The organism is Mesorhizobium sp. P2_A8, assembly GCF_056404935.1.
Genome location: NZ_JBFUDB010000012.1, coordinates 1 through 57,671, shown reverse-complemented (window position 1 = coordinate 57,671; position 57,671 = coordinate 1). Strand labels below are relative to the sequence as shown.

Sequence of the window (57,671 nt, the reverse complement as noted above, 5' to 3'; positions counted from 1 at the left end):
ATTTCGTCGGATGCGCTAGCGGCCAGATTTTTGGCGTCGAAATAGTTACTAGCTCCGGCGTCCGCTCGGCCCGCGCGAACGGCAGCAAGCAGTTCAGTGGGGCCTGGCACCTGCATAATCTTGCTTTCAGGGACTCCTTCCTTAAGAGCCTCGTCAACATTGACGTAGCCGGACACCGTCACCATCGTTGCGTCCTTCTCCTTAATGTCCTTATAGTTCTGAATTCCCTTCGGGTTGCCTTTTTTGACAATAAACGCGTTGCCAAATTTCCCCATTGGTTCGGCAAAGGCGACGTTCTTGCAACGCTTGCCGGTGATGTACATTCCGCCGGTGATAATGTCGAAGCGACCTGCCTGAAGCCCCGGTATCAAGCCACCCCAATCGGTCACGACTGGCTCGATATTAGTGTACCCCATAGACTTTAGGACGCCGACCGCCAGTGCGTTCGCGAATCCCAGCGGTTCGTTTTTATCCCCGGGATAAGCCCAAGGGATTTCATGAGCGAAGCCAATGCGTATTGGTTTTCCCGCTTTAGCGCTGTCCGTCAGCCCGTCAGCGTGAGCGACGCCGATAAATAGGGCAGCAGTCGCGGCGATTGCAGCCAAGATAGCTTTCATTTCATCCGTTCCCTTTGTTTTTGGGTTTATGCAAAATTGCCTAAGAGGTATACCATTGCGCCAAAGAAGCCGCAAGGGATGTTCCTGCTCGTCGCAATTTTCCGCTAAAATGGGGTTATTGCGTCGACTTTAGAAAATTGCCATTGCCATTTTTTGAGAGTGACGGTACGAGAGGTGTACCTATCCCGATGTTGAAAACTGGATACAGCACCCGAGAGGCGTTCATGACCTACCTTTCACCCTTTCCAAAAGATGAGCTTGATCGTCGTGTATCGAACGCGCGTAAGGCGCTTACAGAGAACAACCTTGATGGCATCTTGATTGCCGTTCCTGAGAACATTTATTATCTCACCGGGCTTGATCACTGGGGATTCTTCGCGGCGCATGTGCTCGTTTTGAACCAAAGCGGAGAAATGGCCCTTTGCTGCCGCGCGATGGAGCGGATAACAGTTGAGAACCAGGTCCAAAACGCACGCTTCTACGGGCATAAGGATCACGAGGAGCTCTCGGACTACGTTCATCAGGCCATGAAAGATCTAGGCCTGTCGGGAGCCCGCGTGGGCATTGAGAAGCGCAGCCTTTTTCTTACGCCTCGACACGCGGAGCGCATTCAGGACGACCGTTCGGGTGTAAAGTGGGTGGATGCTTCCGGGGTTCTTGATGACCTGCGTCTCGTGAAATCTCCCCTTGAAATAGAATATACGCGGAAGGCGGCCCATGCGGTGGATCTCGGGACGTTGGCCGCGGTCGCGGCAATACGTGACGGTGGGTCGGACTACGAAGTCGCCGCGGCCTACCACAGCAAGATGATCCTCGAGGGCAGCGAATACCCTGGTTTTGGCCCGTTCATCCGTCCGACCAGCCGCTTGGGTGAAGAGCACACCACCTGGCGTGGCGAGGTATTCCGGGACGGAGATGCCGTCTTCCTTGAAACCTGCGCCTCATATCGCAAGTATCAGTCTCCAATGGGCAGGCTTGTGTATGTCGGTAACGCACCGAAGGGTGTCGAAGAGTCTGCGGAACTCGCTATTCGCGGCATGAAGGCGATCTGCCAAGCGCTTCAGCCCGGCGCGGATGCGGGTGACGCCTACGAGGCTTGGCATGAAGTAGCGGCAAGCGCGGGCCTTGTTGATTACCATCGCCATCATTGCGGTTACCTTGTAGGGATTGGTTTCCCTCCCAGCTGGACGGGCGGCTCCATGGTGACGAGTCTCTTCCCGAAATCGACCCGCAAAATTGAAGTCGGCATGGTTGTTCATGCCCATTCCTGGTTCACCAACACAACAGTGGCAGATTATTTCATCTCCAATACCGTGTTGGTAACCGTGAACGGCGGCGAGATATTGACAAATAAGACGCCGGAGACCCCGATCATTCGTTGATGACTCGCAGGCGTGCGCTGACGGTCAAGTGTCGGCGCACGCTGTTCTTACCGTTTGTCCGAGGATCTTCATGCAAAAACTTACAAAAGCTACGCTGACCGGCATATGCGCACAGATGGCATCACATAGCTGGTCGGAAGAGGAAATAAACGAGCTGGTCGATCCCCATCTGGGAATCATTACCGGGTTTCAAGATCTGTTGAATGAGCTTGAAGAGCTAAGGAAAATCGACCTGGGGACCACGCCACCGGCTATGAGCGTCCAAGGTGCAGACAGGCATGGGTAACAATATCGCATTTCAAAGCGTCAAGAGCCTGAGGTCGATGCTTCTGCGCGGTGACGTAACCCCAGTCGAGCTTGTGGATACATTCGCCGAGAGGATCGAACGACACAATCCACAATCAAAGGCGTTCATCACGACGACGATTGATACTGCGCGAGAACAGGCGTCGCGGCTCTCGCTTGGTGATTTGAACGGCTCCTCGTTCGCCGGAATTCCCTACGCCTCCAAGGATCTGTTCGACGTGCAGGGTGTTCGAACGTCCGCTGGGTCGCGGGTCTTCCACGACAGGATTGCCAAAAAGGATGCGTTTGCAATTGCCAAGCTGCGGGCAGCCCAGGCGCTTAGTCTTGGCAAGACGAACCTGCATGAATTCGCATACGGCGCGACGGGCGAAAACGAGGTTTATGGGACGGCCGTGAACGCTTACGATCCGACGCGTCTCGCGGGTGGCTCGTCGAGCGGCTCCGCGGCCGCGGTGGCTTTTGGTCTCGTGCCGGCGGCACTTGGAACGGATACCGGTGGCTCCGTCCGTGCTCCCGCTGCGTTGAACGGGCTCGTGGGCTTTAAGCCCACGATCGGCCGTGTCCCCACTTCGGGGGTGGTGCCGTATTGCTGGACGCTGGATCACGTCGGATTGATGACACGCACGATTGCCGACTGCGCCGATCTGCTGAGCATTGTGTCGGGCTACGATCCCACCGATCCCGCTTCAGTCAATCGGCCCGTTGAAAACTGCTCTGAAGCGCTTGATCGGGACGTCTCAGGATTGCGCGTCGGTATTCCAAGCAACTTCTACTACGAGCGTGCGGACGACGAAATCCTTGAGGCTCTTGAACGGGTGAAAGAGTATCTTGTCGCAAACGGCGCAAGGCTAGTGCCGGTGACATTTCCGGATATGGAACATAGCCGTACAGTCTCGCTCACCGTGCAGATGCCTGAAGCCCTCAGCGCGCATTCCGCTCATTTGCAGGAGCGCGGCGACCTTTATTCCGCGGATTTCCGTGCTGGTTTGGCGTTGGGGCAGTGCATTCTGGCGGAGCACTATATCAAAGCGAAGCGGTTCATCGAGATCTACCGGCAGCAGACGAATAGGCTTTTTGACCAAGTCGATCTGATCCTCACCCCGGCGACGCCCGAAATCGCCCAGAAAGTGGGCACCGTCAAGGTGACACGAAACGGGGTCAACGAAGCGATCGGCAACGCGATCACCCGGTTCACGACATTCTTCAATATGACCGGCCACCCGGCGCTGACAATGCCATGCGCGATGCATACGCAGGGTCTCCCGATCGCACTGCAATTGGTGGGCCGGTATTTTGACGAGATGACTGTCTTGCGTGCCGCACACGCAATTGAGCGAAGCGACCAATTCTCAATTCCGCTACCGAAAGTAGACGCCTGAGATGGCATATACGTCCCCAAGATATGCCTTCTCACGACGTTTTGCCGAACCTGGAAGGGCTGCGCGGATGCGTATCGCATCGCGCGTGATTGGACCCCGCTTTGACCAAACGACGGTTATTGGCATCGCTCCTGCAAGCGAGCAAAGCGCCCATTTCCCCGCCGCGCTCCTAGAGGGAGAAATATGGTGTTTGCGCTTCTAAAGTACGGCTTTTCAAGACGTTATCCCGAGCGCGATGAGATACCGCGAACTCCGGATCTGCAATCCCACTACGACGTCGTCATCATCGGCGGCGGTGGTCACGGAGCCTCCTTGGCTTACCACCTGGCGAAGCACCATGGGATCACCAACGTTGCGATTCTGGAGAAGGGCTATCTTGGAGGCGGCAACACCGCGCGCAACACCACGGTGATCCGCTCGAACTATACGGATCAACGCTCGATACGGTTCTATGCGAAGGCCCTGAGACTTTATGAATCCTTTGCCAATGAGCTCGATTACAACATGATGTATTCCCGTCGGGGACAGCTCACGTTGTCGCACTCGGACGGCGTTTCGCGATCGCTTCGCCTGCGCGCCGACGCCGGCGTCTTTTGTGGTGAGGCTAACGAGATTGTTGATCGCCAGCAGATCAGAAGCTTGGTGCCTTCGCTCAATCTCGATATCAAGGGTATGCCGATCCTTTGCGGTCTTTGGCACCCGAGCGCAGCCATCGCACGTCACGACGCAGTCGTATGGGGATATGCCATTCGCGCGTGTGAGCGTGGGGTCGAGCTTCATCAAAGGACGGAAGTCCTGGGGATGGAAGTCTCCGGCAATAGAGTCACACGCCTGCGCACAAATCGCGGCGATGTTTCAGCCGGGACCGTGGTGCAGTGCGTCGCCGGTTACTCCTCAGTCGTAGCAAAGATGGCCGGTTTGAAGCTGCCGATCCGCAGCTATCCACTTCAGGCAATGGTGACGCATCCTGTCAAACCCTTCCTGGATCCGATGGTGTCGTCAACCGCTCTGCATTGCTACGTTTCGCAATCGGCGAGAGGCGAACTCGTCATCGGAGGCGGCTCGGACCCATACGAGCTCTACAACACTCGCTCGACCCTGGAGCTCAAGGAAGGTCTTGCTGCTTCGGCGCTGGAGATGTTCCCGTTCATTGGAGAACTCAAGATCTTGCGCCAGTGGGCCGGGATCACCGATATGACGCCGGATTATAGCCCGATCATGGGTCAGGGTCCGCTCTCGAACTATTGGCTGGACGCAGGTTGGGGTACCTGGGTCTTCAAGGCGACCCCGGCCAGCGGATTCTTCTTGGCGAAGGCCATTTCGGAAAACCGCATCCCTGACGAGATCAGGCCATTTCAGTTAAGCCGGTTCGACAGTTTCGATCTGGTCAACGAGATGGGCGCTACCGCTGCAAGCCATTGAGGAACTGAACGTGAAGTTGATGACTTGCCCTCTGAACGGGCCACGCAACATGACCGAGTTCCAGTGCGGTGGAGAGGTGCATCGGCAACCTGAGCCGTCGGGCGCGAGCGACCACGAGTGGGCCGAGTACGTCTGGATGCCCAACAATACGGCGGGCGTCGTGCGGGAGTGGTGGTGTCACACACCGACGAACTTCTGGTTCCTTGCGGAACGGAACACAGTGACCGATGAGATTCTGGCCACATTTCCTGTACCGGCAGATGGACCTCTGGGAGAAGCGTCATGAAAAGCGCGACGCCACGCAAGGGCCTGCTTATCGACGCGTCGAGGAAGCTTAAGTTCACGTTCGACGGGCGGGAGTATGAAGGCCTATCCGGGGATACCATCGCCTCAGCGCTTGCGGCTAACGGCGAATGGATATTGTCGCGGTCATTCAAATATCACCGACCGCGCGGTATCCTGACCATGGCCGCTCAAGACGCGAACACACTTGTCCAAATCGGGAACGAGGTAAGCGTCTTTGCCGATCGTCATCCTATATCAGACGGTCTGACCGTACGTGCCCAAAATGTTGGCAAGTCGGCACGCAGGGACAGCGGGTTCGTCATGAACAGGCTTTCCCGCTTCATGCCGGTCGGCTTTTACTATCGGACCTTCTACAAACCCAAAGGAATTTGGGAAAAGGTGTGGGAGCCCATCATTAGGGCCAAAGCTGGGCTGGGTAAGCTCGACGTCACAAAAGCCACCGAAGGGTATTACGACAAGGCCTATGGCTGGTACGATGTGGTCGTTGTCGGTGCGGGGCCTGCTGGTATGGCGGCGGCGATTGCTGCGGCCGATACTGGCGCGTCAGTCTTGCTGTTGGACGAGAACCCACGGATAGGCGGGGCGCTGAACTATGCGCGACTGGCAAGCGAAAGGGACCTTGTCAGCGAGGTCAAGGCCCACAGCAAAATCGAGATTTGGACCGACGCGATCTGCAATGCGTGGTATGCTGATAACTGGCTGCCGGTAATTCGCGGTAACCGGCTACACAAGCTGCGGGCTAAACAGGTCATTTTCGCGACCGGGCTAATTGAGCAGCCATCACAGTTTCGAAACAATGATTTGCCCGGCATCATGCAGGGCTCGGCGGCTCAACGGCTCATTCGGCTGTTTGGTGTGAAGCCTGGTCATCGTGCAGTCATACTCGCTGCCAACGATGACGCATATGGCGTGGCGCTTGACCTTCTTGAAGCCGGCGTCGACCTGACGGCAATTTGCGATCTCCGCAAGGCCGGCAGCCATGGACCATTGCGTTCGGAGCTTACGGAACGAAAGGTCGAGATTCTGGACGGATGGTGCCTCTATGAGGCACAGCCCGAAAAGGGGCATTTGCACGTCCGTGGGGTAGAGCTTGCCGAAATCGATGCGGAAGGCGCAGCAGGCAGGAGGCGCCGAAGGATCGACTGTGACCTGGTCTGCATATCCGTCGGCTATATCCCCGCCTATCAGCTGCCACTGCAGGCGGGTGGCAAGCTCGCTTACGATGACGGGGCCGCGCAGTTCACCATCGACGGGCAGGGCAAAGGCGTAATGCTTGCCGGGTCGGTCGACGGGTTCTTCGACCTGGACGGTTGCATAGCTCATGGCGCGGCTCAGGGCTTGGCGGCCGCGATCGATTGCGGCTATCAAAGCAAACGTCGGCCAGCGCTTCCAGCTCGGGATCGAGGTTCCCCAAATCATCCTTGCCCGATCTTCCCGCATCCCAAGGGAATGGACTTTGTCGACTTTGACGAAGACCTTCAGGTCAAGGACATCAAGAACGCCATTGCGGACGGGTACCGCGAGCTCGAACTCGTAAAGCGGTTTTCGACCGTTGGCATGGGGCCAAGTCAAGGCCGGCATGCTGCTCTGGCAACTGCAATGCTCGTATCGAAATACACAAATCGGACAATAAGTGAGGTGGGCGTCACCACCGCCCGGCCGCCGGTTACAACGGAAAAAATCGCGACTTTGGCTGGTCGAAAGTTTACGCCATTTCGCCAAACACCGATGCATGAACAGCATACCGCTCAAGGAGCAGCATGGCTGCTTGCGGGAAATTGGCTGCGCCCCGCCTACTATGGTCATGAACGCGATGCCAAGAGGCTCATTGCCGAAGAGGTTGTGAACGCAAGAAACAACGTAGGCATGATCGATGTTTCGACTCTGGGCGGGTTAGACGTGCGGGGGCCTGATGCGGCCGAATTTCTAAATCGGATGTACACGTTTGCCTATGTGAAGCTGCCCGTTGGCAAGACCCGTTACCTGCTTATGACAAATGAGGCGGGTACGGTCATTGATGACGGTGTCGCGTGTCGACGCGGCGAAAACTATTTCTACGTCACGGCGACCACCACCGGCGTGGATAGAATATACCGCAACATGCTGTGGTGGAACGCCCAGTGGCGCCTCGACGTGGATATCGCGAATGTTACGGCCGCTTATGCGGGGGTTAACCTGGCAGGGCCTAATGCCCGCAAGGTACTTGAAAACCTTTGCGATGACATTGCCCTGTCGCCGCAAGACTTCCCATACCTGGCTTACCGTGAGGGGACGGTAGCGGGGATCCCTGCACGGGTATTCCGAGTGGGTTTCATCGGCGAGCTTGGTTACGAAATACATGTGCCCTCACGCTTCGCATCGGAACTCTGGCGGGCAGTCGGGGATGCGGGCCGAGCTTCCGGTATTCGCCCATTTGGCCTTGAAGCCCAACGGCTCATGCGGCTCGAAAAGGGACATGTGATTATCGGTCAAGACACTGACGGCATGACCACGCCTGAGGAGCTCGATATGAGCTGGGCAGTCGCTAACTCGAAGCCCTTTTTCATTGGAAAGCGCAGTTTGGAAATCCGGAACAAGATGTTGTCGAGCCGAAAACTGGTCGGGTTTGTGCTCGACAGGATGCCGACGGCTGGGCTCCAGGAGTCTAATCTGGTTGTGAAGAATGGATCCATAGCAGGGTTCATCACCTCAATCGCTTTTTCGCCGACGTTGGGGAAAATCATCGGCCTGGCCTATGCCGATCGCTTGGACGCCAATCTTGGAACACGAATTGTGCTGCGTTCAAGTGACGGCAGCGAGCATCAGGCGGAAGTCGTCTCTCCTCATTTCTACGATCCCGAAAACCTGCGGCAGGAGATGTAAGGTGGGCGCTATTGCTAGAAGTCCGTTCGCTCATCGCTTGACCGGCGCGAGCCAGACTCCGCAGAACGATAATGTCGTCATCCGTGACCTGTCGACGCTGCCGCGGATCGGCTTCAAGGGTAACGGGACGACGAAATGGCTGAGCTCGAAGGTCAGCGCCGTCCCAGACGTTCCAAACAAAGCGATTGCCCTGTCCGATGGCTCTCTCATCGCGCGGCTCGGAAAGGAAGAGTACCTCGTCCTGCCTAACCCAGACGCGGTAGGTAATGTGTGCACCGACCTGGAGGCAAGCTGGAATGCCGACGATGCCAGCGGTGAGCGCCGAATAGGGTACCCGCTTCCCCGTGCCGACAGCCATAGTTGGCTCCATCTAGAGGGCAGGTGTATTGCGCAGATGATGGCGAAGATTTGCGGTGTGGATTTGCGCAGCGATCGGCTTCTCCAAGGTGAGGTCGTACAAACGGTAGTAGCGCGGATCAGCGCCGTATTGATCCGCGAAATGAAGGACGGGCCCTACGGCCTGCACATGCTGACTGATTTCGCCTCAGCCGACTACCTATGGGATGTGCTCCAGGATGCTTCAACTGAATTTGGCGGCGGCTTTTCCTGGGAACGGGAGGATCTAAAATAGCAACTTATCACTTCAATTCGGACAACGGCGCGCCGGTTTGCGAACAGGTGATGAACGCGCTCGTTAACTGCAACCGAGGCGTTGAGGTGGCCTACGGCGCGGATCGATTCACCGGGACTTTGGCACAAGCGTATTCGAACTTTTTTGAGCGTGAAACCTTCCTTTTTCCGGTGCCTACAGGCACCGCAGGCAACGGTCTCGCGCTCGGCGCCATCACGCCGCCGTATGGCACGATCTTTTGTCACGGGGGTGCCCATATCGTGACGACCGAAGCTGGCGCTCCAGAGTTCTATAGCGGGGGCAGCCGCATGACTTTGCTGATGGGTCAGCACCATAAGATATCGCCTGTCACGCTCGAGGACAGCCTGCAAAGTCACGGTATCGGCAACGTGCATCATATGGCGGTCAGCGCACTCAGCCTTACCCAAGCCACGGAAGCCGGAGTCGTTTATGAACTGGACGAAATACGAGCGCTGAGTGCAATAGCGCATGAAGCAGGCATGAAAGTCCACCTTGATGGGGCGCGCTTGGCGAACGCTATGGTTCATTTGGGCGTAACGCCAGCCGAAATGAGCTGGAAGGCCGGAGTGGACATTCTCACCTTGGGCACCATCAAGAACGGAACCATGAATGCGGAAGCGGTGATCACGTTCGATCCTGCAATCGCGGAGATACTGAGCTTCATGCACAAACGCGCCGGGCACCTGTGCTCAAAGATGCGCTACATGTCAGTGCAGCTCTTGAGCTATCTGGAGGATGACCTCTGGCGCCGAAATGCTCTGCAGGCGAACCGGAACGCCGCCCGAATAGCAGATGCTTTAAGACCGTGTGCCGGTGTTGAGCTGGTTCATCCAGTGCATATTAATGAGGTGTTCGCCATTTTGCCGCCGAGCCTTCTGGAAGCACTCCGGGACAAGGATATCCATCTAAGGCCTTGGAACTTTCAGGACAAAGGTCAAGGCGTCCGCATTGTGATGTCCTACTGCGACAGCACAGAGCAAATTCAGCGATTTGAACAGGCCTGCCGCGAGCACGGACCTTCCTAGCTTAGAGCCCACTCCGGGTTCACCCGCTGATTGCGCGATGTGATCAACGAGCGGCAACGAGATTTTACTAGCTCCTAGTTGGAAAGCAGCGCGATGCTCGAATATAAAATGATCGTTGATGCCGGCCGGGTTCTCGAAGGCGTAACACGGGTTACGCCGGTGCTCGAATCCGAACTTCTCAACCGCCGTCTTGGTTTCCGCTTCCTCGTAAAAGCCGAGTGCTTGCAGCATACCGGATCGTTCAAGATTCGTGGAGCTTACGTCAAGATCGCGTCGTTGAGCAAAAAGGAGCGCACGGCGGGTGTCGTGGCTTTTTCATCCGGCAATCATGCTCAAGGGGTTGCCGCCGCAGCTGCCGAAATGAATGTCACATCTACCATAGTCATGCCGCAGGATGCGCCGGCCGTGAAACTGCGCAACACCGCGCAGTACGGTGCCAAGGTGATCACATACGATCGGGCAACCGGTGACAGGGCCAAGATCGCACGAGATGTCGCCGAGCAAACAGGAGCAACTTTGATTGCTCCCTATGATGATTACGTTTTGATGTCGGGGCAGGGAACCGTTGGACTGGAAATCGTCGATCAGCTGGCGAAACTGAAAACGTCCGCAGACGCTCTGGTGTGCCCCGTTGGTGGTGGAGGGCTGATCGCTGGCATCGCCACCGCCATGGCAGAGTTGTCCCCGGCGACCACTATCTGCGCGGCTGAGCCGGAACATTTCGACGATACCAGGCGATCGTTGATAGCAGGCGAGCGTGTTGGAAATGAACCCGGGTACAACTCGATCTGCGACTCGATCGTAACGCAAATTCCAGGTGAAAAGACCTTTCCGATCAATCAGAAACTTGTCTCCCACGGCTACGAGGCGTCGGAAGCTGACGTCATTTTCGCGATGCGATTATTGGCGGATGAGATGAAGATCGTTGCCGAACCCGGTGGAGCAGCTGCGGTTGCCGCGGTCCTGCGGCACCCCGAAACGTGGAGCGGCAAGACTGTCGTTGCAGTGGTATCCGGGGGGAACGTGGATCTGAGCGCCTGGCGCGAATTTCTGAGTTAACCTCCTCGCCGAATCGCAACGTTTGTCGTGGTCGGATGCAAAAGGCTGCCCCCGAAAAGCCTCTAGCCACTTTTGCCGCCAACTTCCCGCCTCACGAATTAATGGGACCTTTCCCGATAACCTGCAAAGGCAAGCGAATGACAACTTTTATCCTGACGGCAACGTGTCAATCAACGCGAGGAATAGTGGCCGCCATCTCCGGTTTTCTCTACGAAATGGACTGCAATATCGTCGATAGTTCGCAATTCGACGATCTCAGCACTGGTCGCTTCTTTATGCGCGTCTCCTTCATTTCAGAGGCCGGGAAAGAAGCCGAAGCGCTTGCCGAAGGGCTAAAACCAATCGCCGAAAAATTTCATATGGAAGCAGAGCTTCACATCCAGACGCAAAGGATGAAAGTGCTGTTGATGGTGTCGGCGTTCGGCCACTGCCTCAACGACCTCCTATACCGTTGGCGGATCGGGGGGCTGCCGATCGATATCGTCGGCGTCGTCTCGAACCACTTCCATTACCAGAAGGTCGTGGTCAACCATGATATTCCCTTCCATCACATCAAGGTGACGAAAGAGAACAAGCCTCAGGCGGAAGCGCAGCTCATGGACCTCGTCGAGCAGACAGGTACTGAGCTGATCGTGCTCGCCCGTTATATGCAGGTTCTTTCCGACGCAATGTGCCGCAAGATGTCGGGAAAGATCATTAACATCCATCACTCCTTCCTACCCAGCTTCAAGGGCGCTAATCCTTACAAGCAGGCGTATGAGCGCGGTGTGAAGCTGATCGGCGCCACCGCCCATTATGTGACGCCGGATCTTGATGAAGGGCCAATCATTGAGCAGGATACGGTTCGCATTACGCACGCTCAAAGTGTGGAAGACTATGTCTCGATGGGCCGTGACGTTGAAAGTCAGGTTCTGGCACGAGCGATCCACGCCCATATTCATCACCGCGTTTTCTTGAACGGCAACCGAACTGTCGTCTTCCCAGCAAGTCCAGGAAGCTACGCATCGGAACGCATGGGTTGAAGTACCTCTAGGTCAGCACGACTTCGTGAGCTACCGTCCTCCACCAAGCGCTTGACAGGCCATTCATTCTACGCTGCGAGGATGTTGTTCGCAAAGATCGCATGCGGTAGGGAATAACGTGCTCGAAGAGCGAATGACGCTCTGCACGTCTTAAAGGTTGCGCCGCTCCGCAATCCTCGGCGTGCCCTGACGCATCTATTGGAGGAACAAGATTCGCTCCTGAGGATTCGAGCTGATTGTTGCATCAGCCGCTCTCCGTGAGAGGTATCGAAATGGGCATTGGCAGTCTTATCCCAAAGAGTGAATTCATCGGACTTGAGAACGTGACCCACCTTGCCGCCGGTGGTGAAACGCCGGTTCTGATCAGCAACGTTGGCGCGGTGACACGATTTATGGTCGACAAGGGCGTTGGCATGCCGGGCCGAGATCGGATGTTTGCGACCGCCACCAGAGCGAGGGAGCGCCTGGCTAGGCTCCTCGGTGCTACATCACAAGAGATTGCGCTCCTGTGGAACGCAACCGCGGGCCTCCACGCAGTCGCTCTTGGAATAGACTGGAACCCCGGCGACAACGTCGTCGTCGGTGCAAGTGAATTCGCATCCCTGCTTCATATCTGGCAGGCTGCTGGGATCGAAGTGAGAAGAGTTGGCACTGGCCCGCGCGCCACTTCAGAAGAGATTGCCGACGCAGCGGATGAACACACACGAGCGATCGTGGTCAGTCACGTCAGCTACCTCACCGGCGCGCGAAGCGACCTTGCTGCTGTGAGAGGGATTGCCGACAGGTGTCGTGCGCGGCTCGTGGTCGATGCATCGCATTCGCTCGGCGTCGTCCCTGTAGACGGTTCGCTTTGCGACGTCGTTGTTTCCTGTTGCTACAAATGGCTGCTAGGGACGCATGGGGTCGGGGTGTTCTTCGTGAACTCCAGACGATGGCACCAACTTGAACCAAAGGCAGTCGGTTGGAACTCGGTTATACACGAGGCGGACTGGCGCCAACGAACCAGCTTTCAGTTGAAGCCTACACTAGAGAAATTCGAAGGAGGCAACCCCAGCTTTATGAGCATCTACTATCTTGAGAACGCTCTGGCAACGCTCGAGAAGATCGGAATCTCCAGGATTGAATCGCATGTTCTTGAGCTTGGCCGAGCGCTGCTTGTTGGGCTTAATCGCTTGGGCGTCAATCTGCTCACACCTGAGAGGCCCGCGAGCAGGGCCGGCAATATATCGATTGCAACAACCCATTCCGAACAATTGGAAGCGCGGCTGCGCCAGCGCGGTGTTTTGACCTGGGGCGGCGATGGGCGACTGCGGATTTCGGTTCACGCCTACAACGACATGGCGGACGTTGACCGTGTGCTGGATGAGATAGAAGCGCTTGGCTTATTTTCCTAGGCGTCTATCGATTAGAAGCGCTCTTCGTTAGTCCCGCACGGAGGGCTTCGCGGGGCTGCATTTGGCAAACAGGTTTCCGTTTGGCTTTTGGCGCGTATCGCCCCCGCTGGCGCTCGCACAAAGTCGCGAATCAAGCTCCGGGAAGGCGCTAGACTTGGAAAATGCAAGGGGTGCAAGAAACGGCTTGGCGTGATTAGTTGGACCGCTCCGCTGCAGAAGTTTCCAGCAACCATGAGCGCAGCACCTCCGCCGCTGGAGAAAGCGCCTTATTGTCGCTCCACGCCACAAACCAATCGCCCGGCGCTCGCAGCTCAAGGTCGGTAATCCTGCATAGTTTGCCCTCATCTATCAAAGGCTTCACCAACCTATGCAATCCAACGGCTATACCCTGGTCAGCCAAGGCGGCTTGGATTGTCAAGAAAAATCTGCTGAACCGCCGGCCTCGCAGCGTTCCATGGGGTATTCCGCCGCGTCGGAACACCTCATCCCAGCCCGTCCAGTCCTGATCTACCCAGTTGAAGTGCAGAAGGGGGAGCTCAGGTAGCGACTCGGGTGTGGCATCGGGGTGCTGTTGTAAGTAGGCCGGTCCGCATACAGGGTATATGGTATCGGGAAACAGTAGTTCTGCAATTTCGCCCTGCCACGCGCCTAACCCGTAACGAATACAGAGATCGACTTCCGCACGTTTGTAGTCACGCGTATCATTGGACATCAGATGGTCCACGGAGATTTCCGGATATCTTTTCCAAAAATCCGGCATGCGCGGCATAAGCCACATCGACCCGAAGCCATCTGTGCAAGCAAGTGTCACATTCTTTGGACGATCGCCGCGCTTGATCGTTCTGACAACCTGAGACGCTCGGGAGAAGCCGCTTGACAGCACCGCGTAAAGATCCTCGCCGGGGCTGCTGAGCGAAACCTTGGATCTATCCCTCAAAAACAGTGGAACTCCGAGTTCTTCCTCAAGGGCCTTAATTTGCCGGCTAACTGCGCTTGGCGTGACGTTGAGCTCGGAAGCTGCAAGCTTGAACGACAAATGTCTTGCGGAGGCCTCAAAAATGGCGAGAGCCGTCAAAGATGGGAGATCATAATACCGACGAACCATTGAGCACCCTCAGCGCACCAATTCTAACCGACGAGACTGAACTCAGATTAGCATTTGAATGAGACTTTTGCATGAGTTCAAAGCATCCGTTAGTGCAACGATTCAAGCTAACATGGCGACCGTGCCAAGAGGTTCACGACGGCTGCTCCCAAGGTCATGTTTAAGGCATGCGCCCGTGGCTTTCGCGTCGAGCATCGGGGACCACAAGCTATCAATTGTTGGATCGGAATACCCATCCGACGGCTACACGGTTTCGAACTGACCCTCGAGCCGCCTGTTGAAAGAGGTCGGGCCTTAGCCTGACGCGGTTCTCGCTCCCGGGGCGAACCCCTGGGCCACTTGCTTGCCAACGGCTTCGATCCTTCAGGCGTGTTTGGTGGGAAACCGCAATCTCGCTTGGCGCTGCCAGGCTTTCGTCGCACAAAATGTAATCTGCCGAATGATTTTATTTCGGATTCTCCTCCATGCGACTTTGCTTATAACGGCGGCTTGGAGCTCAGATTGGCGGGGCCTTAGTCGCCACTACCATGGAGTATTGATCTTGAATATCGCAAACGCAATTGAGACTCGACGTGAACGTCTGAAACGTATGTTGTCACCGAAGAGTGCAGTTTTTGTCGGCGGGGCCGCCACGGTTCCAGCCATAGATTATTGCCGTGCGCGCGGATTTCGCGGAAAAATCCATGTCGTAAATCCTCGTCGCAGTGAACTGGCGGGTATTACCTGTGTACCAAACTTGACCCTCCTCCCGGAAATACCGGACGTCGCTTATCTAGCTGTACCGCGAGAGAGCCTTGTCGGAGTGGTGCGGGAAGCATCAGAGATCGGAGTTGGGGGCGCGATCTGCAACAGTTCCGGATTTTCCGAAATGCATGGCGGAGAAAAATCCCAACGTGACTTGGTGGAAGCGGCGGGTGGAATGCCCATCATTGGGCCAAATTGCCCCGGAGTGGCGAACTTTGTTGACCGGTCCGTTTTCATGATGGACCATTTCGGTCACCATGGCGATGATGGTTGTGTTGCTATTATAAGCAACGGAGGAGCGTATCTCTCCGATCTTGGGTGTGCCGACAGATCGTTACCAGTTGCCTACTCGGTGGGGCTCGGTAACCAGGCCATGATAACGGCCGCCGACATATTGGATGTGGTGCTCGATGATGATCGCGTTCGCGCCGTGAATCTGTATTTAGAAGGCATAGTTGATGCGGCGCGTCTTTCGGCGGCCGGCTTGAAAGCCGCGCGCAAAGGTATTCCGGTGGTCGTCATAAAAGGCGGTAGAACAACAGCGGGCCGTCGCGCAAGTCAGTCACACACGGCTTCGCTGGCAGGCGACGATATTGTGGCCTCAGCGCTTTTTAAGCGACTTGGTTTTGTCGAAGTCCGTACCCCTATGGAAGCGGTCGAGACTTTGAAGATGCTCGTTTACGCACCAAAAGTGAAAGGACCGCGCACTGCTTTTGTAACGAGTTCAGGCTCCTATGCGGTTCTTGGCAGCGATATTGCAGAGGCTAATGGCCTAGTCCTGCAATCTCCGTCCGCTAAGGCGGCGGCGACGCTGGAAATGCATCTTCCGCCTTTTGTCCATCCTGCCAATCCTCTCGACATATCTTCTGCGCACGGTAGCGACACGGACTTGGATCTGAATCTGAGTATTTATCGAGCGTTCCTGTCAGACGATCACGACGTGGCCGTTGAGGTGATGTGTTATCCCCCCGAGGGGGGGTGGGATCCTAGCGGCTGGGACATAACTACCAAAGCATTTGCACGAGCGGCCAGAGAGAGGGGCTTGCCCGCTGCATTCGTCAACACCGTCCCGGAGATGCTGTCGAAAGGCGTTCGAGAAAGGATGATAGCTGAGGGACTGGTGCCGCTTATGGGCATTGATGATGGCCTGCGTGCCGTGGCGAATGCGGTGCGTTTTTCAGAGCTGGCAGACACTCTCGCCGGACAGACTGATGGAGAGATTGTTCTGCCGCAATACTCGGGCATCGCGGGCGCCGGAGTGGCTCTCGATGAGGCGGATGCCAAAGCCGAACTCGAGGCATGTGGGATAGTTGTGCCTCGTAGCTGGGTTGTCACGGTCGAGCGAACCGATCAACTAGCTGGGATCAGTTTTCCAGTGGCAGTCAAGGCCCTGAGCGCTGGGCTTGCGCACAAGAGTGAGTTGGGAGCTGTTGCACTGAACCTCGAAACACCAGAGGCAGTTTGGCAAAGCATAGACGCTATGGCCCACAAATTAAAAATTAGCGCCCCGGATATATGTCTCCGGGGTTTCCTAGTGGAGGAGATGGTCAAGGATGCGGTCGGTGAGGTCTTAATCGGGATACGCCGTGTAGATCCAATCGGACTAGCCCTCACTATCGGAAGTGGGGGCACCGAAGCCGAGTTGCTACACGACACTACTACGATTCTTTTGCCATCCTCGCGTGATTCCATCGCCGATGCTTTGCGAAACCTTCGGTTATTCCCTATGCTTTGCGGTTGGCGCGGCCGACCAAAGGGCGATTTGGACGCGGCGGTCGATGCCATTCAGAAGTTTGCCCAATTCGCGATTGCAAATGAAAAGCGCTTTGTCGAAGCGGAGATAAATCCGCTAATGGTGCGCCTTGAAGGGCAAGGAGTGGTCGCGGTCGATGCAGTCATGCGACTTGCTGGGACTTCTGGATAAGCTTCGAGCAAACGCTCGCCCAGGTCGAGGATATAGGGAAGAGCTTATTCCTCATCGCTCGATTATAGCTGCCATGCGATCTGTACTGGCATAGTTAGAAATCACGCCGGGGCCGAGCCAGGCGCGGCTCTGGCCATGAGCGGCGGATAGGCAAAGGCGGGCCTTCCGCGCCGGAATGTGACGCAGTTCGTCTAACGAAAGCTCACGTTGTCGAGGTACCGGAGCAGATCCGTCTTCTCATCGATTCCTGCCACTCAGCAACGGGGAGCAGGCGCCCGTCCGCTGATTCTTCGACGCTTGGGCGCGTTCAAAACTCCTGGGAATCCAAGAACATCCCCTCCGCTTTCAGCCACATCGGCGTCGGTATCATCCCCCGCCATCGCCGTGCGGGGCCCCACCGGCGACAGCACATGCTGAAACACCGAGTTACCGTGCGCTCAACCATCTCCCCGATATAGATCGAGCTTCCCTGCTCTCTCGGGCAGCACCGCCGATCAAGTTCTTTTAGCAAAATACTTGATTGCGTCCGGCTGTCCTGCTGAGGGCGGATGCTGGGATCGACTGCATGTCAGTTAGAATTTGCGAGGAAATCACCAGGCAGATGATTTTTTTGTGGACCGCGTCCTAAGAGCAAAGCTGGTATTGGTTAGCAACCGTGCTGCGAAGCCTAGTTCCAGCGGCTATCGCTACGGCGAGCATTCCCGTCGCGCCGGATAGAAATCACTTTGAAACGAGGTTCCCATGAACTCTGCAATCGCGAGCACTAACGAGTACGAGCACCTCCTATACGAGGTTGACTCCGACAATATTTGCTGGCTGACGCTCAATCGGCCAGAAAAAATCAACGCGATGAACAAGCGCCTGATCGCTGAACTCAGGGACGCGCTGCTAAGGGCAGATGACGACGATAACGTAAACGTCGTCGTTATCCGCGGAAATGGAAGGGGGTTTTGTGCCGGACATGATCTTTATGAAGATGCAGACGATGAATTTTCATCTATTTACGAGTATCGCACGCACTTTTTCAAACAGTTTGAGGACTTCACGACGCCGTGGCGCGTGACCAAGCCCGTCATTGCATCTGTTCACAGCATTGCTATTGGCAAGGGTTTCGAGCTTTCGTTGTTCTGCGACGTTACTATCGTGACGTCAGATACTAAGATGGGCTACAACGAGTTTCGCTACGCAATTGGCGGGCATTGCATGTTTTTGCCTTGGATTGTCAACATGAAGACTGCGAAAGATATTATGCTCACCGGTGGCGAAGTGTCTGCCCAAAGAGCCAAAGATATCGGCCTGGTCACTGAGGTCGTTGAAACTCATGAGCTGCACGAGGCTACAAAGCGTAAGGCCAAGCTGATGGCTGCGATGCCACGTGACCTACAGCGGATGCACAAAATGTACATAAACCGCGTCTACGAGATGCAGGGTATAAGAAGCGCGACAGACTATTATCTAGAACAAGTGGCGATTATGGGGCACCAAGCAATGCCAGAATATGCCGAAATGATGAAGATGATAAAAGAGCGAGGCCTTCGAGCCGCGCTTGACAAAGCGCAGGAGCCTTATAAGGGGCTCGACTGACAAGCTCTGGTATATAGCGGAGAACACGGCGGCCGAAGCTCCGCGATCGAGGGTGCAAGACCGCTACGCTGGCAACCAGCGCATCGAAGATGAATTCGGTCGAGTCAGGGTCGTAGCTGCGGAACCTGGTCTTGTGCCGGCCACGATCGTATCGGACCGCCTTCAACTGTGCAGCTGCGGCCCACAATCTGGCGAGGCTGCCAAAGCTCGTCGCGGAGACCGGTTGGTGCAAGGTGCTTGGTCTGCCAAGCCTTTGCGAGGGCAATGGCGCATCGCCGCGATGGATGCTTGTCGTACCGACTTCGTCGATCACGTCGCGGAGAGCCGAGCGGACATTGATCTAGATCAGTTTGGGGCGCTTAAAAGTTTCCACGGAAGGGGCTGAAAACTGGCAATAAAGTCATTTGCTAGATGACTTTTTTACGCGACACCTGTGCCGGTCAGGCATGCTAGCGTTGATAATCGGTTTGCGAGCGGGAGTGGTTTTCGTTGACGGTGACCGTTGCCGGATTGAAGGGCTAGCTGAGCTCAATGACGCCAAGTGCTTTCGCCGGTGTCAAAATTAAGAAGGGCGTCACCGAGAAGGACGTTCACAGAGGAGGACTAAGATGGTCAAAAGGGACGGATTTTCGCCGCTGACGGCAGTTAGCCGCAGGCGTTTTCTACAAACCGCAGCGGGAGTCGGGGCTATGGCCATCGGTTCTGCCAGCGGAATTCTGCCATCGCTGGCTGAAGCTTCTACTCCAAGCAAGGGCGGGCACTTCAAGATCGGCGTTGGCTCTGGGTCTACGTCCGACTCGCTCGATCCTGCAACGTATAACGAGTCGTTCGTGTACATCCTCGGCCATAGCCTCCATGGCTATCTCACCGAGATGGATCCTGACGGGAATCTCGTCGGTGAGCTTGCAGAATCGTGGGAACCCTCGAAGGATGCCAAGACTTGGACCCTGAAGCTCCGGAAAGGCGTGGAGTTTCACAACGGCAAAAGTTTCGTTGCTGACGACGTAATCGCTTCCCTCAACCATCACCGCGGGGAAAAATCCGTATCGGGAGCGAAAGACATCGTTAAGACGGTCGAGGACATCCACTCCGATGGCTCGCAGACCGTTGTTATCTCGCTACGAGAAGCCAACGTAGATTTCCCCTACCTTCTGGAGCATTTTCAGCTTCCTATGATGCCCGCCAAGGACGGGAAAGCTGATACTTCCGGAGTAGGCTGTGGCGGCTATGTGCTCGACAACGTAGATTTCGGCGTGAAGGCCACTTCCAAACGGTTTGCGAACTATTGGAAGCCGAATGCGGCTTGGTTCGACTCTTTCGAGGTCCTATCCATTCGTGATGTCGCTGCGCGAACGAATGCTGTGACGACGGGCCAGATTCACGCAATGGACAAATGCGACCTGAAGACCGTCCACCTCCTAGAGCGAAATAAGAGCCTGGAGGTCACATCGGTGAGCGGCACTCAGCACTACACCTTTCCCATGCTTGTTGATGCTCCCCCATTCGACAACGTGGATGTCCGCTTGGCGCTAAAGTATGCAATCAATCGGCAACAAATGCTCAACACCGTCCTGAATGGATATGGACGACTGGGCAACGACCATCCAATTGCCTCCACGAACCGCTTCTTCGCCAAGAACCTGCCTCAACGCGAGCAGGATCTCGACAAGGCACGTTTCCATCTCAAGAAGGCCGGGTTGACGAACTTGAAGGTGCAGTTGTCCGCCTCCGATGCTGCATACACCGGCGCAGTCGACGCCGCGGTGCTTTATCAGCAGGATGCTGCGAAGATAGGTATCACCGTTGATGTTGTCCGAGAACCGAGTGACGGCTATTGGGACAACGTTTGGCTCAAGAAGCCCTGGAGCACCGGCTATTGGGGTGGTAGGCCTACTGCGGACTGGATGTTCACTGTAGGCTATGCGGCCGGGGCTTCTTGGAATGACACCCACTGGAAAAACCCCCGCTTCAATGAACTCTTGATAACCGCAAGGGGCGAACTCGACGACGCGAAACGGCTTGAGATGTACACTGAGATGCAGAGCCTATGCAGAGACGACGGGGGCTCCGTCATTCCCGTCTTCGCGAACTACATCAATGCGCTATCGACGAAAGTCGGTCATAACAAGATCGGGTCGAATTGGGATTTGGACAGTTTCCGCTGTGCAGAGCGCTGGTGGTTGAAGGATGTCTAGGGAATTTTCATTTCGCCAATGACCTCGATATCAAAGATCATCTGTCAGCGCGTCGCCTTAGGCGCGCTGACGCTGTGGATCGTCTCGCTCATCATATTCGCGGGGGTGCAATTCTTGCCCGGGGACATCGCGACTGAGCTCCTTGGGCAATCGGCAACACCCGAATCTGTGGCGGCGCTCCGGAAAAGCCTTGGGCTCGATATACCCATTTATCTGCGCTACTTCGACTGGCTCGGGTCTATCTTACGTGGAAACTTCGGGACGACGCTTGCCACCGGTAGGGACATAGGGGAGCTCATCAGGCCGCGGCTTTTTAACACTCTGGTGCTCGCTGCGAGTTCTGCGGTGATCTCGGTTCCACTGGCACTGCTCGGAGGGATTGTGGCCGCGCTCTACCGGAACACGTTCATCGATCGTGCAATCAATGTGGTTACGCTTGCCTCCATCTCATTTCCTGAGTTTTTCGTCGCTTACATCCTTATCCTAGTATTTGCAGTTCATGCCGGCATCCTCCCAAGCCTCTCCGACGTGGATTCTGGGACGAGCGTCCTTGGACGTTTGACTGCGATCGCCCTTCCATCGTTCACCCTGGCGGTGGTCGTGCTTGCCCATATGATGAGAATGACAAGAACCTCGATCATCAATCTTCTGGGCAATCAATATATCGAGACTGCGCGATTGAAAGGTCTACCGGAGTGGCGCGTCCTTGTCAGGCATGCATTGCCTAACGCACTGGCACCCATCGCCACGATCGTCGTCCTCAACCTCGCATACCTGATAACCGGGGTCGTAGTGGTTGAGGTCGTCTTTGTTTATCCGGGGCTTGGGCAGCTCATTGTCGATTCGGTGCAGAAGAGAGACATTCCGGTTGTCCAGGCTTGCAGTCTTATATTCGCGGCGACGTATGTCCTCCTCAATCTAACGGCGGACGTACTATCAATAATAATGAACCCGCGCCTGATGCATCCAAAATGACTCACAATCACCCTTTGGAAAATACGTCATGACATTCCTGTCTGCACCAAGAATCATTAGGACTGGAGCCAGTAAATTGGCTTCGTCACCGTTGAGCGCAAAGTTTGGCATTTCGGTCATCATACTCTATACGCTGGCAGCACTTTTCGCATCTCATTTGGCGCCGTACGGCGAAGCCGAGATCGTCGCAACGCCATTCGAGCCCTGGAGTGCTCAGTTCTGGCTAGGTACTGACAGCTTAGGGCGTGACATGTTCACGAGACTTATGTTCGGCGCCCGCAATACACTCGGCATAGCGCTGATGACGACCGTCCTTGCCTTTTCCATTGGTGCCTCAGCGGGGTTGGCAGCCGCCACCTTCGGAGGCTGGACCGACCAGCTTCTGTCGCGCCTTGTGGACGTGTTGATGTCCATACCTCAATTGATCTTCGCGCTGCTCCTTCTGTCGATTTTTGGTACCTCAATTCCAGCGCTCGTAATTGTCATTGCTGTTTTGGATTCCACCCGGGTTTTTCGCTTGGCGCGATCGGTCGCGATCAACGCCGCCGTCTCGGATTACGTTGAAGTGTCGCGACTCCGCGGTGAAGGCCCTATTTGGATCATGACACGAGAGATCCTGCCAAACATTGCACCGACGCTCATTTCGGAGTTCGGCCTGCGGTTTTGTTTCGTATTTCTGCTAATCAGCGGGCTATCCTTCCTTGGTCTTGGCATCCAGCCCCCGACAGCGGACTGGGGCTCCATGGTTCGCGAAAGCGCGACATTGATCACATATGGCGACATCACGCCGCTGCTTCCAGCCGGCGCGATCGCTCTGCTGTCGGTAGCGATTAACATGGTTGTGGACTGGCTTCTTAATTGGGCAAGTGGGCTCAACGAGGACTAGCAGGATACCGGCCATCGGACGCTGGTCGACCATGAGTGGACGCTTGTTGCCGTGGGGCTGTTGATCGTTTCCTGGTTCCAGTCGATTGTCACGTATAAGGAAATGCCACGTGAACAACCAAATCGGGAGAGAACAGCAATTGTCGAGGAAAATCGTGTACTTGAATGTGCAGGGCGACGCCCCGGTCGACGCAAGCCGTAGCGAAGATAGCTGGGAGGGAACCGCCGAGACATTGCTCGACATCCGCAACCTCCGGATTGAGGCGACGGTTTACCCACTTGGCGAGAGCCCAAACGAGGTAATTCTCGTCGATGACGTTTCGCTCACGCTGAAACGGGGCAGGGTCTTGGGATTAATCGGGGAGTCCGGCGCGGGCAAGTCCACCATTGGCCTGGCCAGCATGGGTTATAGTCGCGGCGGGGTGAAAATAACTGGCGGCGAGGTCATTCTTGGAGGCCGTGATATACTAAAGGTCGGAGCAGATGGCGTGCGGAAACTCAGGGGCCGCCAAGTCTGCTACGTTGCTCAGTCGGCCGCCGCCGCATTCAACCCCGCCCATCGGCTGATGGACCAGGTGGTGGAGGCGGCCCTTCTCCACGGGATGGCGACGCGGACCGAAGCCGAGAAACGGGCGATTGCTCTGTTCAAGAAGCTTGCCCTCCCTGATTCCGAGAACATCGGCAAACGTTTTCCCCATCAAGTCTCAGGCGGTCAGTTGCAGCGAGTCATGACCGCTATGGCACTCTGTTCCGAACCTGACCTCATTGTCTTCGACGAGCCGACTACGGCACTCGACGTCACCACGCAAATTGATGTGTTGGCTGCGATCCGAGACGCCATCCGGGATACCGGCGTCGCGGCACTCTACATTACACACGACTTGGCGGTGGTGGCGCAGGTCGCAGACGAGATCATGGTCCTGCGGCATGGCAAAATCGTAGAGCGGGGAATGACGCAGCAGATCATCAAGCAGCCACACGAGCAATACACGCAAGCCCTCGTTTCAGTGCATCATATCGATCACGAGCAGAAGGACTGCGGCACGGCGCCTGTGCTGTCAGTCAAAGGTCTGACAGCAGGTTACGGCGACGCAGCAGTCAAGGTTCTGCAGGATGTTTCCCTTGACCTTCATGCTGGACAGACGCTCGCCGTGGTCGGCGAATCGGGTTCGGGAAAATCAACGCTGGCAAGAGTTATCTCTGGGTTGTTGCCGCCTTCGGCAGGCAGCATCCAGTTCGACGCGCGCGACCTTCCGCGGCGGCTGGCAGAGCGCTCGAAGGAGGACCTGCGGCAGCTTCAGATGATCTATCAAATGGCCGATACCGCGATGAACCCCCGCCAGACCGTGGCGACGATCATCGGTCGGCCGCTCGAATTCTATTTCGGGATTCGCGGCGCGGAGCGTGACAGGCGCGTAGCCGACCTGCTTGACAAGATCGAGATTGGGAAGAGCCTTGCGAACCGATATCCAGCAGAACTGTCGGGCGGGCAAAAGCAGCGCGTTTGCATAGCGCGAGCGCTGGCGGCAAAGCCCAAGCTGATCATATGCGACGAGGTGACGTCGGCTCTAGATCCCTTGGTCGCCAATGGCATTTTGAAGCTTTTGGTGCAGTTGCAGAGGGAGGAGGGGGTAGCCTATCTCTTCATTACCCACGACCTCGCAACGGTGAAATCGATCGCCGACACCATCTCGGTGATGTATCGCGGGCAGGTAGTCCGCTATGGGCCAAAGGGTCAGGTTCTCGCCCCACCGTTCGATCCCTATACCGATCTACTGCTATCTTCCGTTCCAGAGATGGAGGTCGGCTGGTTGGACAAGGCGATCCGCTCCAGGCGGATGGAGAGCGCCGGGAACTGGCAGGGCTCCGTGATCACAGCGGAGTGCGCGCAATCGGTGGCGCTGGTATGATTTCCTAAGTGTGTTGAGCCCCGTTTTCCCGAGCTTTGCTATGCCGGGCGATGCCTTGAACACCCCTCAACTCGGTCCGATCGCTAGGACAGTCTGAACCGCTCAAGACTAGCCCGGCTGATATACATTGGGGCCGAAAACCTTGATGCTATGGCAATCATTGGCACGAGTGATCTGATTCGTCCGGCTTCTTGGACCCGCCGGAAGATGATCTCCTGCTCCTCGCCATGGACGTGCGCCTTCCCGCCTGTCCGGGAGGGGTCGTCAACAGAATTCAACCAAAGGCGGCATCAACATCCCATTGCCCCGGATCACCAGCTTCATCCGTGCGTCTTCCTCTTGATCGCAATCGTACTAACCAGCGCGGACAGGGATACCCCGCAACGCGTGCTTGGCCTGCACCCGTTTCAGATTCGTAAGAATGTCGGGGGGAAATGGCACACCTTCGGACCTGACATCTCGATATGGAGGCACGGTTATTCGGACGTTGCCGCTAGCCATCCGTCAGTAAAAGCGCATACGCTTCTCGTCATGGTCCAGAAGCTGGAATGTGGCGGTGACGCAGTGTCCGAAATGGAGTTCCCGGACATAACAGACGTGAAGTTCGGCAGAATAGCTGGTCAAGGCGCGCGCGCGCGTACCCAGCCCCAAGCCCCATCGTTTCGAACGCATCTTCTCCAGCGCGATCTAAGAGAACGTTGTAATAGGCCATGTTGAGATGGCCGTTATAGTCTATCCATCCTTCTCGATTTCCATGATAGGCGAAACAAACATATAGTACAACTCCAATTCTAGCTTTGCCGGCAGCGGCCCCGATGGCAGGACTTATGCGGCGGCTTCAGGGTTTAGGCTTAAGTGGGTGGGGAAGTCGTTACGCCCACGACCTCGTGCCTATGATCGAAGGTCCCCTTTCGCGCGGCAATGTAGACGGTCCACCATGTCACCGTGGCGGATGTTGCGCGCGATACAATCTGCCTTGCCGAGGTTTACCGTGAAGATCGAGGCTGCGAGCCGGTATTGATTGTCGTGGGCAAGCCCGACCGCCCCTCGCCGTTCACCGCCTCCGTCACCTCTAAATAACGATGACGTTCGGCGTAGTATTTGCCGGTCGTCCAACCAACGCCTGCCAACAGCATCTGCATGACACAGAAGCCGTCGCCGCCGATCAATCCGTTCGCCTGAAACGGCGTGTTGACGGGCGGATTAATCCCTTGAATGACATTGGTCGGCCCCATTTTGCCTTGTTGCCAAGCTTATACTCGAGCTTTTGGCGCGCGGTGGCCGAAACAAAGTCACTGACCACATTACTTTTTTTCGCGCCAGGCCTGTGGCTAGGGATGATACGACGGGGTCAAACCTCTGTAGCAGAAGCCTCAAACCTCTGTAGCAGAAGCCGAAGTCTGCATTGAAACAGGATTGCCGGCTGAAGCGGACTCAACCCTGCATGTGAACTCGTCCAAGGTGCAAACGAAATGAAATTTCAGCCGAAGGCCAGTCACTTCATCGACGGAGAATATGTCGAGAGCGCAGCCGGCAAAGCGATCGAGGTTATATATCCGGCGACGGGTGAGACAATCGCTAGGCTTCACGCCGCCACGCCAGCTATAGTGGAAAAGGCGCTCCAGTCAGCAAAGACCGCGCAGAGGAATTGGGCCGCTAAGACAGGAACAGAGCGCGGACGCGTTCTGCGTCGCGCAGCCGAGATAGTGCGTGCGCGCAATTACGACCTTTCTGAACTCGAGACGCACAACACCGGCAAACCCATCCAGGAAACGCTCGTTGCGGATGCATCTTCCGGGGCCGATGCATTGGAATATTTTGGTGGGCTGGCCGCGAGCTTGACGGGCGAGTATATTCCCCTAGCCAATGGAGACTTCGCCTTCACAATACCGGAGCCGCTTGGCGTTTGTGTTGGCATAGGCGCATGGAATTATCCGATTCAAATCGCCTGTTTGAAGGCCGCACCGGCCTTAGCTTGCGGCAATGCAATGATTTTCAAGCCATCCGAAACGACGCCGCTATCCGTGCTAAAGCTTGCTGAAGCTCTTGTGGAAGCCGGTGCTCCGAAGGGCATCTTCAACGTTGTGCAGGGCTATGGCGATGTTGGAGCCGTCCTCGTGGCCGATTGGCGCGTCGCCAAAGTGTCCCTGACTGGCTCTGTTCCGACGGGGCGCAGGGTATACGCGGCTGCAGCCGAGGGGATGAAACACGTTACGATGGAACTCGGCGGGAAATCGCCACTGATTGTTTTCGACGACGCAGACCTAGAGAATTCCGTGAGTGGCGCCATCATTGGAAACTTCTTCTCCTCGGGTCAAGTCTGCTCCAACGGTACACGCGTCTTCGTGCAGAAAGGAATAAAGACTGCCTTCCTTGAAAGGCTTTCCTCGAGACTGGCTTCAGCAAACATAGGCGACCCCATGGACCCACAGGTCAACTTTGGACCCATGGTAAGTGAACGCCAGTTGGAAATAGTGAAGGCTTATATTGCCAAGGGCCTCGCGGAGGGCGCGCGACTTGTTCGCGGAGGACTTCAGCTGGACAGACCGGGGTTTTATCTGCAGCCCACGGTCTTTGCTGATGTGACAGACGAAATGACGATAGCGCGAGAGGAAATCTTCGGTCCCGTCATGTCCGTGCTGGAATTCGAAACCGAAGAGGAGGTAATCACAAGAGCCAATGCGACCGAGTTCGGCCTGGCGGCAGGCATATTCACCGCCGACCTTACGAGAGCCCATCGGGTAGCCAAGGAATTCGAAGCAGGAACCTGCTACATAAACACCTACAATGTAGCACCTGTCGAAGCGCCATTCGGCGGTTCAAAGTTATCGGGCGTCGGTCGGGAAAATTCCAAGCTTGCGATACACCACTATACAGAGATGAAGACAATCTATGTCTCGATGAATGACCTACAGGCTCCATACTAAACACGAATTAGAAATTGATATGCTCCCAATCTGCTGCAGGATGCGGGAAGTGGAGAATTGATGATGCTTGAAGAAGCGCGCGCGAGAACACGCGTCCTGCAAGATCGACTTCGTGCCCAAGGCGTAGAACTTGCGATTTTCACGGACGAGAGCTCCATCGCCTACCTTGCGGGTTTCTGGGGCTATCTCTCGGTTGAATTTGGTCGACCGACCTTCCTCCTCGTTCGCCCGGACGAAGAGCCCACGGTCATTACGCCATTTATGGAAAGTGAAATGGTGTCAAAGATGACTTGGGTGGAAAATGTTCGTGGCTGGGAAGACTCTGGCCCGAACCGCTGGGAAAACGTCTTGAGTGACGCTATCGGTAAGGCGCCTGATTCGATATGGATCGAGACCAACCTCATTCCCGCTATCGTTAGGAACTTCCTCGACGAGGGTTACAAATCCGTGGCGCTGAAGAATATCTCGCGAACTGTCGGGGAGATGCGCACGATCAAGTCTCCAGCCGAAATCGAAGTGATGAAGCAAGCGGGGGAGATCGCTGGCGCGATGATGGCTGCCGCGCATCAGTCGCTCGAGGTTGGGGCGCCGGAATACGAATCTGCGCTCGCCGTTATGGCAGCAGGTACCCGCAAGGCCGCCGGCTTCCTTACCCCGAAAGGATGGGAGGCATTTGTCTCACCCCTCATCCATAACTTGCAGATAATGCAATCGGGCGCAGACACTTCGATGGTGCATCGCCGGGCGAACACGAGGTTACTCCGAAAGGGTGACCCGGTTTACTTTTGCTTCTGCAACATGGCCCAGTTCAAGCAGTATAAACTTGGGTTCGACCGCATGTTCTTCGTGGAAGAAGCGTGTGATGAAGCGGTGAAAGTGCAGCAGGCCGCGATTGACGCCCAACAGGTCGCATTGCACTCAATCCGTGCTGGAGTCACTGCAGAAAGCGTCGCCATGGCTGCAAACGACGCCTACGCTGCTGCCGGCTACACCACCGGCTATCGCACAGGCCGTTCGATTGGTGTGGCTTATCTCGAGGCGCCTGAATTGAAGCTCGGTGACAACACAGTGCTCCAAGCTGGCATGACCTTCGCGGTAGATGGGGCATCACTGTCGACGGAAAACTTGGTGGCCGTATCGGTGACTCGATTGTCGTCACACAGACCGGCTTCGACTACATCACAGATTACCCACGGACGATCTTGTATTCCTGACTTGTAATGGCGGAGAAGATCTGCCAACGGGCGAGCCGTTCGCCCATGGTGGGGCTGCCGGACTAGACACAACCGCCGGTCGGTTAAATGCGCCCCTTTTCGCGGTTGGTCCGTCGTTTGATAGGAGATAGACGATTGGCAGGGCCCAATCTTGATCTCTTCGCCGTCCGACTCGACAAATTTACCGGCAGATTAGTCGTGGATGGAGTTGGGCGATAGGTAAACGAAGGCTTCTAAGTTCAGGATCGGCAGAGACTTTTCGATATACCACCCGATGAGGACGGCCTCATCCGACACTTTCGTTGTCGTCGGCTGACAGGCTTGAGATTGGACTTCGCAGACGAGAACACAATCAGGTCGGATTTGCCGTACAGCCCTGCATGATGCGATATTTGGGCAAGGTGTTGGCGAGCGACGAAACTCCGCCTCGTGCAATGCTAAAGTGCGTTGCTGAGCAGATTGGCGCCGACGCTGGAAAGTTTGCGCTCTATCGCGCGCAAGTGCAGCTGACCCGCGAGGAGCACGACGACTTCGCATTCCGCTGCCAGAACACGGAAGCTGCCCAGAAGGCCGGCAAGTTCGCCGATGAGATCGTCCCATGACGCCACTCTCGATTGGATGGCGAAGCTCAGGCCCGCTTTCGACAAGGACAACACAGTTATCGCCGGTAACGCTTCCGGCATCAATGATGGTGCTGCCGCCACGCTTCTGATGACTGAGGCGGAAGCCGGAAGGCGCGGTACCAGCCGCTCGCGCGCATCGTCTCCTGGGCGACGGCCGGAGTCGACCCGCTGATCATGGGCAGGCCGGTTGGTCGGTCGGGGACTTCGGGCTCGTCGAAGCGAACCAAGCCTTCGCGGCGTAGGCTTGCGCCGTTAACAAGGATCTGGGTCGGGTCCCGTGGATCGTCAACGTCAATGGCGGCGCCATCGCAATCGGCCATCTGATCGGAGCGTCGGGCGCACGCGTTCTCAATACACTCCTCTTCGAGATGAAGCGGTGCGGCGTCTCAAAGGGGCTCGCGACCTTGTGCATCGGCGGCGGGCATCGGGATTGCCTGTGCGTCGAATCGCTGTGAGTAGGCAAAGCAGCGTCGATCGCCGGCGCTGTGTAGCCATTGTCCCAGGGTCTAAAGGAGCCGTAAGTCCAGTTAGGGCAGGAACACGCCAAGGTCGACTGATGCCGAAGCAGATCGTCTTCGGCATTCTGCTAGGTTTTCCACCGCTCTAGTTGAAGCCGCAGCGCATAGTGAATTCCCGGGGGCCTTTCGTCGATACAAAATGGGGACGCCCGCAGTATTCGGACCATTGTCCGTCGGATGCTCATTGGGCTTGTGGATTTCAGAGCATGAGCGCTTCGCCGGATTGCCGATCTGGCAAGACCATCATTGATTGCGACGCCTTCCTTCAAGGTGATCGACGACCGCACGAGCGGCATCCAGGACATGGGTTCCAGGGCCGAACACGGCAGCGACCCCACGGTCCAACAGAAACTGATAATCCTGGCGCGGCACCACGCCACCGCACACCACGATGATGTTTTCGGCGCCCTTTGCTTTCAAGGCCTCGACCAGCTGCGGCAGTAGTGTCTTATGCCCGGCCGCGAGCGAGGATGCGCCGACGACATGAACATGAGAAGCCACGGCCATGCTTGCTGCTTCTTCCGGTGTTTGGAACAGCGGCCCCGCGACAACGTCGAAGCCGAGATCGCCGAACGGCGATGCGATCACTTTGGCGCCGCGGTCATGGCCATCCTGGCCGAGCTTGGCCACCATCAGCTTCGGCCGGCCGCCAAGCGAGACGGAAACGTCTCTGATACGCGACGCTAGGGTTCGGTATTCAGGCTCATTCTGGAAGGCGGCGCCGTAAACCTCCGAGGTCACCTCAGGAACGGCCACGTGATCGCCGAAGGCGCGGCGCAGAGCGTCGGAGGTCTCCCCGACTGTCGCGCGAGCGCGAACCGCTTCAACCGCAGCCTGGAGTATATTGCCCTTGCCGCTGGCCGCTGTCTCGCCAAGCGCGGCAAGGGCTGCGTCGACGCGCTTGGGGTCGCGTTGACGCTTTGTTTGTTCGAGACGACGGATCTGAGCATCGCGCACCGCCGCATTGTCTATCTCAAGACTTTCGATCGGGGCCTCGGTTTCCAGCCGGTATTTGTTGACGCCGACGATCACCTCGGCGCCGAGGTCAACCCCCGCCTGGCGGCGGGTCGCCGCCGTCTCGATCAAGCGTTTTGGCAAACCGTCGATGACGGCCTTGGTCGCCGATGGCCTCGATTTCCTCGATGAGCGCCCACGCCTTATCAGCAAGTTCGGCGGTCAGGCTTTCGACATAATAGGAGCCGGCCAGCGGATCGACGACCTTGGTAACACCGGTCTCGTGCTGAAGAATAAGCTGCGTGTTTCGCGCGATCCGCGCCGAAAACTCAGTCGGAAGTGCGATCGCCTCATCGAAGGAGTTGGTGTGGAGTGACTGCGTGCCGCCAAGCACTGCGGCCAACGCCTCATAGGCGGTGCGGACGATGTTGTTGTAGGGGTCCTGTTCCTGCAGCGACACGCCCGATGTCTGGCAGTGCGTGCGCAGCATAAGCGATGCAGGCTTCTTCGGTTGGAACTCTTCCATGATACGCGACCACAGAAGTCGCGCCGCCCGCAGCTTGGCGGCCTCCATGAAGAAATTCATGCCCACCGCAAAGAAGAACGATAGCCGCCCGGCAAAATCGTCGACGTCGAGGCCTTTTTTCAACGCCGCGCGGACATATTCACGCCCATCGGCCAGGGTGAAGGCGAGTTCCTGCACCCAGCGTCGCGCCCGCCTCCTGCATGTGATAGCCAGAAATGGAAATCGAGTTGAACTTCGGCATCTCCTTTGCGGTGTACTCGATGATATCGGCGACGATGCGCATCGAAGGTTCGGGCGGATAGATGTAGGTGTTGCGGACCATGAACTCCTTGAGGATGTCGTTCTGGATGGTCCCGGCAAGCTCAGCTGGCGGGCAGCCCTGTTCCTCGCCGGCAACGATGAAGCAGGCAAGGATCGGGATGACCGCCCGTTCATGGTCATGGAGACGGAAATGTCCTTGAGCGGTATGCCCTCGAACAGGATCTTCATGTCCTCGATGGAATCGATTGCTACCCCCGCCTTGCCGACATCGGCGACGACACGCGGATGGTCGCTGTCATAGCCGCGATGGGTGGCGAGATCGAAGGCAACCGACACGCCCTGCTGGCCGGCGGCGAGCGCCTTGCGGTAGAAGGCGTTTGACTCCTCCGCCGTCGAGAAGCCTGCATATTGCCGGATTGTCCACGGCCTGCCGGCATACATGGTCGCGCGCGGGCCGCGGACGAAGGGTTTCAGCCCGGGCAGCGTACCGAGGTGGTTGATCCCATCCAGATCATCTGCCGTATAGAGCGGCTTGACGTCGATGCCTTCGGGGGTTCGCCAGATCAGGGCATCGGGGGAGGTCTTCACCTCCCGTTCGGCAAGAGTGCGCCAGTCGTCGAGTTTGGCCATCATTCGAACTCCAGAATGGGTTCGTCAACGGCAAGACTTGCTCCCGCCTTGGCTGTGATCCGTTTGACGACGGCCCGCCGTTCGGCGCGAAGCACGTTCTCCATCTTCATGGCCTCGACGGTGGCGAGCACCTGTCCAGCCTCGACCGAGTCTCCCTCGGACACCGCAATCGCGGTGACCACGCCGGGCATCGGGCAAAGCAACAACTTTGAAGTGTCCGGCGGCTGCTTCTTCGGCATCATTCGCGCCAGCTCGGCGATCGCGGGGCTGCGCACATGGGCGACAACATCCATTCCGCGCCAGCGCAGTCGGTAGCCGGTTCCTGACCGCGACGTCTTGATTGACGTGATCTCAGTGCCAATCTGAAAGTGCGCGATATGCCATCCCGGCAGCCAGTCGCTTGCAACGCTCAGGGTCGAGCCGTCATCGAATGACACCGCGGTTGCATCTTCCTGATCGCATACCGCGACCGCAAGGGCATGGTCGCCAAGCTTGACCATCCAATCGCTGGGGATTTTGCGACGATGATTGTCCATCGCCCCGGAGATCTGGACATTGCGGTGCTGGAGTTTCCAGTTGATCTGTGCGGCGACCGCCGCGAGCTTGCGCTGATCCGCATAGGTCGGAGATACACCTGCGAAGCCGTCCCGAAACTCCTCGGCGATAAAGGCTGTGCTTAGCCGTCCCTCGCGAAACCGGGGATGGTCCATGACCGCGGCGAGAAACGGCAGGTTGTTGCCGATGCCTTCCACTTCGAAATCATCCAGCGCAGCAGCCATCGCATTGATTGCGCCCAGCCGATCGGGCGCCCAGGCGCAGAGCTTGGCGATCATGGGATCATAGTGCATCGAGATTTCAGAGCCCTCGACCACACCGGTATCGTTGCGAATAAGAGAGCCGTCCGCACGCGGACCTTCGGCGGGCGGCCGGTAGCGTGTCAGACGACCGATCGAGGGCAGGAAATTGCGATACGGGTCTTCGGCGTAGAGCCGGCTTTCGACCGCCCAGCCATTCAGCTCCACGTCTTCTTGGGCAAAGCGCAGCTTTTCGCCGGCGGCGATGCGGATCATTTCCTCGACCAGATCGATGGCGGTTACAAGTTCGGTGACCGGATGCTCGACCTGAAGCCGGGTGTTCATCTCGAGGAAATAGAAGTTGCGATCGCGATCGACGATGAATTCAACTGTACCCGCGGAATGGTAGCCCACGGCCTTGGAAAGAGCGACGGCCTGCTTTCCCATCGCCTGCCGGGTTGCTTCGTCGAGGAACGGGGAGGGTGCTTCCTCGATGATCTTCTGGTTGCGGCGCTGGATCGAGCATTCCCGTTCGCCGAGATAAACGATATTGCCGTACTGATCGCCGAGCACCTGGATTTCGATGTGACGCGGCTCGGTAACGAATTTCTCGATGAAGATGCGGTCGTCGCCAAAGGCGTTCTTGGCCTCGTTTCGCGAGGACTGAAATCCCTCTCGCGCCTCGACGTCGTTCCAGGCGATGCGCATGCCCTTGCCGCCACCGCCGGCGGATGCCTTGATCATGACAGGAAAGCCAATCTCTGCGGCGATGCGCACCGCTTCCTCAGCATCCTCGATCAGCCCCATGTGGCCGGGCACGGTGGAGACACCGGCGGATGCTGCGATCTTCTTCGAGGTGATCTTGTCGCCCATCGCCTCAATTGCGACGGGTGAGGGGCCGATGAAGGCCACGCCAATGGCTTTGAGTCCTTCGGCAAAATTCGAGTTCTCGGATAGGAACCCATAGCCCGGATGAACCGCATCAGCGCCGGTGGCGGTGACGGCCTCCAGGAGGTTGGGAATGCTCAGATAGGACTGGGCGGAGGCGGCGGGGCCGATATGGACCGCCTCATCCGCCTGCCGGACGTGCAAGGCGTCGCGGTCAGCGTCGGAGTAGACGGCGACCGTGGCAATGCCGAGCCTCTGCGCCGTCTTGATCACCCGGCACGCGATCTCGCCACGATTGGCAATCAGTATCTTCTTGAACATCTTTTGCACACTCAAAGCGGGATGGTGTCGTGCTTTTTCCAACGCGTCTCGACGCTCTTGCCCCGCAGCGCGGCAAAGGCACGCGCGATCCGCTTGCGTGAGGAATGCGGCATGATCACTTCGTCGATGAAGCCGCGCTCGGCGGCAACGAAGGGGTTGGCGAAACGCTGCTCGTATTCCCAGGCGCGAGCCGCCAGCCGCTCGGGATCGCCGAGTTCTGACCGGTAGAGGATTTCGGCAGCACCCTTTGCCCCCATCACCGCGATTTCAGCGGTTGGCCAGGCGTAGTTGATGTCGGCGCCGATATGTTTCGACGCCATCACGTCGTAAGCCCCGCCATAGGCCTTTCGGGTGATCAACGTGACCATCGGCACAGTCGCCTGGGAATAGGCAAACAGCAGCTTGGCGCCGTGCTTGATGACGCCGCCATATTCCTGCGCGGTGCCCGGCAGGAAACCTGGCACGTCGACGAGCGTCAGGATCGGGATGTCGAAGGCGTCGCAGAAGCGAACGAAACGCGCCGCCTTGCGGGAGGAATCAATGTCGAGGCATCCGGCCAGCACCATGGGCTGGTTGGCCACCACGCCGACCGTCCTGCCCTCGATGCGAACAAATCCGGTGATGATGTTGCGGGCGAAGGCGGCCTGAAGCTCGAAGAAGTCGCCTTCATCGGCAACGGCAAGGATCAGTTCCGTCATGTCGTAAGGCTTATTGGCGCTCTCCGGCGCCAACGTGTCGAGGCGCAACTCAATCCGCTCGGGATCGTCATGGAAGGGCCGCACCGGCGGTTTTTCCCGATTGTTCAGCGGCAGGAAATCAAAGAGGCGGCGAACCTCTTCCAGAGCCTCGATGTCGTTCTCGAAAGCCCCGTCCGCGACCGAGGACTTTTGCGTGTGCGTTGCAGCGCCGCCCAGTTCCTCCGCGGTCACGATCTCGTTTGTGACGGTCTTCACCACATCGGGGCCGGTCACAAACATGTAAGAGGAATCACGAACCATGAAGATGAAGTCTGTCATGGCCGGCGAATAGACCGCCCCGCCGGCGCACGGGCCCATGATCACCGAAATCTGCGGAATGACGCCGGAAGCATCGACATTGCGCTTGAAGACGTCGGCGTAGCCGGCCAGCGAGGCAACGCCCTCCTGGATGCGCGCGCCACCGGAATCATTGAGGCCGATCACCGGCGCCCCGTTGCGCACCGCCATGCCCATGATCTTGCAGATCTTCTGGGCGTGTGTCTCCGACAGCGATCCGCCGAGCACCGTGAAGTCCTGAGAGAAGACGTAAACCAGCCTGCCGTTAATCGTACCCCAGCCTGTGACCACGCCATCGCCAGCGACCTTCTGTTCGGCCATGCCGAAGTCCGTCGCGCGATGCGTGACATACATGTCGTATTCTTCGAAGGAGCCTTCATCGAGAAGCACAACTAGGCGCTCCCTGGCGGTCAGCTTGCCCTTCGCGTGTTGGGCATCGACACGCTTCTGCCCGCCGCCCATGCGAGCCTGAGCACGACGGATTTCGAGTTGTTCGAGCACGGCTCGCATTACCGGCCAGCCTTTGCTTCAAAGTCCAAAGCCGTCGGCAACTGCATCGCGGTCAGCCGGCTTTGCCTCGAACTCGGGTTTGCTTGGCCGAATAATCGCATGAGCGCCTCCACTGGAATTGCGCCCCGCATTAGTTCGCCGGCAATGCACGGGAAAGGCTTGACCGTGTGCGATTGCGAAATGTATGAAATTGCGAATAGAAATATGCGAATTTGCAAATGGCAAACGGTAAGCTCTTCATTGGACGCCGCGTGCGCGAACTGCGGGAGGCCAGCAAGGCCACCCAGGCGGCATTTGGCGAGCGGTTGGGGATTTCGACCAGCTATCTGAACCAGATAGAAAACAACCAACGACCAGTCTCAGCGGCAGTGCTTCTTGCCCTGGCTGAGAAATTCCAGGTCGATATCGCTTCGATCGGCGGCAGCGAGGCCGACCGCCTGCTCTCGGCATTGAGTGAGGCCCTTGCTGACCCGGTGTTCAGCGGAGTTTCGGCCGGATTTCAGGAACTCAAGCTCGTTGCCCAAAACGCACCGTCTCTCGCACACGCGCTGATCACCTGTCATCAGGCATATCGCAGGAATAGCGAGCAGCTTGCCAGCTTCGACGACCAGCTGATCCGAACCAATGCTTTTGCCGAGCCGACACCCTACGAGGAAGTCCGGGACTTCTTTCATTTCGTTGATAACTACATCGATGAGCTCGACCGGGCAGCTGAGAAGTTGGCCAAGGGCCTCGGCGTGCCGGATCGAGATGTGGGCACCGTGTTGGCGGATCATCTGGAACAGCAACATCACGTTCGCCTTGCGCGTGCTGCCAGTGGCGAGAGGGTAATCAGGCGTTTCGACGCTTCCGCGCGCGTCCTGTATTTGAACTCTTATTCGCCTGCATCGACGCGCAGTTTTCAGATGGCGTTCCAGATCGGCGCCTTAGACCACCGGGCGGAAATCGATGCAATCATCGAGCGAGCGCGCTTCCGTACCTCCGAAGCGGCAGAGATATGCAGGATCGGCCTCCAGAACTATTTTGCCGGCGCGCTCATGTTGCCATACCGTCCCTTCCTCGCCGCTGCAAAAGAACTTCGGCACGACCTTCACCTGCTTGCAATGCGCTTCGGCGCCAGCCTTGAGCAGGTGGCGCATCGCCTTTCAACTTTGCAAAGGCCTCGGATGAAGGGCGTGCCGGTCTTCTTCGCGCGAATCGACCGAGCTGGCAACATCACCAAACGCCACAGCGCCGCGAAGTTGCAGTTCGCCCGCTACGGTGCAGCCTGTCCACTGTGGAACGCTCATCAGGCGTTCGAAACCCCAGGCCGCATGATTTGCCAGCTGGCCGAGACGCCGGACGGCGTGCGTTATCTCAGTATCGCCACGGAAATCACCAAGGCGGACGGTGGATTTGGAACTCCTCATCGACGCTATGCGATCGCGCTCGGATGCGAGATCTCCGACGCCGGCGATTTCGTCTACGCAGACCGGCTGGATTTTACAAACAGCTCAGCGTTCGAGCCCATCGGCGTTTCCTGCCGCATTTGCGGGCGCTTGGATTGTACCCAACGCGCCGTTCCGCCGCTCAAGAGCACGATTACGATCGACCACGACCGACGCAGCGAACTGCCATACACTATTTGCTGATTTCGAGTGGGAATGGCGGAGGCGCCACACTTCCTCGGTCCGTCTTCCTTCGACATGCATCTTTTGAGTGTGAGATTACCCGCAGCGCGGCTGACACGCTCTTTCCCTTTCTACAGTCGCGAAGGTGTGCCGTAAACACGCTAGAAATGTCGTTCTTGACGGCTGCTCGATGGGACGGTCGGGCTGTTGTTCAATGTCCTTGCCGGAGACGTTTGAGGCGGTTGTGCAACGGGATGGATGGAGGGTGTCGACGATATCATCGCCGACATTTCTACGCGAACCCCGCGAGTTTGGCTCTATTAAAACGACTGCCACGACCTTTCGGCGTTCATGCTTGGTACTCAAAAGTCGCATAAATGGCAGACTGGTGTGACGTCCGGAATTATTTGGCATTTCACGGGGTTTACCAGTCCCGAATTCTGGGTCGCTTGTGGGTGGCCTATGCGATTGAAAACAGGAGTGTTTTCTGGCTGAGGGTAGGGGTTTCCGATCCAAAGATCGGGTTTACCAATGGCCTCAATGACAGTTAATTATGGATTGGCATATTGGATTTGCGTAGAATATAGCCGCCCTTATTGGTAAACCCGCTCACGGTCGACAACGGATTGGTCAACCTCAAGACGACAGGATTGGCAAACCGGAGCAGTCCTTTCGACCAAGGTCCAGCTCTGCGCTTTCACTGTCGCCAGTAAGCAGATATTCGGGCGACAATCGGGAACAGCGTGCGACGCCCCCTACACTAGCGTAAGACACGTCGGGCACGCCGCAAATCAACCCGGTTTGACCGGGCGCGCGCAATACCGACACGATCTTCTAACCTTGGCTTAATTCCGGAGAGAGACAGATAATCGCAAAAATCCGGTCTGGGAGGAAGTAACCGATGGCGACGAGGTCCTCTTCGTCTTTCGTGCGGCTGACACCTATATCTCCCCGAACTGGTATCCGAGCAACCACGAATTCCAGAAGCAGGTGCCAACCTGGAACTACTTAGTTGCCCACGCCCACGGACGCATTACCGTCCGGGACGATGAACGCTACGTCCGTCGCAACATCGCAAAGCTCACCCATATGCACGAGTCCAGCCAGCCAGCGCCAGGGAAAATGGGCGACGCGCCAAAGGACTTCGTCGACACGATGACCAAGGCGATCGTGGCCTTGGAGATCGAGATAACTAGCCTGGTCGGCAAGTTCAAGCTCAGCCAGAATAAAGAGGCGCGCGACCTTCAGAACGCAGGTGACATTCTAAACGCTCAGGGGGTCAATGGCGTGGGGGAAGCCATGCTCGCGGCTTTGGCCCACAAGTCAAAATAGCGGCCACGTGGGTGAATGAGTTGCACTATTTGCAGGGCGCTAGTCCGCCCCACGCATGCCTTGATGGGCTCCGGCGATGGCATCGATCTGCCTGTTGCTCCTCACGGCATGACCTCGGAGAAGCGAGATGGTGTCCGTCGACCAAACGGCAGATTTGAAGCCCCAGACCTATGTCTGATGCGAGGACAAAGGATGCTTTTGAAGGATGCTGTGACACCCGAAATGCTGGCCCTCTTGCGAGAGATAGCGAACCCCTTGTCGAAAGAGTTCAGCTGCGCTTCCGCGAGGCGATTGTGCCCATTTGCGGCAGCTAGGCAAACGGTCGATCGGTCCATCTCAACGGCGTCAAAGTTCTCCTTCCGGCCGCTCACATTGTGGACAAGAGCATGTTCACGACACTGTAGGTGGGCAGCGGACAAAAACTGCAGCCGATTTTCGGCGAGTTCCGAGCGACCGAGGCGCCGCACGTTCGGGACTATGACCATTACGACTTCGCGTGTTTCGAGGTTCCATAAGATCTCGCCGACAAACTGGATCGCCCCGCTCCATCGGATTGGATAAGATTTCGAGATCCGCTCGCTCGATCATGTCGGCGGTGGCGGTTGAAGAGCTGGCCGCGATCGACGTTCGGCGCATCAGTGCCTAAGCCCGTTAGAGTCCACTGCGGACAAATGGCGCAGCGCAGCAGCCCGACGATGGCCTTCCAATCGCTCGGTCGTGCTCTGGCGGACAGCGGCTGGGGCCACGGCAGCGACGCCACGCTCGTCAAGCCACTGATGAGTCGCGATTTTAACGTACGAGCCAACCCAAAGGCCGCCTGTATAACGACCCGCCGCCATCGTCGGCAAGGTGTGGTTCGTTCCACAGCACTTGTCGGAATAAACAACGCTAGCCAGTTCGCCGATGAAGAGTGAGCCATAATTACGCAACTTCCTGGCGATCGCCTGCGGATCACGAGTATGAACTTGCAAGTGCTCCGCTGCGATATAGTCGGAGTAGGCAATCATTGATGCCTCGTCCGTGACCAAAGTGATTTCGCCGTAGTCTTTCCAGGCGACACCGGCTACGGACGCAGTTGGGAGGTCTCGAAGCTGTTTTTCTACTTCCTTGAGGGTGTCTTCAGCCAATTTAGGATCGGTGGTCACCAAACCGACGCGGGTGCGGACGTCGTGCTCGGCCTGGGCTAGAAGATCAGTGGCGATCATTGCCGCGTCTCCAGTTTCGTCGGCAACAATGAAAATTTCGCTGGGACCAGCAAGCTGGTCAATACCAACCTCTCCGAAAACCTGCCGTTTGGCTTCGTTGACGAAGGCGTTGCCGGGGCCGACGATTTTGTCGACGGCCGGAATCGTTTCGGTGCCGTACGCCATAGCGGCAATGGCCTGGGCTCCGCCAACCCGGAAAATTCGATCTGCGCCAGCGAGATGGCAGCCGGCAATCATTGCAGGGTGGGCATTCGGGGGAAGGCAAGCGATAATCTGGTCACACCCGGCGACCTTTGCCGGCACAATGGTCATCACTGGAGCCGACAGAAGCGGATAGCGCCCCCCCGGGACGTAGCAGCCAATGATTTCAATGGGAATGACGCGGTGGCCAAGATGAACTCCTGGCAAGCTTTCAACTTCGAGCGGGAGAATGGTGTTCAACTGTGCCTCGGCGAACCGACGAACGTTTGCGATAGCAAATTCTGTGTCCTCACGGGTCTGAGGGTTTAGGCTAGAGATAGCCTGCAGCCTCTCGTCGTGCGTAACTTCGGCATTAGCGACATCCGCTTTATCAAACGCGATTGAGTATTCCCGAATTGCTGCGTCTCCACGCTCGCGGACGTTGGTGATGATATCGTTTACGGTTCTCTCGGTGGTTGCACTGTCCGTAACCGCGTCTCCCTTCGGAGCTTTTATCTGGATAAACTTGCCTTTGAGGGCCTCGAGGCGCGACATCATAGAGGTCTCCTTTGTTCGTTGGTTCACGAGCATCAGGCAAAGGAGTCTTTCGGGCAATTGCGCAGAAACCATCTGTTCAGTATTTTCACCACTTGCAGCTCTGGATCAACGCGTGCCGGCTAGCTACACCTGTTGAGACAATAGGAGATCCCAATTCCTAAGATCGGAAGCAAGCTTCGGGAACTGAGGCGCCGGCGCGACCTAGGGGTTCGAGAACTCGCCGTTCGATCCGGCATTTCGCATTCTACGATCTCCTTAATGGAACGGGATAAAATGAGCCCCTCGATCGACACCCTTGGGGCCGTCTTGGATGCCCTTGGAACGACGCTTACAGGATTCTTTTCTGACCTCCAGTCGAGTCTGCCTTACACGCCGTTTTATTCGGCCGCCGATCTTGTGGAGATAGGAAAAGTTGAGACGATCTCGTACCGGGTGATCGGGCTAAATCATCCGAACCGGCAACTGCTGATGCTTCAGGAGAGATACGCCATAGGAGCAGACTCTGGCGAAGAGTTCACCCACGCAGCGCAAGAGGCCGGAATGGTTATCTCCGGAGCGGTTGAGGTCACCGTAGGAGATCAAAAAAAGGTTCTGCGGACAGGCGACGGCTACTATTTTGACAGCCGTGTGCCGCACAGGTTCCGCAACGTCTACGACCGGGAAAGCGAGATACTGAGCGCGGTCACGCCGCCCACATACTGAGATGACCCCTGGCCGTGACGCTTGCAAGTATGGCACGATGGAAAGTCCTGCAGCGCCAATAGATGAAAGCATGATCGGCGCGATGGTTGGTCTGCTTGCCGGACCGTGCCGCAGATCACGACAATACCCAATGCGATGGCAATAGCTGAGCCAAGAAGCCAGCAAGCCGAGGATGGGAGTCTGGTCAGTTTATTAACCGCGCCGGTAGAGGTACTTGCTCAAACAACCCCCGATGTTAGCCTCAGGGAAACAAAAACGAGGTCTAACATGGCTAGGAGGCGAGTTCTCACTGGGGGTATTGCGCAAGAGTCCCATAGTTTCAACCCTATCGTCACTCGTCGAGAACGCTTCACGATTATTGAAGGGCAAGGTGCCGTCGAGCTCAACCGCGGAGCAAATTCCACGTTTGGCGGGATTATCGACTCCGCCCATGAGGCCGGCGTGGACCTGATTGTCCCAACCCTTTTCCGGGCGCAATCTGGGGGACCCGTGGACGACATAGTCTTCGCCGAGGTGAGTGAAATCATGGTCGAAGCGGCAAGGCGGGGCGAATTCGACGCTATCGTACTTCCTCTGCACGGCGGTATGCTTACCGAGACCCTGTCGGATCCAGAGGGTCTCTTGGTTGAGCGACTCCGTGCCATCGTCGGCAATGGGGTCCCGATCACGGCGGCATTCGACCTCCATGCTCACGTGAAAGAGAACACACTGGCGCCCCTCGATTTCCTTTCGGGTTATTTGACAAATCCGCACGAGGATCAGTCCGCCACCGCAAAGCGCGCTTTCCGAGCGGCGATGGGAATTCTTGATGGCACATTCGAGCCGGTTCTGGCCGCCACCTTCCTACCTTTGCTGACGTTGGGCAATGACACTACGCTCTCCGGCCCGCTCGTCGAGATACACGCCCACGCCCACAATGCTGTGGAGCGGGGCCGGGCATGGGATGTATCCATTTTTAACACCCAGCAGTTTTTGGACGTCCCCTCGGTTGGGCAGACCGTATTGGCCTATGGAAACGGCCGAGTTGATGAGGCGCGGAAGCTTGCCAATGAGATCATGAAAATGATCTGGGACTACCGGGACGATCTGATCACAAAGTACCCGACCCTCGAAGAGCAGCTGAAGGATATCGAACAGTCGGCTCGTCCGATCATTATAGGTGATCAGGGAGACCGCGTGATTGCAGGCAGCCCAGGCGACAGCACTTATGTCCTGAATTACCTGTTGGAGAACAAGATCAACGTCGAAACGTACTTTCCGATCTACGATGCCGACGCCGTAGCAACATGTGATCATGCCGGCATCGGAGGCGAGATCTGCCTAAATTTCGGGGGAAAATACTCCAGCGCAAGCCCGAGCGTGACCGCCAAAGGCAAGGTTGTAAGTCTGGGCGCGAACGTTCCGGTCCTGTACGACGGTCCGTCGGACCGCGGCACGAAGACGTACATTGAAAAATACGCGGTCTTCAGGGTCGGGAACATCAGCGTATTGCTCACAAACCAGCCGTACTCCTATGTGGACCCCGACTATTTCAGAGCCGTGGGTCTCGATCCTGAAAAGGCCAAAATCATTGTCTCTCGCTCTGGCTATCACTTTCAGCTGAATTTCGCCAAAATTGGCCATGTGGTTACGGTCGATACGCCAGGCATGAGCTCGTACGACGTTGACGAGTTGCCTTGGCAGCACGCGCGGCCGTTCTATCCTGTCGACAAGATCGAGTATGAGCCACGCCAGTATACTCGTCGTCGGGTCGAACGTCGTCTGCGGTAATAGTCTAACAGCCTCACCAAATGGTTGCGGTTCCATCGTGTGATCCTGGACTGGGAGATCGATGGTATGGCAGCGGGCTCATCTTTGACTTTTATGAACAGCTGAAATGCCCGACAATCCCGGCTAATCAGTTCGAAGCCCTGTGGCCGAGTGGTGGATTTCGAAGCGTTCCGGTCCCACAGCCACATGAATTCGCAGGTTCTGTGCACTTAATTGGGTTGCACAGCCGAGTGCCCGTATCGCTACACGGCTATTTAGCCCCATTCGATCGCTTGGAGCTTTTCCGCGCGGGGTCCGCCAGATATTCTCCCGTTTCACGGATTTCCAGCTCGTTACGCTCGATGCGCGCCAATGCTTTTGCCCCGAGTCTCGAGACGGTGAGCGCGACCAGAATATTCCCGATGACATAAGCGCCCGCGACGGAGTCCGGAAAGGCGTAGCTTCGCGCAGTCATCAGGAAAAGATGGTCCGAACACTTTGCGATTGGCGCGTTCTCGCTGTCAGTGATGGCAATAACCGTAGCCCCTTGGGACTTCGCATTTTGCGACACGTCAAAGGTGACCCGACTATAGGGGTAGGAAGTGAAGCCGATGACGACGTCCTCTTGCGTGAGGTCATCGAGTTCCAATCCTGATCCTCCACCGGTATCGAGCAGGTGAGTGTTCGGTTTGGCCTTCCGCAAGGAATAGGAAAGTGAATAAGCGGGGGCAAAGAAGGGGCGGCGGCCGATCACATAGACCCGTGAAGCTGCGACCAACGCACGGACTGCCGCTTCAAGCTGCTTTTCGCTCAGCGCCGTAACTGCTGCTCTTTGCGCCTCGATCTCTCGCTCAACGAACTGTGCAGCAAATCCAAGTGCACCTTCCTTCTGCCCGAGGGATACCAACTCGGCAGCGCGGCCCCTGTTGCTGCCCTGACCTTTGATCAATTCAGCAATATGCACCTCGCGGAATTCATCGAAACCCTTGAAGCCAAGATTCTGCGCCAACCGCACTAGCGTCACTGAAGGCACCCCAGCGCGCTTAGCAAGCTCGCGCATGGAGCGAAAGGGTATCTCGTCGCGGTGGGCAATAAGGAACTGGATCGCAGCAGCCGCAGGCCCGCGAGCCTCCGGCATGAGTTGCCGCAACTTCGCGTCTATGTCGGACGGTGTGGGATTCATGAATACGATCCGCATTGCTATCATACGCTGCCACGATTCCCAGTTAGAAGCAATTGATCCATATTGACGAACGCTGAACTGTATGATCCAATGATCGTGACTGCAGGCCGGGAGCGTTTTCCAAAGATATGTCACTCCCAACGCACAAAGATAAATCCGTAGGAGAAAAGGAATTGGCGAAAGAATCTTGGCGAGTTGGGATTGATGTCGGCGGCACCTTCACCGATGTCGTCGCCGTCGGATCCCGTTCCGGTATTCGCATTCATAAGACCGCATCTACGCCAGACGATCCTTCCGTGGGTGTTCTTGCCGGGGTTTCCGCGCTGGCGGAGAGCCAGGGTCTTACGATCCGGGAATTCCTGTCGGCATGCACCCATTTCGTCCATGGCACCACCGTCGCCACCAACACTCTTCTCGAAGGAAAGGGTGCCAAGACGGGTATGCTCGTTACTCGGGGCTTTCGCGATGCAATCGAGATCCGCCGCGGCTTTCGCGAGAACGTATGGGACTATCGGACGCCTTGGCCCGATGTGCTAGTGCCACGCTGGCTACGCAGGCCGGTGACCGAGCGGGTACTGAAGGACGGACGCATCGAAGCTGAAGTCGATCGGGCAGATCTCGATGACGCCATCGCACGGTTCAAGGCGTCTGGCGTTCAGGCGGTTGCCGTCTGCTTCATCAACAGCTACCTTAATGATGCCAATGAAGAACTTTGCGTTCGTTACCTTCGAGCGGCAATGCCGGATTGCTTTGTTTGCGGATCGGCAAAGCTCGCAGCGATCATGGGCGAGTACGAACGTTCCTCGACTGCTGTCGTCAACGCCTATATTGGTCCAAGGGTCGTTCCCTATCTACGACAGCTCGACGAGCGCCTTAGTGAACTCGGGATGTCGAATAGGCTCCTTCTCGTTCAAAGCAACGGAGGCGCGGCCTTTATTGATGATATAGAACAGCGCCCGGTTTCCCTGCTCCTCTCAGGACCGGCCGCTGGTGTCGGCGCGCTTGACTATTTCTCTGGGAAAGATGGCCTTGGCGGTCTCATCACTATGGAGATTGGCGGGACGAGTTGCGATGTCATGCTTTATGACCGGGGAAAGGTTGGTGAGACCACCCGGCTTGACATCGCCGGGTACCCGGCGATCACGGCGAGCGTTGAAATCAATACGGTCGGTACCGGCGGCGGCACGATCGCCTATGTCGATGCTGGCGGCATGCTCCAGGTCGGCCCGCAGGGCGCCGGCTCGCGCCCGGGCCCGGCCTGCTACGGGCTCGGGGGAACGATGGCCACGGTTACCGATGCCCACGTCGTATTGGGGCGGCTGCGGCCCGGCGCCTACGCGGACGGATCGGTCAACATCCGCTCGGAACTCGCGCGTGAAGCGATCGCCGAGCACGTGGCGCAACCGCTGGGTCTGACGGTGGAAGGGGCAGCGATCGGCATCATCCGCCTCGCCGAACAGAACATGCTGCACGCAATGGAGCGGATGTCTAGCGAGCGCGGCGTCAACCCCCAAGCCCTGACGCTCGTTGCTTGCGGAGGCGCCGGAGCGCTCCACGGTGTGGCAGTGGCTCGGCTTCTGGGATGCCGGTCGGTGTTCGTGCCCCGGCTTGCCGGCGTCTTCTGCGCGTTTGGAATGTGCAATTCCAATATTCGTCACGACCTCATTCAATCCTGCATGGTCGAGCTTTCGGATGAGACGCTTGCGCGGATTTCCGAACAGGTGTCCGAGCGTGAGGACGAACAACGCGGCCGACTTCTTGAAAGCTTCTCCGACGAGGCAATCGTCATCGATTGCTTCTTGGAACTGCGCTATCGCGGCCAACAATGGACAGTGCGCGTACCGTTCTTCGGCGTCACGGACAGCAAGCAGACGCTGCGGCATCGCTTCGAGGAAGAGTTCTCGAGCATCTACGGCTACGTGCAGGAACGCAACGAGATACAAATCGTAGCCTTTCATCTTATCGGCAAGGGCCGGTTCCCCGCGCTTGCGCTGGAAGCCGTCGGCGCGACGGCGGAAAGCCCGCAGGCAAGTATCACCCGCAGCATATGGATCGACACTCGCACTGGCTTCGTCGATGCGCCCGTGTTCTCTCCCTCGACGCTAAGTCCCGGGGCGAGGATAACAGGCCCCGCCATCATCGAGGAACTGACGACGACCATTCTCCTCGGAGCGGCGGACATGCTGCTGGTCGATGAGGGCGGGAACTATTCTATTCAACTTTCTATTTCGGAGTGATGACCATGGCCGTCGACCCGATCATGATGACGCTGGTGCAGAAGCGTTTGGATCACATCTCTCGCTACATGGGCTGGGCGATGACGCGGACCGCGCAGAGCCCGATCTTCAGCGAGAGCCACGACTTTTCCTGCTTCCTAAGCAATGCCCGAGGCGATGCGCTATCCGTCGCCGACGGGCTTCCGATCCATACCGGGGGAGGCGATTTTGCCGTTCGCGCGGTACTTCGCGACTATGGCGGTGATCTTCACGATGGCGACGTCTTCCTGCTGAGCGATCCCTACGAAGCGGGAGGAAACCATCTTCCGGACTGGACGATAATCCGCCCGATCATCGTCGATGACAGGTTTCTTGGGTTTGCGAGCAACAGGGCACATCAATCCGACATCGGTGGGGGTGCGGCGGGAACGTACAATGCTGCCGCGACAGAGATTTTTCATGAAGGCATCCGGCTTCCCGTCCTCCGCCTCTTCGAGCGCGGCCGTGTGCGCGAAGACCTTTGGCGCCTCCTTCTGCTCAACAGCCGAACCTCGGATCTTCTTGACGGTGATCTTGCCGCCATGGTTGGCTCGACGCGCACCGGGCGCGACAAGGTAGTCGCGCTCGCCCGCGAGTATGGTTTCTCTGAAACTGAGGGGGTTTTCAGCGCGATCCTTGATCATGCGCAGACACTGATGAAGGAAATGATCCGTACAATTCCCGAGGGTGTCTATTATGGAGAGGATGTCTCCGACACCGACTGCTTTGAGTCGATGGACGTGCCCGTTCGCGTCACCCTTACGGTAAAGAACGAGCATCTGCATGTCGACTTCTCCGGCAGCGCGCCGCAAATCCGCGGCTTCAAGAACAGCTCGATTGCCAATACGAGTTCGGCGGTCTTCCTCGCGGTAATGTCGTTCTTCAACGGGCGCGTACCGCAGAATCAGGGCGCCATGCGGCAGATGACGATTGAGGCACCGCCCGGCACTGTCGTCAATGCCCTTCCGCCGGCGCCAATGACGATGAACACCGTGCATCCGACGAGCGAGATTGTCCACGCCGTCTGGCGCGCGCTTGCGACCGCCATGCCTTTGGAAGGCTATGCCGGCTGGGGAAAGACTTGCTACTGCATTTCGTCGGGACGGAAAGACGACGGCAGAACGTACGTGATGTATCACTGGAACGGGTCGTCCGGGGCAGGAGCCGTCCGGGGGCGCGATGGCTTCCCTGCGGCCGGTCAGCTCTGCACTCTCGGCGGGATGAACCTGCCCAATGTCGAGACCTACGAGCAAATCTATCCCGTAAAGATTCATCGCTACGAGATGCGAAAGGACAGCGGGGGGGCAGGCGAGTTTCGCGGCGGAACCGGCCTTGAATACTCCGCCTCCACATATCAGCCCGCAGACTACTCGTTTCGCAGTGAAGGCAGTCGCAAACCAACCGGTTATGGCATCGTAGGCGGCGAGCCGGGAGTGAAAGGCACAATCGCCGTGACGCTGTTGGACGGCGGCGAAGAGATTGCCCTTCCGCAATACGGAATCATGCAGTTAGGATCTGCAAGGGTGGACGTCAGCTCCCCAGGCGGTGGTGGCTTCGGAGATCCACTCAGGCGCGATGCCCTCGCGGTTCAGCGCGACGTGGTAGACGAGGTCGTGAGCCCTGAGGTAGCCAGGGACGTCTACGGCGTCGTCCTCAGCTCCAATTTGCTTGCAGTCGATCTTTTGGCCACAGAAGCGCGAAGGCGAGAGCTTTTGCGGGTACGCTGCCCCACGCCTTTGGGCCCGGCCGAGCAACTCGAAAAAGTTGCTCTGCTCGCCCCCTAGTTTGCAGGGCAGCGGAGGTTAGTCTCAACCAGCCTCCGAAGCTGAGTAGGCGAATATGCGCGTATTGAAATGAAGCATTTGATCCTGATTGACATAAAATGGTTCATGTGATCCAGTCATATCAACAAAAGTGCAAGGAGTTGCGACGTGCGGTCCATTTCAAGCTTAGGCCATAACCGGGGAGAGGTCGTTGGCCCGAAGTCTCGCGACGAGTTTCAACGAGCACTAAGGATCACGCCAGGCGGAAGCATGCGCGCTGCCCCTTTTTTTGCTCCCCAGCCGCCTTATGCCGTGTCAGCAGCCGGCTGCTGGATCACCGACGCGGACGGCAGGAAGGTCTTCGACTGCGCAAACAACTTCTTCTCGCTCGTTCACGGCCATGCCTTTCCGCCGGTAATTGAGGCGCTGCACAAGGTGCTGGACGACGGCACCGCATACGGGCTTCCGACCACAAGTGAGACCAGCCTTGCGGAAGCCATCAGCGCGCGCTCGCCGAGGCTTGAGCAGGTCCGCTTCACGAGCTCCGGCACCGAGGCTGTCATGTACGCCGTCAAGGCCGCGCGCGCGATTACAGGTCGCCCGATGATCGCGAAGTTTGAGGGTGCATATCACGGCGCCTACGACTATGTGGAAGTCAGCCTTGATTCTACTCCAATGAACTGGGGCGATTCATCGCCTGAGAGTGTGCTCTACGCTAAGGGAACTCCCGTCTCCACCGCCGCGGAGGTTCTGGTCCTCCCCTATAACGACCCCGAGACGTGCAGAGAGCTCATCCGTGCACACCATGATCGTCTCGCCGCAATCCTCCTCGATCCGCTCGCCTCCCGCGTCGGCATGGTTCCGATGGAGGCGGATGTGCGGGAGGTCATCCAGGATTGCTGTAACCGCTACGGCATCCTGCTTGTGATCGACGAGGTCGTTTCTTACCGCATCGGTTATCATGGCGCCCATGCCACGTTCGGCTTTGAGCCGGATTTGGTGGCTTTGGGAAAGATCATCGGCGGAGGCTTGCCTGTAGGGGCCGTCGCAGGGCCTGCGTCACACATGGCGGTCTTCGATCACACCAAGGGCAAGCCAGCCGTCTCCCACGGCGGCACGTTCAGCGCCAACCCGCTCAGCATGACCGCTGGGCTGGCGGCGCTGCAATCATACACTATAGACGCCGTGGCCCGTCTTAACAGGATGGGCGATATGCTTCGTAGCGAAATCACTGAGCAACTCAGAAGGCGCGAACTCCCCGCGCAGGTTACGGGCATGAGCTCCCTCTTTCGGCTCCACCTGAAGACTGAAGTTATCCGAAACTACCGGACCTCGTTCCCGAGCCCCTTGCAGAAGACTGCGCTGGCAAAGATACACCTTGCAATGCTGGAACGCGGTTTTCTGATGACGCCGAATTGCTCCGGCGCGCTCTCGACACCGATGAGCAATACCGATGTCCAAGATTTAGCCGCCGCCCTTGTAGATGCCATTCATGAAACTTGGGAACAATCTCCATGGGAGTGATCGAGCAAACGGTGGAAAGCGCAGCGGCGGCAGCGCTCGCACCGGCGTTGCAGATATGGCTCGAGGTGCGGGGGGGATGTCAATGACTACGCAATCAAATGCAGAAGTTCGGCCCGAAACGCCGGCCCTGACCCAGTCGGAGGAAGCGTTCGCACGGGCGTTGTCGGTATTTCCTGACGGTACGAGCCGGGCAACGATCGAACGCGATCCAATTCCGACGTACATGGAGCGAGGCGAGGGCGCTTATCTCTTCGATGTCGACGGAAACCGCTATCTTGACCTGAACGGGAATTTTACGACCCTCATCCACGGACATGCGTTCAAACCGGTCATCGAGGCCGTCAATCGGCAACTGGCGAGCGGCAGCTGCTTTGCCAATCCGACGAAGATGGAAATCGAGCTGGCGAGGATCCTTTGCGAGCGGATTCCGAATGTCGATCGTGTTCGATTTGTAAACACCGGCACTGAAGCCGTAATGTTCGCCATCAAGGCCGCACGAGCTTTCACCGGCAAGGCAGGGATCGCCAAGTTCGAGGGAGCCTACCATGGCGCCTACGACTGGGTTGAAGTCAGCCAGTCGGCAAACCCAGACAATTGGGGACCTGCCGATGATCCGGTCTCGGTGCCGTTGTACAAGGGTATGCCGGAAAGCGTTCTCCACGAGACGCTTGTGCTGCGCTTCAACGACACTGAGCTGCTTGAGAAGAAGCTCCAGGCCCACGCGCATCGGATCGCGGCGGTCGTAATCGATCCGATGCCGAGCCGGGCTGGCCTGATAGCGCCGAACCCGGGCTTCCTGGAGGCGCTGCATCGGCTCTGCCGCCATCACGGCTTGCTCATCATCGCTGACGAAGTGTTGAACCTGCGCCAAGGCTACCACGGCGCTTCGGCGCGATATGGGCTGAAACCCGACCTGATCACTATGGGCAAGATAATCGGCGGTGGACTGCCCATTGGCGCGATCGGCGGACGCGAAGAGGTCATGCAGGTCTTCAGCGCCAAGTCCGGTCGCCCCCTCCTGCCACAGGGCGGAACGTTCTCGGCCAATCCACTGTCGATTGTAGCCGGCATCGCCTCGATGCGAGATTTGGACAAAGCAGCGTTCGCGCGCCTCGACGAACTGGGCGACCGGCTGCGCGCCAACCTCACCGAGATCATTACGCAACGCGACGCTCCCTTTGTAGTTACAGGAGCCGCGTCCCTGTTTCGAATTCATCCGACACGGCGCAAACCGCGAGAGTTCAGGGACACGGCAACCAATCCAGCCCAAAACGCCGTCCTAAGGACGCTCTCCCGCTTCTTTGCCTGGCATGGTGTCATTTTGCCGAATGGGGCTGCCGCGTGCCTGTCGACACCGATGGGACAGACCGAGGTCGACACGATATCCGACCTGTTTCATCTCTTCCTTCAAGAACACGCAGCAGACATCAACAATATGGAGAAACCGGAGTAATGTCCGTAGAAACTGTAGCCGAACGGATTGCAGCAGCCCTGCAACGCAACAGCGTCGAGATGATTTTTGCCCAGAGCCTACCCTCGGCGGTGGTTCTGGCATGCGAAAAGATCGGAATCCGGCAGATCGCCTACCGGCAGGAAAATATGGGTGGGGCCATGGCCGATGGTTACTCCCGCATATCGGGCAAAGTGGGCGTCGTGTGTGCCCAAAATGGGCCTGCCGCAACGTTGCTCGTACCGCCGCTATCTGAAGCGCTTAAGGCGAGTATTCCGGTGGTGGCCTTGGTGCAGGAGGTCGAGCGCAACCAGCTTGACCGGAACGCATTCCAAGAACTGGACCACATCGCCCTTTTCTCGGCCTGTTCCAAATGGACACGACGGGTGATAACGGCTGATCGGATCGAGGACCATGTCGACTCCGCGTTTATCGCGGCCACCAGTGGCCGGCCTGGCCCAGCCGTGCTCATCCTTCCGGCCGACCTGCTCCGCGAGAATGTTTCTGCTGGCGCACGCGGTCGGACAGGGAACTACGGCACGTGGCCGCTTGACCCCATCCGCCCGAGCGACGACGCGCTCGCGGCGGTCGCCAAGTTGCTCGCTCGCGCCGAGTCGCCCGTGGTGCTGGCCGGAGGCGGTGCGGTTTCGCCGGCGGCGAGCAAGGCGCTCGCGGAGCTGCAAACCATGGCCCATCTACCCGTCTTCACAACAAATATGGGCAAAGGCGCTGTCGATGAGCGCGCGCCCCTTGCTTGCGGCGTCCTTGGGGCTCTGAATGGCCCCAGGTCCCTCGGCTACCGCACGCGCGCCATCATGGATGAGGCAGATCTCGTCTTTCTCGTCGGCACTAGGACCAACCAGAACGGAACCGATAGTTGGCGTTCGATTCCTTCTACGGCGACGGTCGTACACCTTGACATCGATCCTTGCGAGATCGGCAGAAACTACCAGTCTGTCCGCCTCGTCGGAGACGTCGCCACAACAATTCAAGCCCTGACTGAAGCGCTTCGATCGGAGGATCTCTCCAATCGCTCGGCCAAGAAGGTGTCGCTTGAACGTGACATCGCCGAAGCCTGGGAGCAATTTGAGCAGGATCGCAGCATCTTCAGCGGCAGCAACCAGACGCCGTTGAGGCCGGAACGCATCATGCACGACCTGCAATCGCGTATGACGCCGGAAACCATCGTCGTGGCAGACGCGAGCTATTCTTCAATGTGGATCGTCGGCCAGCTCCGCACACTTCGGGCAGGGCAGCGGTTTATCGCTCCGCGGGGCCTGGCAGGTCTGGGATGGGGCCTGCCACTCGGCATGGGCGCCAAGCTGGCGAGACCCGACAGTCCTGTTGTCGTACTCGTCGGAGACGGCGGGTTCGCCCATAGCTGGGGAGAACTCGAAACGCTCGTGCGGTCCGAAATCAACCTCACGGTGATCGTGCTCAACAACGGCGTGCTCGGCTTCCAAAAAGATGCCGAGACCGTGAAGTTCGGCGGCTATACGACAGCCTGTCACTTCGCGCCCGTCGACCATGCTGCTCTCGCAAAGGCCTGCGGCTGCGAAGCGATCACAGTCAAAAATCCGGGCGACATTGGGTCTGCCCTTGACCGCGCTCTGTCCTCGAAGGCGCCGGTGCTGATCGAAGTCATCACCGATCCTGATGCGCACCCACCGATCTCCCTTTTTACGGGCACTCTTGGCGAACCATCGGAACTGGTATGACGAAGGCGCCTTTCACGAAAGTTGCCGTTGTCTCAGGAGGGTCGTCGGGAATTTGGCCTGCGTTCGCCGACTGTGCGTCGCCGATGCGGACGTGGCCTTTTTCAGCCAGAACGCGGACACCTTGCGAGCCGCTGAGCAGGCGGTTCGCAACGAAATACCGTCCGGGGGGCCGCCTGCTAGCCGGCCCCGCCGACCTCCGGGATCATGCGTCCGTTCGTGACTTCTTCATGCGGATCCATTCGTTGGAGCGTTCATCGACGTGACGGAGGGGAGTTCGCTCCCCGCATGGCCAGTCACTATCACCCCGACCGAGGTTGGAATCACATGATTATGCCTGACATTGAACTGGCGAAGCGCGCTGCTGGCGAAATCGCTGAACGCACCAAGACAACCGAGAGCTCCGAGATGCGAGAGCGCTGGCCCGCGCAATGCCTTGTGGATGGCGAATGGGTGGGTGAACCTGAATTGTCGGTGCTCAATCCCTCCACCAACGAAGAAATTGCAAAGGTTCCCGATTTCGGCCCGGCAGAGACTGCCAAGGCCATCGCAGCGGCCAAGCGCGCGTTCCCGGCTTGGGCAGGTCTCCTCGCCAAGGAACGATCGACGACTTTGCGCCGATGGCACGATCTCGTGGTGGAATATGCCGACGAATTGGCTCGCTTACTAACCAGCGAACAGGGCAAACCGCTATCGGAAGCCAAGGCCGAGATCCTGTACGCGGCCTCTTTTTTGGAATTCTACGCCGAAGAAGCAAAGCGGATCTATGGCGAGACAATTCCAAGCCACATCCAGGACGGCCGCATTGTGGTGATCCGTCAACCAGCGGGCGTCGTTGCCGCAATCACGCCTTGGAACTTTCCGGCAGCGATGATAACCCGTAAAGTTGGCCCGGCCCTTGCGGCTGGCTGCACGGCCATCGTCAAACCTGCGCTGGAAACACCGCTCACGGCATTCGCCATTGCTGCCCTCGGTCAGAAGGCGGGTCTGCCGCCCGGCGTCCTCAATGTCATCACGGGAAACGCTCAGGCGATCGGTAAGGCACTTTGCGACAGCCCGGATGTCCGCGTGCTGAGTTTCACCGGTTCCACGGCGGTCGGGAAGCTCCTGATGGCGCAGTGCGCGACCACCGTGAAGAAACTCGCGCTCGAATTGGGTGGCAACGCTCCCTTCATCGTCTTTGATGACGCCGACATCGATGCGGCCGTCGCGGGGGCCATGGCATCGAAATTCCGCAACATGGGCCAGACCTGTGTGTGCGCGAACCGCATCTATGTTCAAGATTCCATCTACGATGCGTTTGCCGAAAAGCTTGCGACCGAAGTTGCGCGGCTCAAGGTCGGCGATGGCATGGCCGAAGGCATTGGCCAGGGACCGTTGATAAGCGCGGCCGCGGTTGCGAAGGTGGAGCAGCATATTGCCGACGCAGTGGCGAAGGGTGCGCGCATTCTTACAGGGGGCGCTCGTCATGAGCTAGGTGGCACCTTCTACAAGCCGACGGTGCTTTCCGACGTCACCCAGTCGATGAAGGTCGCCCGAGAAGAGACGTTCGGACCGCTTGCCCCGCTGTTCCGATTCAGCGATGACAAGGACGTGATTGCGATGGCGAACGACACCGAATTCGGCCTCGCCGCCTACTTTTATGCGCGCGATATTGGCCGGATCTGGCGTGTCGCAGAGGCCCTCGAGTACGGTATGGTCGCAATCAACAGCGGGCGTCTCTCGACCGAGCTCGCTCCTTTCGGGGGCGTCAAGGAGTCGGGCATTGGTCGCGAAGGATCCCGCCACGGCATAGAAGAGTACACGGAACAGAAGCTTATGCTCATAGCCGGCATCTAATCAAACGTCGAGTCCTCCGGGCGGGCCTGGCCGGCCGGCGGCAAATCCGCTGCGCCGGGTAAGTGGTGTCAGATCGTGAAGCGTGGACTGGCGCACGAGTCTACGCCGAGCATAGGGGTTCAGGTTCCTGTTTCGGGTGGACGACACTGGGCTGTACTGGCGGCTCGTGCGTTCGCCCATTGACGACCTGACGCCTTGCTCTGGGACGAGGTCATCCCGCATCGGAACGGCGTGACACTCGTTCCACGCTCGAACAGTCCATGGTCCTTCTGGAGAGAACGCCTTCATCCCTGCCTGGTCTCGCGTAAACGCAGGGGGGCCGGTTGAGGCGACGATACCCGACGAACCAAGTTGCACCCAAGTGCGGCTTGTCTGCAGAGGGAGCTATCGGTAGCGCGACATCCGTTCCGAAGCTCCCGGGTATGATGCGTCTCCACACGTGGAGATGGTCGTATGGGGAGGCGGACGACGAGTGCGGACCCGTATGTCGCTGTTCGCGCGCCGCGATGGAACGAGCCTTGGGCCGGTGTTATTTGCATGCGTTCGGCTGTTACGGAATACCGAGATGACCCACGTTCTTCACTTGGTCCTCATCCATGACGAAGCGTTTGAGCTTACTCGATCGCGGAGTTGCCTTCGGAATTGCACGCACGTGGGGCGGCGATCAAATCTGGTTATGTGACGCGTTTCGATCGCGGGTAGCCCCTCCGAGCTCGACCCGCAAAGAGCGCTCGACATCGACAAGTCCCATGCGCCTAGCTTTCCCAGATGACCAATCGGGCGCGACCTAAAGGCGATCCTTAGTCAGTTGTCCCCATGGTCTACTCACATGCCTGCTGATGCGTCACCGGATGGTTGTGAGATCCGAATCCCTATATTTCTCGTCTGAACGTAGCCGTCCAGCGCTTCCTGACCCTTCTCCCTACCGTAGCCGGACTGATTTATTCCACCGAACGGGGTTTCCACGCCGCCGACGTACCATCCATTCACGTAAACTTGGCCAGCCCAAAGGCGGTCGGCGGTCCAAAGGGCCCGGTCTAGATTTCGCGTGAATACGCCTGCAGCCAAGCCCTGATCGGTACCGTTGGCAAGATCGACCGCCATTGTGGGGTCGTCGAAGGTCGTGACAGCGAGAACAGGGCCAAAGGTTTCTTTCTGGAAGAGACTACTGTCTCGCGCAACATCGGCAAATAATGTCGGTGCCATAAAATAGCCGCTCCGATCAGAAAGCGCGGTCCCGCCGGTCACAAGCCGCGCACCCTGACTGAGCGCCGTCTGGCAAGCCTGCTCGACCCCCTGCCGCTGTCTTTGTGAGATCAACGGCGTAATGTCGCAGTTCTCGCGTCCTGGACCGATCGACAGTCCTTCGATGCGGACCTTTACTCGTTCCACCAGTTCGTCTGCAATCGAACGTTCTACAAGCAGACGTGTAAGGCCGTTGCAATTCTGGCCCGCATTATAATAGGTTCCTATGCGCACGGCATCCACAACGCAATCTAGATCGGCATCGGAATACACAACCGCCGCCGACTTGCCGCCCAGTTCCATGATACATGGCACGATACGCTCCGATGCGGCCTTGAGGATCGTTCGCCCGGTGGCAAGCGAGCCTGTGAAGACGATGTGGCGGACAGCGGGATGTTCTATCAGTGCCTGGCCTGTCGTTTGGCCGTAGCCTGTGAGCACGTTGACTGCTCCGGCAGGCACACCAGCGGTTTCGCAGGCACGTGCAATTTCAATTCCGGATAGAGGCGCCAACTCAGGGGACTTCACCACCACTGAGTTGCCGGTTGCGATCGCGCAGGCCAGGGAACGGGCCGTCAGTTCCAGCGGGTTATTCCACGGAACGATTTGGGCGGAGACGCCGAAGGGGCTTCTGATAGTGTAGTCGACCAAGTTGGCCCCGCGCGGGATTGAGCGACCTTCAAGTTTGTCGGCCAAGCCCCCGTAGTACCGCAGGTATCTGATGGCGGTCCGAACTTCGTCATGCGCGCCACTCAACGCCTTTCCCGTCTCCATGCAGTTAATGGTCGCGATCTCGTCGCCGCGCGCTTCGAGTGCTTCGGCGATGCGAAACAGCATGCATCCACGATCATAGGGAGGCATGTCTATCAGAACGCGGTCCCGAAAAACGCGGTGGGCGGAAGCAACGGCGAGTTCGACCTCTTCGGGACCTGCTTCTGCTACGACGGCAATCGTCTCGGCATGCGACGGATCATCAACCTCGATACGATTGCCGGACAAAGAATCCCGCCACTCCCCATCGATGAAATTTCTGATTACGTCTGTATTAGCCATGCCAATTCTTCTCACCATGATCATGAACTCCTAAAGTTGGTGCGGAGTGAGAAGGCACAACTGGCTCGCCAAAGCCCAAGCCAAAAGCCCCGCCGGAAGATCGGTTACGGCAGCAGAATGTCCTTCTACTCTCAGCGGCTTGCCGTGATACTGTCCTGCACCGCGCTGATGCTTTCGCGAATGATGGATAGCCCCCGGCTCAGGTCAGCCTCGGTGATGGTGAGGGCAGTCATGAACTTCAGGACCTCACCGAACGAGCCAGCGGTCTCGATCACCAGGCCGCGGCGAAAAGCTTCCTGCGAGACAAGGCCCGGCAGCGAGTGGTGCTTTGATGATACGAGCCCGTACATCAATCCGCGG

Annotated in this window: 36 protein-coding genes and 6 pseudogenes (1 of these 42 running past the window's edge); 31 read left to right on the top strand and 11 right to left on the bottom strand. The window is 57.6% G+C overall.

What is annotated here, in order from left to right; all coding sequences use genetic code 11:
• A protein-coding gene (gene ehuB, locus AC1D10_RS31415) for an ectoine/hydroxyectoine ABC transporter substrate-binding protein EhuB (RefSeq protein ID WP_477278685.1) crosses the window boundary here: on the bottom strand, positions 1-617 show its 5' portion. 217 nt of this gene lie to the left of the window's left edge; only the first 617 of its 834 coding nucleotides appear in the window; it begins with the start codon at positions 615-617; its stop codon lies beyond the left edge, outside the window.
• 224 nt (positions 618-841) lie between these two features.
• Here ehuB and AC1D10_RS31410 point away from each other — a divergent pair, with 224 nt between their 5' ends.
• From AC1D10_RS31410 to AC1D10_RS31360, 11 genes are all read left to right on the top strand, one after another.
• On the top strand, positions 842-1,999 hold the full coding sequence (locus AC1D10_RS31410) for a M24 family metallopeptidase (RefSeq protein WP_477278684.1): 1,158 nt from the start codon (positions 842-844) through the stop codon (positions 1,997-1,999).
• 70 nt (positions 2,000-2,069) lie between these two features.
• Positions 2,070-2,285, top strand: a complete 216-nt coding sequence (locus AC1D10_RS31405) for a hypothetical protein (RefSeq protein WP_477278683.1) — start codon at positions 2,070-2,072, stop codon at positions 2,283-2,285.
• The gene (locus tag AC1D10_RS31400) at positions 2,278-3,684 is read left to right on the top strand and encodes an amidase (RefSeq protein WP_477278682.1); all 1,407 of its coding nucleotides are present in this window, start codon (positions 2,278-2,280) and stop codon (positions 3,682-3,684) included. Before AC1D10_RS31405 ends, AC1D10_RS31400 begins: the two co-directional genes overlap by 8 nt.
• Before the next feature lie 183 nt (positions 3,685-3,867).
• The gene (locus AC1D10_RS31395; RefSeq protein ID WP_477278681.1) at positions 3,868-5,106 is read left to right on the top strand and encodes an FAD-dependent oxidoreductase; all 1,239 of its coding nucleotides are present in this window, start codon (positions 3,868-3,870) and stop codon (positions 5,104-5,106) included.
• A 19-nt stretch (positions 5,107-5,125) separates the two neighbouring features.
• Positions 5,126-5,392: a sarcosine oxidase subunit delta gene (locus tag AC1D10_RS31390; protein ID WP_477278804.1), complete on the top strand. Its 267-nt coding sequence runs from the start codon at positions 5,126-5,128 to the stop codon at positions 5,390-5,392.
• The gene (locus AC1D10_RS31385; RefSeq protein ID WP_477278680.1) at positions 5,389-8,274 is read left to right on the top strand and encodes a 2Fe-2S iron-sulfur cluster-binding protein; all 2,886 of its coding nucleotides are present in this window, start codon (positions 5,389-5,391) and stop codon (positions 8,272-8,274) included. The genes AC1D10_RS31390 and AC1D10_RS31385 overlap by 4 nt, the downstream gene beginning before the upstream one ends.
• A 1-nt stretch (position 8,275) precedes the next feature.
• Positions 8,276-8,905, top strand: a complete 630-nt coding sequence (locus tag AC1D10_RS31380) for a hypothetical protein (RefSeq protein ID WP_477278679.1) — start codon at positions 8,276-8,278, stop codon at positions 8,903-8,905.
• Positions 8,863-9,951: a threonine aldolase family protein gene (locus AC1D10_RS31375; RefSeq protein ID WP_477278803.1), complete on the top strand. Its 1,089-nt coding sequence runs from the start codon at positions 8,863-8,865 to the stop codon at positions 9,949-9,951. The genes AC1D10_RS31380 and AC1D10_RS31375 overlap by 43 nt, the downstream gene beginning before the upstream one ends.
• 93 nt (positions 9,952-10,044) lie before the next feature.
• Complete coding sequence (locus tag AC1D10_RS31370) at positions 10,045-11,010, top strand: threonine/serine dehydratase (RefSeq protein ID WP_477278678.1); 966 nt, start codon at positions 10,045-10,047, stop codon at positions 11,008-11,010.
• A gap of 137 nt (positions 11,011-11,147) precedes the next feature.
• On the top strand, positions 11,148-12,032 hold the full coding sequence (gene purU, locus AC1D10_RS31365) for a formyltetrahydrofolate deformylase (protein ID WP_477278677.1): 885 nt from the start codon (positions 11,148-11,150) through the stop codon (positions 12,030-12,032).
• Positions 12,033-12,304: 272 nt separating this feature from the next.
• Complete coding sequence (locus AC1D10_RS31360; RefSeq protein ID WP_477278676.1) at positions 12,305-13,426, top strand: aminotransferase class V-fold PLP-dependent enzyme; 1,122 nt, start codon at positions 12,305-12,307, stop codon at positions 13,424-13,426.
• Positions 13,427-13,619: 193 nt separating this feature from the next.
• On the opposite strand, the gene AC1D10_RS31355 is transcribed toward AC1D10_RS31360, so the two are convergent.
• Complete coding sequence (locus AC1D10_RS31355) at positions 13,620-14,501, bottom strand: LysR substrate-binding domain-containing protein (protein WP_477278675.1); 882 nt, start codon at positions 14,499-14,501, stop codon at positions 13,620-13,622.
• A gap of 571 nt (positions 14,502-15,072) precedes the next feature.
• On the opposite strand from AC1D10_RS31355, the gene AC1D10_RS31350 reads away from it, so the two are divergent.
• From AC1D10_RS31350 to AC1D10_RS31325, 6 genes are all read left to right on the top strand, one after another.
• A complete protein-coding gene (locus tag AC1D10_RS31350) occupies positions 15,073-17,199 on the top strand; it encodes an acetate--CoA ligase family protein (protein ID WP_477278674.1) in 2,127 nt (708 codons plus the stop codon).
• A gap of 741 nt (positions 17,200-17,940) precedes the next feature.
• Positions 17,941-18,783, top strand: coding sequence for an enoyl-CoA hydratase/isomerase family protein (locus tag AC1D10_RS31345; protein ID WP_477278673.1), 843 nt, complete (start codon positions 17,941-17,943; stop codon positions 18,781-18,783).
• A 608-nt stretch (positions 18,784-19,391) separates the two neighbouring features.
• A complete protein-coding gene (locus tag AC1D10_RS31340; RefSeq protein WP_477278672.1) occupies positions 19,392-20,978 on the top strand; it encodes an ABC transporter substrate-binding protein in 1,587 nt (528 codons plus the stop codon).
• An 18-nt stretch (positions 20,979-20,996) separates the two neighbouring features.
• On the top strand, positions 20,997-21,953 hold the full coding sequence (locus AC1D10_RS31335; protein WP_477278671.1) for an ABC transporter permease: 957 nt from the start codon (positions 20,997-20,999) through the stop codon (positions 21,951-21,953).
• Positions 21,954-21,981: 28 nt separating this feature from the next.
• On the top strand, positions 21,982-22,839 hold the full coding sequence (locus tag AC1D10_RS31330; protein ID WP_477278670.1) for an ABC transporter permease: 858 nt from the start codon (positions 21,982-21,984) through the stop codon (positions 22,837-22,839).
• A 232-nt stretch (positions 22,840-23,071) separates the two neighbouring features.
• Entirely contained in the window at positions 23,072-24,748 is a 1,677-nt protein-coding gene (locus AC1D10_RS31325) for an ABC transporter ATP-binding protein (RefSeq protein WP_477278802.1), read from the top strand.
• A 320-nt stretch (positions 24,749-25,068) separates the two neighbouring features.
• On the opposite strand, the pseudogene AC1D10_RS31320 reads toward AC1D10_RS31325, so the two are convergent.
• Both AC1D10_RS31320 and AC1D10_RS31315 read right to left on the bottom strand, forming a co-directional pair.
• Positions 25,069-25,522 (bottom strand): annotated as a pseudogene (locus AC1D10_RS31320) (thioesterase family protein).
• Between the two features lie 212 nt (positions 25,523-25,734).
• Positions 25,735-25,983, bottom strand: a complete 249-nt coding sequence (locus AC1D10_RS31315) for a hypothetical protein (RefSeq protein WP_477278669.1) — start codon at positions 25,981-25,983, stop codon at positions 25,735-25,737.
• A 237-nt stretch (positions 25,984-26,220) separates the two neighbouring features.
• Here AC1D10_RS31315 and betB point away from each other — a divergent pair, with 237 nt between their 5' ends.
• The 4 genes and pseudogenes from betB to AC1D10_RS31295 all read left to right on the top strand — a co-directional run.
• Positions 26,221-27,675, top strand: a complete 1,455-nt coding sequence (gene betB / locus AC1D10_RS31310; protein WP_477278668.1) for a betaine-aldehyde dehydrogenase — start codon at positions 26,221-26,223, stop codon at positions 27,673-27,675.
• A 60-nt stretch (positions 27,676-27,735) separates the two neighbouring features.
• Entirely contained in the window at positions 27,736-28,896 is a 1,161-nt protein-coding gene (locus tag AC1D10_RS31305; RefSeq protein ID WP_477278667.1) for a M24 family metallopeptidase, read from the top strand.
• A 208-nt stretch (positions 28,897-29,104) separates the two neighbouring features.
• Positions 29,105-29,413 (top strand): annotated as a pseudogene (locus AC1D10_RS31300) (DUF4158 domain-containing protein); the annotation flags it as partial.
• A pseudogene (locus AC1D10_RS31295) lies at positions 29,387-29,967 on the top strand (thiolase family protein); the annotation flags it as partial. The pseudogenes AC1D10_RS31300 and AC1D10_RS31295, both read left to right, overlap by 27 nt.
• A gap of 306 nt (positions 29,968-30,273) precedes the next feature.
• Here the strand turns inward: AC1D10_RS31295 and scpA are convergent.
• The 3 genes and pseudogenes from scpA to AC1D10_RS31280 form a co-directional block, all read right to left on the bottom strand.
• A pseudogene (gene scpA, locus AC1D10_RS31290) lies at positions 30,274-32,404 on the bottom strand (methylmalonyl-CoA mutase).
• The gene (locus AC1D10_RS31285) at positions 32,401-34,413 is read right to left on the bottom strand and encodes an acetyl-CoA carboxylase biotin carboxylase subunit (RefSeq protein ID WP_477278801.1); all 2,013 of its coding nucleotides are present in this window, start codon (positions 34,411-34,413) and stop codon (positions 32,401-32,403) included. Before AC1D10_RS31285 ends, scpA begins: the two are co-directional and overlap by 4 nt.
• 2 nt (positions 34,414-34,415) lie before the next feature.
• Complete coding sequence (locus AC1D10_RS31280) at positions 34,416-35,948, bottom strand: acyl-CoA carboxylase subunit beta (protein ID WP_477278666.1); 1,533 nt, start codon at positions 35,946-35,948, stop codon at positions 34,416-34,418.
• A 218-nt stretch (positions 35,949-36,166) separates the two neighbouring features.
• Between AC1D10_RS31280 and AC1D10_RS31275 the strand changes: the two genes are divergently transcribed.
• Positions 36,167-37,579 (top strand): helix-turn-helix domain-containing protein, encoded by a 1,413-nt coding sequence (locus tag AC1D10_RS31275; protein ID WP_477278665.1) that lies wholly within the window; start codon positions 36,167-36,169, stop codon positions 37,577-37,579.
• 861 nt (positions 37,580-38,440) lie between these two features.
• A pseudogene (locus tag AC1D10_RS31270) lies at positions 38,441-38,890 on the top strand (FMN-binding negative transcriptional regulator); the annotation flags it as partial.
• Positions 38,891-39,525: 635 nt separating this feature from the next.
• Here the strand turns inward: AC1D10_RS31270 and hisD are convergent.
• Entirely contained in the window at positions 39,526-40,833 is a 1,308-nt protein-coding gene (gene hisD, locus AC1D10_RS31265) for a histidinol dehydrogenase (RefSeq protein WP_477278664.1), read from the bottom strand.
• 153 nt (positions 40,834-40,986) lie between these two features.
• Here hisD and AC1D10_RS31260 point away from each other — a divergent pair, with 153 nt between their 5' ends.
• The gene (locus tag AC1D10_RS31260; RefSeq protein WP_477278800.1) at positions 40,987-41,535 is read left to right on the top strand and encodes a cupin domain-containing protein; all 549 of its coding nucleotides are present in this window, start codon (positions 40,987-40,989) and stop codon (positions 41,533-41,535) included.
• Between the two features lie 135 nt (positions 41,536-41,670).
• Complete coding sequence (locus AC1D10_RS31255; RefSeq protein WP_477278799.1) at positions 41,671-43,305, top strand: M81 family metallopeptidase; 1,635 nt, start codon at positions 41,671-41,673, stop codon at positions 43,303-43,305.
• Between the two features lie 250 nt (positions 43,306-43,555).
• Here the strand turns inward: AC1D10_RS31255 and AC1D10_RS31250 are convergent, their stop codons facing one another.
• Entirely contained in the window at positions 43,556-44,467 is a 912-nt protein-coding gene (locus AC1D10_RS31250) for a MurR/RpiR family transcriptional regulator (protein ID WP_477278663.1), read from the bottom strand.
• A 173-nt stretch (positions 44,468-44,640) separates the two neighbouring features.
• On the opposite strand from AC1D10_RS31250, the gene AC1D10_RS31245 reads away from it, so the two are divergent.
• The 6 genes from AC1D10_RS31245 (at position 44,641) to AC1D10_RS31220 (ending at position 55,013) form a co-directional block, all read left to right on the top strand.
• Positions 44,641-46,704 (top strand): hydantoinase/oxoprolinase family protein, encoded by a 2,064-nt coding sequence (locus tag AC1D10_RS31245; protein WP_477278662.1) that lies wholly within the window; start codon positions 44,641-44,643, stop codon positions 46,702-46,704.
• Positions 46,705-46,709: 5 nt separating this feature from the next.
• Positions 46,710-48,506 carry a hydantoinase B/oxoprolinase family protein gene (locus AC1D10_RS31240; protein ID WP_477278661.1) on the top strand — a complete coding sequence of 599 codons (1,797 nt, stop codon included), beginning with the start codon at positions 46,710-46,712 and terminating at the stop codon, positions 48,504-48,506.
• A 249-nt stretch (positions 48,507-48,755) separates the two neighbouring features.
• A complete protein-coding gene (locus AC1D10_RS31235) occupies positions 48,756-50,009 on the top strand; it encodes an aspartate aminotransferase family protein (protein WP_477278660.1) in 1,254 nt (417 codons plus the stop codon).
• Between the two features lie 82 nt (positions 50,010-50,091).
• Positions 50,092-51,462 carry an aspartate aminotransferase family protein gene (locus AC1D10_RS31230; RefSeq protein ID WP_477278659.1) on the top strand — a complete coding sequence of 457 codons (1,371 nt, stop codon included), beginning with the start codon at positions 50,092-50,094 and terminating at the stop codon, positions 51,460-51,462.
• Entirely contained in the window at positions 51,462-53,177 is a 1,716-nt protein-coding gene (locus AC1D10_RS31225) for an acetolactate synthase catalytic subunit (RefSeq protein WP_477278658.1), read from the top strand. The genes AC1D10_RS31230 and AC1D10_RS31225 overlap by 1 nt, the downstream gene beginning before the upstream one ends.
• 405 nt (positions 53,178-53,582) lie before the next feature.
• A complete protein-coding gene (locus AC1D10_RS31220; RefSeq protein ID WP_477278798.1) occupies positions 53,583-55,013 on the top strand; it encodes an NAD-dependent succinate-semialdehyde dehydrogenase in 1,431 nt (476 codons plus the stop codon).
• Between the two features lie 825 nt (positions 55,014-55,838).
• On the opposite strand, the gene AC1D10_RS31215 is transcribed toward AC1D10_RS31220, so the two are convergent.
• Positions 55,839-57,311, bottom strand: a complete 1,473-nt coding sequence (locus tag AC1D10_RS31215; RefSeq protein ID WP_477278657.1) for an aldehyde dehydrogenase family protein — start codon at positions 57,309-57,311, stop codon at positions 55,839-55,841.
• Positions 57,312-57,442: 131 nt separating this feature from the next.
• Positions 57,443-57,671, bottom strand: a pseudogene (locus tag AC1D10_RS31210) (diaminobutyrate--2-oxoglutarate transaminase); the annotation flags it as partial.

Coding starts and splice junctions, on each gene's coding strand:
- AC1D10_RS31410 (WP_477278684.1), top strand. CDS start 842: ATGACCTACCTTTCACCCTTTCCAAAAGATGAGCTTGATCGTCGTGTA.
- AC1D10_RS31405 (WP_477278683.1), top strand. CDS start 2,070: ATGCAAAAACTTACAAAAGCTACGCTGACCGGCATATGCGCACAGATG.
- AC1D10_RS31400 (WP_477278682.1), top strand. CDS start 2,278: ATGGGTAACAATATCGCATTTCAAAGCGTCAAGAGCCTGAGGTCGATG.
- AC1D10_RS31395 (WP_477278681.1), top strand. CDS start 3,868: ATGGTGTTTGCGCTTCTAAAGTACGGCTTTTCAAGACGTTATCCCGAG.
- AC1D10_RS31390 (WP_477278804.1), top strand. CDS start 5,126: ATGACTTGCCCTCTGAACGGGCCACGCAACATGACCGAGTTCCAGTGC.
- AC1D10_RS31385 (WP_477278680.1), top strand. CDS start 5,389: ATGAAAAGCGCGACGCCACGCAAGGGCCTGCTTATCGACGCGTCGAGG.
- AC1D10_RS31370 (WP_477278678.1), top strand. CDS start 10,045: ATGCTCGAATATAAAATGATCGTTGATGCCGGCCGGGTTCTCGAAGGC.
- purU (WP_477278677.1), top strand. CDS start 11,148: ATGACAACTTTTATCCTGACGGCAACGTGTCAATCAACGCGAGGAATA.
- AC1D10_RS31360 (WP_477278676.1), top strand. CDS start 12,305: ATGGGCATTGGCAGTCTTATCCCAAAGAGTGAATTCATCGGACTTGAG.
- AC1D10_RS31345 (WP_477278673.1), top strand. CDS start 17,941: ATGAACTCTGCAATCGCGAGCACTAACGAGTACGAGCACCTCCTATAC.
- AC1D10_RS31340 (WP_477278672.1), top strand. CDS start 19,392: ATGGTCAAAAGGGACGGATTTTCGCCGCTGACGGCAGTTAGCCGCAGG.
- AC1D10_RS31335 (WP_477278671.1), top strand. CDS start 20,997: ATGACCTCGATATCAAAGATCATCTGTCAGCGCGTCGCCTTAGGCGCG.
- AC1D10_RS31330 (WP_477278670.1), top strand. CDS start 21,982: ATGACATTCCTGTCTGCACCAAGAATCATTAGGACTGGAGCCAGTAAA.
- AC1D10_RS31315 (WP_477278669.1), bottom strand. CDS start 25,983: ATGGGGCCGACCAATGTCATTCAAGGGATTAATCCGCCCGTCAACACG.
- betB (WP_477278668.1), top strand. CDS start 26,221: ATGAAATTTCAGCCGAAGGCCAGTCACTTCATCGACGGAGAATATGTC.
- AC1D10_RS31305 (WP_477278667.1), top strand. CDS start 27,736: ATGATGCTTGAAGAAGCGCGCGCGAGAACACGCGTCCTGCAAGATCGA.
- AC1D10_RS31280 (WP_477278666.1), bottom strand. CDS start 35,948: ATGCGAGCCGTGCTCGAACAACTCGAAATCCGTCGTGCTCAGGCTCGC.
- AC1D10_RS31275 (WP_477278665.1), top strand. CDS start 36,167: ATGGCAAACGGTAAGCTCTTCATTGGACGCCGCGTGCGCGAACTGCGG.
- hisD (WP_477278664.1), bottom strand. CDS start 40,833: ATGATGTCGCGCCTCGAGGCCCTCAAAGGCAAGTTTATCCAGATAAAA.
- AC1D10_RS31255 (WP_477278799.1), top strand. CDS start 41,671: ATGGCAATAGCTGAGCCAAGAAGCCAGCAAGCCGAGGATGGGAGTCTG.
- AC1D10_RS31250 (WP_477278663.1), bottom strand. CDS start 44,467: ATGAATCCCACACCGTCCGACATAGACGCGAAGTTGCGGCAACTCATG.
- AC1D10_RS31240 (WP_477278661.1), top strand. CDS start 46,710: ATGGCCGTCGACCCGATCATGATGACGCTGGTGCAGAAGCGTTTGGAT.
- AC1D10_RS31235 (WP_477278660.1), top strand. CDS start 48,756: ATGCGCGCTGCCCCTTTTTTTGCTCCCCAGCCGCCTTATGCCGTGTCA.
- AC1D10_RS31230 (WP_477278659.1), top strand. CDS start 50,092: ATGACTACGCAATCAAATGCAGAAGTTCGGCCCGAAACGCCGGCCCTG.
- AC1D10_RS31225 (WP_477278658.1), top strand. CDS start 51,462: ATGTCCGTAGAAACTGTAGCCGAACGGATTGCAGCAGCCCTGCAACGC.
- AC1D10_RS31220 (WP_477278798.1), top strand. CDS start 53,583: ATGCGAGAGCGCTGGCCCGCGCAATGCCTTGTGGATGGCGAATGGGTG.
- AC1D10_RS31215 (WP_477278657.1), bottom strand. CDS start 57,311: ATGGCTAATACAGACGTAATCAGAAATTTCATCGATGGGGAGTGGCGG.